The following is a 41,882-nucleotide window of genomic DNA, read 5'->3' as shown; positions in this document are numbered from 1 at the left end:
CTTCAAACACCCCGTGCGTGGACGGATAAGTAATCATCAACGCCCCAAGTTTATCCGAGTGCTGTTCGCACTTGGCTTTTAAATCGTCAATGTCCACATTGCCGTTTTCGTCTGTGGCAACCACCACCACTTGCATTCCCATCATCTGGGCGGTGGCAGGGTTGGTGCCGTGAGCCGAACGAGGGATTAGGCAGACCGTGCGGTCATTGTTGCCGTTTGCTTCGTGATAACGGCGAATGGCAAGAAGTCCTGCATATTCACCGCTTGCCCCAGAGTTTGGTTGCATACTGATTTCATCAAAGCCTGTGATTGCCTTTAACTGCTCTTGTAGGCTGGCTATCATTTCAATGTAGCCTTTGGTGTCTTCACTTGGGGCAAATGGGTGTACATTTGCAAACTCATTCCAAGTAATCGGCAACATCTCGCTGGTGGCGTTTAGCTTCATCGTACAAGAGCCAAGCGAAATCATTGAGCGGTTCATCGCCAAATCTTTGTCTTCCAAAGATTTTAAGTAGCGTAACATCTGATGTTCGGTGTGGTAACTGTTAAAGGTGGGGTGCGTCAAAATGTCGTCCGTACGGTTTAATCCGCCAAGCACATTTTCTACTTTGTCAAGATTGCCAGTTACGCCAAAAATTTCACACAGCTCATTAAATTCTTTCTCATCGGTCAATTCGTGGAACGATACACCGACCAAGTCGCCTTTGTGGAACAGATTATACCCTTTTGATTTTGCAAGTTTGACAAGCTCGCTTGCCTTGTCGGTTTTGACCGTTACCGTGTCAAAAAACACATCACTAACAGGCGTAAACTCACCTTTGATGGCATTATAAAACGCCACCGCCAAAGCGTGAATACGACTGGCAATGCGTTTTAGCCCTGTCGCCCCGTGATAGACGGCGTACATACCAGCAAGGTTGGCAAGCAGGACTTGTGAAGTACAAATGTTAGAATTTGCCTTTTCACGGCGAATGTGCTGTTCACGGGTTTGCAGAGCCATTCTTAGAGCCGTGCCACCTTGTGCGTCTTTACTGACACCGATGATGCGTCCAGGGGCGGAGCGTTTGTCTTTGTCTTTAAAGGCAAAATAGGCAGCGTGTGGACCCCCAAAGCCCATCGGAATGCCAAAACGCTGAGTGCTACCTAAGGCAATGTCCGCTCCCATTTCGGCAGGGGATTTTAATAGCACAAGGCTCATAATGTCGCTTGCAACAATGGCATAAGCCCCTTTGGCTTTGACGGCACTGATGACATTGGTCAAATCCACGACATCGCCGTCTTTGCCAACATATTGGAAAAACGCCCCAAAGAACTCGCCAGTTTTGGCGGTCTCAAAGTCGCCCACCACGACCTCAAAGCCAAAATATTTGGCACGAGTGTGAATCACATCAAGGGTTTGTGGGTAGGTACGGCTGTCCACAAAAAAGGCATTGGATTTAGATTTACTGCACCGCTGTGCCATTGCCATTGCTTCGGCGGCTGCCGTGGCTTCGTCAAGCAATGACGCACCTGCCAAGTCCATTCCTGTCAAGTCAATGCACACTTGTTGGAAATTTAGCAAGGCTTCCAAACGCCCTTGGGCAATCTCGGCTTGATAAGGGGTGTAGGCGGTGTACCAGCCGGGGTTTTCTAGCACATTTCTTTGAATCACGGCAGGCAGACGGGCAGGGGAGTAGCCTTGACCGATGTAGCTTTTGGCAACGGTGATGTTGTCCGCCATTTGACGAAGTTTGGCAAGGGCGTTATGCTCACTCATCGCAGGAGGCAAATCAAGGGCTTTGTTTAAACGCACCGACTGTGGCACGACAGAGTCCACAAATTCGTCCAAAGTTTTTGCCCCCACCGCAGTCAGTAGGGCTTGTTCTTCATCGGTGCTATTGCCCAGATGACGATGAACAAAGGCATTTTCGTAAAATAAATCGGAAAAGGTGTTAAATGACATAAGTTATCCTTTTAGGGTTGAGATTTAAAAATAAAAGGGGATTTTAAGTTAATTTACACAATTTGGATTGCTAGTACAAGCCCACAAAAATCCTCCTATGTATGCACCACCACTTAAAAGTTGAATGGGTGAAGTTACAATATCAGTTGCAATCGCTAATGGCATCAATAAGGCTCTTGTGAAAGTGTGATTACCCCTAACGGTAATTGAGATTGGATAATTGCCTTGTAATGGGGTTAGGGTTTGTTTTGGTGTGTATTTATCGTGCATTTGGCTGTTAAATCGCATTATGCAACTTTTTGCACTGTTATTATTGATATTGGTGCAATATTTATCCAATAAAATGGCTTCATCGTGATTAAAGTTTCGCCCTTGTGTATCATATTCAAAGTGAAATGATACGGTTGTTAATTGTTTTTGGGCAGTTAATTGAATGGGGCTTGCCTTGATAAATTTTGGATTTAGTGTTTTTGCAAGCCATTCCAAATCTTCGGTATCTTGCCCCCAAATCCTGTAACTATAATTATCGCCCAAAATAATAAGTTCATCAGAATTTCTTTGACCATTCACAACAGGATTAACAATATATCTAATATTGTCATTTAAGGTTTTAAGTTCTTTATTGGTAGTCATTGAATAAACCGCGCCTGATACACAGCCTTGTAATATCATTGCAGTCATTGAGATTAAGCAGACGGTTTTTGTAAATTTTGAGAATGACATAAATTATTCCTTAATTTAAGGTTGGGTTAAATTTAATTGAAAATACTATTTTTAAAAATGCTATTTTAAATTAAATTTAAATCAAGTTTGGGGCAAGGTACATACCATGCACCAATTTTAACAATCATTCCAAAACGGTGCGTAATACGCACCTTGCCATAAAACCAATAGCGTAAGCCCAAATTGAACTTACGCCATTTTTTATTACAGACTGCTTTCGTATTCGTCTGCACTCATTAGGCTGTCATAATCGGCAGGGTTGGCGGGCTTGACTTTAAAGAACCATGCTTTGCCATAAGGGTCTTCATTAACCCATTCTGGATTGTCCACAAATTCTTCATTGATTTCAACGATTTCGCCTGCGATTGGGGCATAGACATCGCTTGCTGCTTTGACAGACTCAACAACAGCCACTTCTTCGTCTTTTTCTACAACACGACCCACTTCTGGCAATTCCACAAATACCACATCGCCAAGCAAATCTTGGGCGTGGTCGGTAATGCCAACGGTAATCGTGCCGTCTGCTTCAAGGCGTAACCATTCGTGGCTGGCTACATATTTCAATTCGCTGGGAATGTTACTCATAAAAAACTCCGTTAGGGTTGGGGTTAAAGATTATTCTAATGGATAATCTTTGCAATATTTTGGTAAAACTTCATCAAAATAAGGCAAAAGTTCGCTATCCAATTCTTTTTCAATATAAAAACCATTAAAAGGCTCTTTCCAATAAATCGGTTGCCAATTTTCAGCTATTTTAATTCCACAATCATTAAATAAAACATTGCTATTATCAATCGCTAATTGTACGGTTTCTTTGTTTGTTGCATAAAAGAAAGTCAATTCTTTATCATTGATAAATTGGCTACCGTATTCAAAATACAAATTCCAATCAATCAAAAATTCACTTTCCCAAAATTCACCGCCTTTTGACGTTAATCCAATATATTCATCTTTGTTAATTTGAATATATCCACTATCTCCTAAATAATTCAAACTTTCCAATTTCTCAGAAAAACTTGGATTGTCTATATTCAAATTTAAACTTTCTACAAAATCATCAGATAAAATTGCCGATTGCGAAATTCGCATATTATGCAATAAATGAATGATTGTTAAATTTAAATTATTCATCTAAAAGCAGTTATTTGTTTTGGAAAAGCCACCCAAAAGTATTTGCGACAAGCAAAACTTTTGGGTGTTGTCTATCAATCAAACTGCTTTTTACCATTTCTAACAAATGGCAATTTTAGCACTCGCACTTCCACTTCCTTGCCACGCATAATCACTTTTGCTGTATCGCCATTAAAATCAGCAGGGACACGAGCAATGGCGATGGATTGATTTAGACTTGGGCTAAATACACCACTTGTGGTAATGCCATTGCCACTGTCGGTAACCACTTCCATTCCCGCACGCATTACGCCTTTTTCTTCCAAAAGCAGTCCGACTTGTTTGGCTTTAACACCTGCCGACTTTAACGCCATAAGTGCCGATTTGCCAATAAACTCACGGGCATCGTTTTTTAAATCCACCGTCCAGCCCATACCTGCTTCAAGCGGGCTGACATCGTCCGTCATATCGTTGCCATATAGGTTCATACCCGCTTCCATTCTTAGGGTATCTCTTGCCCCAAGACCGCAAGGTTGGACGCCTGCTTTGGCTAAGTCGTTAAAGAACGCCACCGCTTCTCCTGCTGGCATTACCACTTCCACGCCGTCCTCGCCTGTGTAGCCTGTACGAGCGACAAACCAATCATTGCCTAAGTCCACGCCTACAAAGGGTTTTAGGGCGTTTACTTTTTCCGCCCATTCAGGCTTGACGGTCAGCATTTTTTCAACCGCTTTTGGACCTTGGACGGCAAGCATTGCAAGCTCATAACGGGGGGTAAGGGTTACGCCAAATTCTGCTCCCACTTTGGCAAAATGAGCCGTGTCTTTTTCACGGGTTGCTCCGTTTGAGACGATACGGTAGGTTTTTTCATCCTCGCTGGTACGATAAACAATCAAATCATCAATCACGCCACCTTGTTCGTTTAGCATACCAGAATACAAGGCTTTGCCGACAAAACCAAGTTTGGCAACATCGTTGGCGAGCAGTTTTTGAAAAAAGGCTTTGGCGTTGTCGCCTGTCACATCGGTAACAAGCATATGTGAGACATCAAACATACCTGCGTCTGTGCGGACGGCTTCGTGTTCGGCGATTTGTGAGCCATAATTGACAGGCAATTCCCAACCACCAAAATCCACAAGTTTGCCATTGTGAGCGGTGTGGGCGTCAAATAGGGGGGTGCGTTGCAAAGTAGACATGATTTATCCTTAAAAAGTGCTTATAAAACAATAAATTAAAATTATTTTGTTAAATTTAAATAACCGTGTAGGGGTGTTGTACACGCCCATCAACAAAGTCAAATTTAACCATGTTAAGCACCCATCTGTCCTGTTACCTGAGATTTTCAATGACTTACTGTCATTTTTTTCCCTTCGGTGAACGCATGTCGTTCTCTCCAGATTTGTTTTGATAAATCATTGATTTATCTTAATTTTCAGTCCTTTTACCTGAGCGATTATGGGAGTGATTTACGCCTTCGGTGCTGATGTCATGGGATTTATCAATCATATGACAGGATAAAATCCACCCACAAATCAGTCTCTCCTGAAAATTTAAACACCCCTATTATGAAAAAAAATGCTACAATTTACAAGCAAAATTTTTATGATTTTGTAAAATAATTCGCTAAGTTAAGTTTTTTAAAAGTTAAGCTGAGTAAACCATGCATTGTGATGTCTATAAATTCCCCAAAAGCCCCGATTGGTACGTCTACATCGCCCGCCCCCACTACCCTGACGACACAAACGAACTCAAAGATTGGCTTGGGGTGCTACCCAGCGAAATGCGTGCTAAACTAGGCATGAGCCAGTTCGTCATGCACCTAGATTTGTCCGCCCGAGACAAACTCGCCCAAGCGGACATTAACACCGTCAAAGCCCGCCTTGCCGAACAAGGCTACTATGTCCAAGCTCCGCCCAGCGACGTGCTACTTGCCCAAGCCCTAAACCGAGCAAAAGACAGTCAAGATAAAAAATATGATTGATTGAAAACTTGGCAAACATGTGAAGTTTTTGCAAAATTGTGCTAGAATGGGCGATTATTTTTGTGATTGATGATTATGGATTGGTTAAAAGACCTTATAAAGAGCTTGCCACTTGAAACCATCAGTGAGTACGTTGCTGAACTTGTGATTTGGTGGTCAAACTTTGTCAAAGATGTGCCAGATAATGATTTGCCATTTTTGGCGTATGTTGGTGCGTCTGTGTTGGTATTGGTGTTGCTTATTTTTGTGGTAAGAGTGTTGCCTCGTCCGTTGGGTGGTATGCTGTGGGCGTTGGCGGTAGCAGTACTTTTGACGCCAGGGGATACGCTGACAGGTTCAGGGCAAATCGCCCCAGCCATCGCTGGCGTGGCTCACAGCGTGTTGATGGGCGACATGGCGACGGCAGTGGGTATGTTTTTGCCGATTTTGATGGTGTTTGCTGTTTTGCTTATGGTGGGTGCCATCTGGCAGGTGCTACGTGGCGTGATTGAGATTAATATCATTAAAGCCAAAGAAAAAGCACGCCTAAAAGAAGAAAAAAAGCTCCTTGAACAAGCCCAAGAAAACCCACAAAACTAAAAATAGGCTTTTCTTTCTTGAATTTTTCGTGTATAATGCCGAGCTTTGTTAAATGACTGAAATTAAAAGTTCGTCAATTTTCAATCTCCTTGCTGTCATGACCTGATGGCTGTTTTAATCCGTAGGGAGTCCTTATGAGACATTATGAAGTGGTACTGCTGGTACATCCAGACCAAAGTAACCAAGTTGCCGACATGGTAACCAAATACCGCACTATCGTAGAAGATAATGGTGGTACTAACCATCGCCTAGAAGACTGGGGTCGCCGTCAATTGGCTTACCCAATCAACAAAGTTCACAAAGCACACTATGTTCTACTAAACATTGAGTGTAATGATGCAACTTTGGCACAACTAGAAGAGTTGTTCAAATACAATGATGCGATTATTCGTAGCTTGATTATCCGCCGTGAAAGTGCGATTACTGAGCAATCTCCTTTGGCAAAAGAAGCCGAAGATAAACGCACTCGTAAAGCCAACCGTCGTAACGACATTCGTAGCACTGAAAGCGAAAATGTCGCTACCGAAAGCGAATAATATTTAAGGAGATAACTCATGGCACGTTTTTATCGTCGTCGTAAATTCTGTCGTTTTACCGCAGAGGGCATTACCCATATCGATTATAAAGATGTAGAGCTCTTGAAGCAATACATCAGCGAAAATGGCAAAATTACCCCTAGCCGTATCACTGGTACTTCCACCAAATATCAACGTCAGTTGGCTGTTGCCATCAAACAAGCTCGTTATTTGGCTCTATTGCCATATACCGACAACCACAAGTAATTAACGGAGAAAAATCATGCAAGTTATTCTATTACAGCGTGTCGTTAATCTTGGTAAACTTGGCGAAGTCGTTGATGTAAAAGCAGGTTACGGTCGTAACTACCTAATTCCACAAGGTAAAGCACTACCAGCCAACGAAGCAAACATTGCTAAGTTTGAAGCTCGCCGTGCTGAACTTGAAGCCATCGAAGCCAAAGAATTGGCAGATGCCAAAGCTCGTGCTGAGGCATTGACTGATGTGAATGTTATCATGCGTGCCAAAGCTGGCGATGAAGGTAAACTGTTTGGTTCTATCGGTACTCGTGATATTGCTGACGCTTTGACCGCTTCTGGCTTGCCAGTAGACCGTGCCGAAGTTAAATTGCCAGAAGGCACACTTCGTCAAGTGGGTGAGTACAAAGTTACCATTCAGCTACACCACGACATCACTGCTGACATTGTTGTTACCATTTTGTCGGAAGATGGCGAAGTTAAAGCTGATGAAGATGATGAATAATTCTCGATAATCTTTATCAGAAAAACCCTTGATGAGTAAATCAAGGGTTTTTTTGTGTTTGATGTTTGTGGGGCTGGACTTTCGTTATAATTTCTTTGGGGTAAATAATCCGCTTAAAGCACTTACTGTCAAAACTGCTTTAAGCGGATTTGGTATGCAAAAACATTAAGCCAAAGTCGCCCCTGCCACCATGCTATCAGGCAGTAGCACGACGGTTAATTGCCCGTCTTTTTCGGCAGATAAAATCATGCCCTCGCTAATGCCAAATTTCATCTTACGAGGAGCAAGGTTGGTTACACAAATTACGGTTTTGCCTTGTAGCTCTTCGGGCGAATAAAACTTGGCAATACCGCTAAATACATTACGGGTTTTGTCTTCACCAACATCAAGGGTGAATTGTAAAAGTTTATCCGCACCTTCTACTTTACTGCATTCTAGGACTTTGGCAACTTTCATTTGGACTTTGGCAAAATCATCAATACCGATGAAGTTGTCGGTTGAATTGGTATTTTCCACAGTCTTGCTCTCTTTTTTGCTGGATTTTTTATCGGTTTTTTCGGCAGTTTGCAAATCTTCTTTGGAATCATCAACCATTGCCTGTACCTTTTTGGGGTCAACCCGTTGCATAAGTGGGGTAAATTCATGAATGGAATGCGTCAAAACATCAAAACGAGCATTAAAATCAAAATTCGCCACATTCAAAAATGCTTGGGATTGTTTTGCCAAAGTCGGTAATACAGGTGCTAGATAAACCATGATTTTATGAAATAGGTTTAATCCCACCGAACAAATGTCTTGGACTTCTTTGCTGTTGGGATTTTCTTTTGCCAATGCCCACGGTTTTTTCTCATCGATGTATTGGTTGGCAATGTCCGCCAAAGCCATGATTTCACGAATGGCGGTGCCAAATTCACGGTTTTCATAATGTTTGATGATGTCATCGCCTTTGGCAATAAAGCTATTGACCAACTCACTCTCTACACAAGTGTCAGAAAGTTTATTGTCAAATTGGGTGTTGATAAATTTGGCACAGCGACTGGCGATATTCACTACTTTGCCCACCAAATCCGAATTGACTTTTAAGACAAAATCATCAAGATTTAAATCTGAATCTTCTACTTTGTCGGACAGTTTGGAGGCAAAATAATAACGCAAATATTCAGGATTTAAATGTTTTAAATAAGTTTCGGCTTTGATGAATGTGCCACGAGATTTACTCATTTTTTCGCCATTGACGGTCAAAAAGCCATTGACAAATAATGAGGTGGGCGTGCGATAATTTGCCCCGTGAAGCATGGCGGGCCAAAATAGGGCGTGGAAATAGACAATGTCTTTGCCAATAAAATGATACACTTCTTTATCAGAATCTTTTTTCCAATAATTATCAAAGCAAATCTCAGGGCGGTGGGCTTTGATATAATTTTCAAAACTTGCCATATAGCCAATCGGGGCATCTACCCATACATAAAAATATTTGTCTTCGGTATTGGGGATTTTAAAACCAAAATAAGGCTTATCACGGCTAATGTCCCAATTAGACAGACCAGCCTCAAACCATTCGTCCAATTTGTTGGCGATAGAGACGGGTAGTCGTCCTTGGTCTCGTGTCCATGTTTGCAAAAATTCAGCGAAGTTTGGCAAATTGAAAAAATAATGGTCGGACTCTTTGAGGATAGGCGTTGCCCCGCTTAGGGTGGAATAGGGGTTTAGTAGCTCGGTGGCGTTGTAGGTTGTGCCACATTTTTCGCAAGCGTCGCCATATTGGTTGTCTGCTTTGCATTTTGGGCAAGTACCTTTGACAAAACGGTCAGATAGGAACATTTGTTTTTGGGGGTCAAAAAGCTGACTGACAGGGCGAATGCTGATGTTGCCTGCATTGAAGTTGGCAAGGTAAATCTCTTCGCTACGCTTACGGTTGGTGTCCGAATGTGTGCTGTCATAGTGGTCAAAGGCAACATTAAAGCCAGCAAAATCACGCTCATGTTCGGCTTGGACTTTTTTGATTTGCTCTTCGGGACTAATGCCGTTCGCTTCGGCTCGTAGCATGATCGCTGTGCCGTGTGCGTCATCAGCACAGACATAAATCACATCATGACCCGCCGACCGCATGGCACGCACCCAGATGTCGGCTTGGATATAGCCAAGTAGATGTCCCATGTGGATTGAGCCGTTGGCATAGGGTAGGGCGTTGGTTACGAGAATTTGGCGTTTGGCTGTCATGGTATTACCTTAATGAGTATAAATACTTGCTATTATAGCCTAAAATCACTCATAACACCACGATAAAGCAGGGGAGAGAAACGCTAAATTGAGGCATGTCATCATCAAGGGAGTGAACACGCCCCATGAGGTTATACAAATTTTAAATGACCGCCTTTTTTGGGTGGCTCATCGTCATCATCACTGTCGTCATTTTTGGTGTCATCAAATTCATAACCATCATATTCATGAGGATCAAAGAAGCAACCTTCGCTGGGTTCTTCTTTGGCATAAATACCAATGACGGCTTGTATGGGTACCCAAATATCTTTTGAAACTCCGCCGAAACGCCCCTTAAAGGATAGACCGTCGTTGGCGATGGTAAGGTTGTGAGTGGCTTGATAGGAGATGGCGAGGACTAATTTGCCATCATTGGCGTACTCGGTAGGGGCGAGCAACTGGGGGTGGGTTGCATCTACCATCAGGTATGGTGTGAAGTCATTATCACTTAGCCATTCGTGCATGGCTCGGATAAGGTAAGGGCGTTTTGGAGGCAACATGGGTTTATCCTTTTTGATGTGTTGTAGCGACTTATTTTACTATATTTATGCAAATATTTGTATCGGCTTTTATCACGATAAAGTTTATGGCTTGCGATGAGATTGCTGTTTTATGGGCGTTTGGTCGCTTAGGGTTCATCTTGATAAATGGGTGGTTTGATGAGCGTTTTTTGAAAGCTCGGTCGCAGGGATAATCTGGCATGATAATTTAGAAGTGACTGACATGGCTTGGGAGGGAGATGAATGTCAAGCTGTGGCAGACGATGAAGTAGGGGTAATATCAGCACATCACACCACCCAAAGGTGTCTTGCATGAAATATTCGTGCTTGGCAAACAGCGGCGAGAGAGTGATAAATAAGTCAGTTAGGGTTTTTTTGGCGTGCTGTGCCTGTGTCTGATCCATGCTGTCAGGGTGTGTCATTAAAACTCGCCCCAGCGAAAGCCAGTCTTGATGAAGTCGCCATGCCAATTGGCGTGTTTTGGCTCTCTCATCGGGCATGGTGGGCAGAAGTTTATTTGCTCCATATCGCTCCTCTAAGTACTCAAAAATAACCGTCAATTCATACAAAGTAACGTCTCTTCCCACTAAAATAGGAAGAGTGGCGTAGGGATTTAATTCGGCAAGATATTCAGGGCGGTCATCGGGCAGATAAATAAAGCGGTAATCAAGAGTCTTTTCTTCTAGCAAAAACCGCACCACATGACTGTCATAACCATCATCGCCGTAGAGTAGGAATTGGCTTGGAAGTAGGGTGGGTGGCATAGCAATACATCAGATAAATCGTTAGTGTAGCAAAATTTTGGCGGTTTGTCTGTATTAATCACGATAAAACAACAAAGCCGACCATCGGTTGATAATCGGCTTTGGGGCTTGCGATGTTATTTGACATCTTTCCAGAATTCTTTATTAAGAAGATAAACTGGAATGAGTAAAACAAGCAAAAATAACAGTACAAACGCACCATAAACTTTGCGTTCGTGGCGTACTGGTTCTGCCATCCATGCCATGAAATTTACAAGGTCGCCAATACGAGCTTCATACTCTTCTTTACCAAGTTCCTGTTGCATATTATGCAAAACGTGTGGCATGGCAGCGTTGGCAAGCACTAGGTTGTTAGAACCCCACGGACGGCTTGGGTCTTCGTAGAATGACAATAGGTAGGTATATACCCAGTCATCGCCACGCAGACGAGTTTCTAGCGACAGATCTGGTGGTGCTGCACCAAACCATGTTGCTTGCGTATCTGCATCAATCTCAGCAGTAACATGGTCGCCGATTTGAGTGGTAGTTACCATGAGGTACTTTTCCATAAGCTCTGGTGGGATATCCAAATCTTTGGCGATACGTGAATGACGCACATACTGAGCGGTATGGCAACCTACGCAGTAGTTCATAAAAGTCTGAGCACCACGTTGTAGCGAACCTTTATTGGTAACATCAATAGGAGCTTTGCTACATTCTAGGGTAACCTTAGTGCCGTCAGCTTCTGTGTATTCGCCACAGCCATGACCGCCAGCGGCCAGTGCTAAGGAGCTTGTCATCACACCGCCAACAAATAATAGACCAGCGACAAGTGTGTTTAGGTTAAAAGCTTTCATTAATGACCTCCTGTAACACGTTCTGGTGGCTGCTTGCACGTTTCCATAGATGTATAAAATGGCATTAGGATAAAGTACAAGAAGTATAAGATGGTGCAGATACGAGCCACGAAAGTTGCTGTGGTTGATGAGGCGATACCACCCAAATAACCCAAGGTTAGGAAGCTGATAACAAAAATAACCAAAGCGATTTTTGAAAGTGTGCCTTTATAGCGAATGGACTTCACAGGTGAGCGGTCAAGCCAAGGTAGAACAAACAAGATTGCAATCGCACCACCCATCACAATGACGCCAGGTAAGGCAGAGCCAAACATCGATGGTGTTGCACGAAGCATGGCATAAAACGGCATGTAGTACCAAACAGGAGCAATGTGTGCAGGGGTTTTTAGAGCATTAGCAACTTCAAAGTTTGGTTTTTCTAGGAAGTAACCACCACCTTCTGGTACAAAGAATACCACTGCAAAGAAGCAGATAAAGAACACCACGATACCAACCATGTCATGCACAGTATAGTAGGGGTGGAAAGGTACGCCGTCTAGTGGTACGCCGTTTTTGTCTTTGAGTTTTTTAATTTCAATGCCGTCAGGGTTGTTGGAGCCGACATGATGCAAGGCAACTAAGTGCATGAATACTAAGCCTACAAGCACCAAAGGAATGGCAACAACGTGCAGGGCAAAGAAACGGTTTAGAGTAATGCCTGAGATGATGTAGTCACCTTTTACCCATTCAGCAAGTCCATCGCCAATAAATGGAATGGCGGCAGGCAGGTTCAAAATAACCTGAGCACCCCAAAATGACATGTTACCCCAAGGAAGTAGATAGCCAAAGAAACCCTCTGCCATGAGGCATAGGTAAATTGCCATACCGATGATCCAAACAAGCTCACGAGGCTTCTTGTATGAGCCATACATGAGACCACGGAACATGTGTAGGTAGACCACCACAAAGAATGCCGATGCACCAGTAGAGTGCATGTAGCGAATGAGCCAGCCTCCTTTGACATCACGCATGATGTATTCTAAGGAAGCAAACGCACCCTCAGCACTAGGGTTGAACATCATGGTTAGCCAAATGCCTGTAACAAGCTGGTTGACAAGCACCACCATAGACAGTACGCCAAAGAAATACCAAAAGTTGAAATTCTTTGGTGCATAGTACTTTGACATGTGGTATTCGTAGGTTTCTGTCGCAGGAAAGCGAGCATCTACCCAACTCATGAATTTTTTAGCAATACTCATATTATGCCTCCCCAACAGTCAAGATAGTATCTTCAATCTTGTAGATAGGTACAGGTAGGTTCAAAGGTGCAGGCATGCTACTATAAACACGACCTGACAAATCATACATCGAACCGTGGCAAGGACAGAAGAAACCACCCATCCAGTCTGCACCACCTAAATCTGCCGCACCTATCTCAGGACGAAACATTGGGGCACAGCCTAAATGCGTGCAAACGCCCTCAACCACCAAAATTTCTGGTTTGATGGAACGAGTTTCATTTTTGCAGTTTTCAGGCTGGACAGACCCATTAGATTCTGGGTCGGCAAGTTTTGGGGTAACTTTGCTTAAATTTGCAATCATCTCTTCGGTGCGTTTCACCACAAAGATGGGCTTACCACGATATTTTAGGGTGATCATTTGTCCATTTTCGATACTGCTGATGTCTTGAACAACAGCTGCACCAGCAGCTTCTGCCTTAGCACTTGGGTACCAAGAACGTACAAATGGGGTGGCTATCGCACCGACGCCAACTGCACCAACAGCAGCGGTGGACGCAATCAGGACTCTACGGCGTTTAATATTCACGCCTTCGGCATGGCTCATTAAAACTTCCTCCAGAAAATGATGGGGGCTTATCCCATACTGGGTGTGTGGCTATAACAAAACAGTTTCATCATAAAGACCACATTTGCTGTGCCTATTTTTCTAACATGACTATTTTAAGCTATTTTTGTAATAAAATAAATTGTTCTTTTGCAAAGTTGTAAAAAAATCCTTAAAAATTATCGTGAATTTACAAAAAAAGTTGAAAATTGTATAAAATTTATGCAAACCAAACTAAATTTATCAGATTTATTTGTTATTTTTTTGTAAATTTGTGCGGTCAATCATGTCGGATTTTTGGTGTTAAAATTAATTTTTTTTAAGAATATTTCTCAATAATAAATCCAATAATGACAGTTGTGGTTTGTCCAAATAAAAATCAATTGCCATGCATAATTATGTGCATAAAAAAACTCCCGAATAAACGAGAGTTTTTTGCAAGACGTAAAATTAACGTTTTGAGAATTGTGGACGACGACGTGCTTTGCGTAGACCCAATTTTTTACGTTCAACTTCACGAGCATCACGAGTAACAAAACCAGCTGCTTTTAGTGCAGGTTTTAGGGTTTCGTCAGACTCAATCAAGGCACGAGTAATACCATGACGGATTGCACCCGCTTGACCGCTTGCACCACCACCAGTTACGGTAATGTAAAGGTCGTACTTGTCAGCAGATTCTAGTAGTTCTAGGGGCTGACGTACCACCATGCGAGAAGTTTCACGACCAAAGTATTCGTCTAGGCTTTTGCCGTTGATGACGATGTTGCCAGTGCCTTTTGATAGGAAGACACGAGCGGTAGAAGTCTTACGACGACCTGTTCCGTAATTCTTTTCCATGTGTATCTCCTTAGATGTCTAGCACTTTTGGTTGTTGGGCGGTATGTGGGTGTTCAGTACCTGCATATAACTTCAACTTCTTAATCATGGCATAGCCAAGAGGACCTTTTGGTAGCATGCCTTTAACGGCTTTGTATAGCACGTCTTCTGGTTTGTGAGCCAAAAGCTTGGTAAAGTTAGTTTCTTTGATACCACCTGGATAACCAGTGTGGCGATAGTATTTTTTGTCTTGGGCTTTTTTGCCGGTAACAGCCACTTTATCGGCGTTGATAACGATGATGTAATCGCCAGTATCAACGTGAGGAGTGTAAGATGGCTTGTGTTTACCACGCAAACGAGATGCGATTTCGCTTGCTAGGCGACCCAGTGTTTTACCTTCAGCGTCCACGACATACCAGTCATGTACAACGTCAGCGGGTTTGGCGCTAATAGTAGTAGTCATATAAAACCTATTTAGTTACGTTTGAGAGTTTACAAATAAAAAAATACCGTAAGGCATTGATTTTATTTGTGTTATGAGTTGGGGAAACGAAGGGCTCTCAAAAACAGCGGTCATTATAGCTAAAATTTTGGCAAATGGCAAGTATTTTTGGGAATTGGTTGTGATAACTTTGAGGGTAAATTTTAGTCGGTCATGGTCTTGCAATAAAAGCATCTTAGTTTTTGGTGTGAGATATTTTAGAATTTAACGAATTTTTGCAAAATAACAGCAAGAAATGGTAAGATAGGGGGAGTTTGATTCATTTAAGGAGTATGTATAATGAGTGATGGCCGTATTTCTAACTCTCAATTTTCACAAGATGATGGCAAAAATGCGATAAGCATCGAAAATCAAGCCATGCAAAGCGTGCTAGGGCAAGTGCCCGCACCGACTGATTTGCATTGTATCGGTCAGGTGGTTGATGAGATGAAAGCGTTTACATCAAAATGCTACATCAACCGTGACCTATCCACGCTCCGCTTTCAACTTCGGGTACTGGCTCAGGCAACCAACCCTCGATATCCTTTGCTTGAACGCATGTTCTTTTTGACGATTTTTTCATCAAACATGGATGAGTTTTTTGAAATTCGGGTGGCAGGACTGATTCAAAAAATGAAAAATGGCGATGTGTCCAGCAGTCTGGACGGACGCAAACCGTCTGAACTGCTTGATGAAATCAGCCAAGTGGCTCACCGTGCGGTTGAGGAGCAGTATCGCATTTTAAATGACCACATTTTACCCGAGCTTGCCACGCATGACATTCGCTATCTTAAACGCCATGAGCTGACCCCAGCCCAAAAAGCATGGATGAAAACCTACTTTTTTGAGCAAGTCATGCCCGTGCTGACCCCCATTAGCATTGACCCTGCTCACCCTTTTCCACGCCTTGTTAACAAATCCCTAAACTTCATCGTCAGCCTAGAAGGCAAAGACGCGTTTGGGCGAGATTTGTCGCTTGCCATTGTCCCTGCCCCACGCTCTCTGCCTCGTGTGATACGTCTGCCTGATGAACTGACAGACGGCAAAGAACACCACATCATGCTCTCTGCGGTGATTCATGAGCATGTGGGCGAGCTGTTTTTGGGCATGAAAGTCAAAGGCTGTCATCAGTTTCGCCTCACTCGTAACGCCGACCTTGACTTATCTGATGACGTGGACGACATCGCCAAAGCGTTGGAGGGCGAGCTTGGCAACCGCCGTTTTGGCGACAAGGTTCGCCTAGAAGTTACCACCAATTGCCCCAAAGAGCTGTATGAGCTGTTGTTAAAAGAATTCGGGTTAAATGAAAGTCAGCTTTACCGTGTCAATGGTCCTGTCAACCTCACTCGTATGTTGACGAGTTTTGACAAACCTGAGCTTAAATTTACCCCCTTTAACCACGCCACCCCCAAAGTATTTTTGGGTAAAGAAAGCATGTTTGATGTGATTGGTCGCTCAGACGTACTCGTTCATCACCCATTTTCTGCCTTTAATCCTGTGGTTAATATGCTTTGGCAAGCAGGGACTGACCCTGATGTCCTTGCCATCAAACAAACCATTTACCGCTCAGGGGTAAACTCCGACATCGTCAAAGCGCTCGCCCAAGCCGCCAGAAACGGCAAAGAAGTGACCGCCGTCATTGAACTTCGTGCCAGATTTGACGAGGAGAGCAACATCGCCGTTGCTAACATGCTCCAAGATGCGGGGGCAATCGTGGTTTATGGGGTGGTCGGCTACAAAACCCACGCCAAACTCATGCTCATCGTCCGCCGTGAAAACGGCAAAATCCGCCGTTATGCTCATCTGGGGACGGGCAACTACCACGCTGGCAACGCCAAAGCCTATACCGACTACGGGCTGTTTACCGCTCATGAGGAGATGTGTGCGGACGTGGCAGGCGTGTTCGGTCAACTCACAGGCATGGGCAGACCACTTCCGTCTCGGCAAATCATGCACGCTCCTTTTACGCTCCATGACGGCTTGGTCGCACTCATTGACCAAGAAATCCGCCACGCCCAAGCAGGCAAAAAAGCACGCATCATCCTAAAATGCAATGCCGTTACCGAGCGTGGTATCATCAACAAACTCTACGAAGCCAGCCAAGCAGGGGTAGAGATTGATTTGATTGTCCGCTCCATTTGTTGTTTGCGTCCGCAGGTCAAAGGCCTATCCGAAAACATCAAAGTACGCTCTATCGTGGGGCGGTTTTTGGAGCATACTCGGGTCTATTATTTTTATAATGACGGCGATGAAAAACTCTACTGTTCTAGTGCTGACCTCATGGACAGAAACCTACTACACCGTGTGGAAGTGGCGTATCCGATTTTGGATAAGGCATTATTCGCCCAAATCTATGAGGACGGACTCATCAACTACCTAAGCGACAACGTACAAGCGTGGGAGCTAGACGGTCGTGGCGAATGGCACCAAGCAACGCAAGGCAAGACCATTCATGACGCACAGGCGATATTGCTTGATAAAATCTGTGGGGAGGTGCGATGAGTTGTCCGTGTGGCTCACAGCGTGATTATGGGGAATGTTGTGAGCCTTTGCACGCCATGACCGCTTTACCAGAGAGTGCCGAGCAGTTGATGCGGTCTCGCTTTGCCTCTTTTTATCTTAAAAAGGTGGATTATATCATCGCCACCACCGTCCCTGTTCAGCAGGATTTACTGGATAAATCCGCTTTGCAGGCGTGGGCGGATACGATGAACTGGACACATTTGACGGTCATCAGCCACAATAAAGTCGGCAAACGCCACGCCCAAGTGCATTTTAAAGCGTATTTTGACAATGACGGACAACAAGGCATCCATGACGAACGTTCCGCCTTTGTCAAAGTGGGCGAACGCTGGTATTTTTTAGACCCTACTTTACCTGTCAATTTAACAGGCAAACAGCCTTGTCTGTGCGGTAGTCATGAAAAATTTAAGGCGTGCTGTGGGCGGTTTTTGGCTTAGGTGGGTTTTGTATCAAAAAGGGTGTATAATATACCCTTTTTATTTTACTTATTTATTATGAAATACATCATCAAAGTCCACCCCGAAATCATGATGAAAAGCGACACCGTGCGTCGTCGTTTTATCAAAGTATTGGCAGGTAATTTACGCCAAATTTTAAAAGCCGTTGACCCCTCGACGGTGGTTGTGCAATCTTGGGATTATATTGAAATTCGCCACAAAAACAGCGAGTACAATAAGGCGATGATTGACAAATTGCAATGCACCTCAGGCATTCATCATATTTTGGAAGTGGAGGAGTCGCCCTTTACCGATTTGCACGACATTTTTACCCAAACCCTACCCAAAGTCAAAGACGACATCGCAGGCAAGACTTTTTGTGTGCGTGTCAAACGCCGTGGCATACACCCATTTAGCTCTATGGAAGTGGCTCAGTATGTTGGGGGTGGACTTAACCAAGCGGTTGAGACTGCCAAAGTTCAGCTCAAAAACCCCGACATCACCGTCAAAATCGAAATCGAAAATGACAAAATGCTCTTTGTTAAGGCTCGCCATGAGGGCATGGGCGGTTTTCCGATGAGTACCCAAGAGGATGTACTATCGCTTATCTCGGGCGGATTTGATTCAGGCGTGGCAAGCCATGAGTTCATCAGACGAGGTAGCCGTGTGCATTATTTGTTTTTTAACATGGGAGGTAAAACGCACGAAATTGGCACCAAGCAAATGGCATATCAGCTTTGGGAGCGGTACAGTAGTTCACACAAAGTGCGTTTTACGACGGTGGATTTTGAGCCTGTGGTCGCTGAAATTTTAACAAACATCGATGACGGTCAAATGGGTGTCGTCCTAAAACGCATGATGATGCGAGTGGCGAGTGTCATCGCTCAAAAAAACCGCATTGAAGCAATTGTTACAGGCGAAGCCTTAGGACAAGTTGCCAGCCAAACTTTAACCAACCTTGCGATGATAGACAAAGCCAGCGATGTGCTCGTGCTACGCCCACTTATCGCTAAGGACAAAGCCGATATTATTGCCACCGCCGAACGCATTGGCACGGCAGACATCGCCAAATCCATGCCTGAGTTTTGTGGGGTGATTTCAAAATCGCCCACCGTCAAAGCAGTGGAGCACAAACTCATCGCCACCGAAAGTGCGTTTAATTTTGAGGTGCTACAACACGCCATTGACACCGCCACCACCATTGACATCAGAGACATCAAACATCAAGCCACCGACACGCACGCCATTGAGACGGTCGGTGTGGTGGGTGATGATGATGTGGTAATTGACATTCGCTCGCTAGACGAGGTGGACAACGACCCACTTGACATCGCCCACATTCATGTGCCTTTTTATAAACTAGGTAGCGAATTTGACAAACTAGACAAAGCCAAAACCTACCTACTTTACTGCAAAAAAGGCGTGATGAGCGGTTTACAAGCCGTTTATCTCAAAGATAAAGGCTTTGACAATGTGAAAATTTTTAAAAGGTAGATATGGTAGCACTCAAAACCCTCTGACAGCCAAATGCTCGGAGGGTTTAGCTTTTGGTGCATTCAAGTGTAGTCGTGCCATCAAGCGTGGCTAGTGTTGCCTTGTCATCGCTCATGGTAAGAACCATACCTTTATTTTCGCCCATGATACCATCATCAGAGGTAAATCGTCCTTTGGTTTGTACGTCTTCTGTCAAATCATAGGTAATGCCATCATAAGTTAGATGAGCCTCAATCTCTCCTTCGTGGTCATGTACGGCAATATGCACTGCCTTGTCGCCACATTGATATTTGTCGCCATCATGATGGGCGTGGTCGTGATTGTGAGCGTGGTCGCCATGTTCGTGGTGTTCATGGTTATCGTGCTCATGCTCATGGGTGTGAGCATGGTCATGGTCATGGTTATGGTTATGGTCATGAGTCTGCTCAGTGGGCGTGGCAGTTTGATTGGATTGCTCTGGGGCTTCGGAGTTTGGTTGCTGGCAGGCGGTCAAAACAAGCGTGGTAATAAGGCAAAGAGCCGATAATTTTTTCATGATAACCTCTTTATTCATAAAACTGATATATTATATCATATTTTTGTTATTGGTAAAGTATGCCAATCTGCCATGCGGTCAAAGTGTAAAAAATCAAAAAGGGCAAATCGCCCTTTTATTATTTATAATACGCATTGCTCGTCTGAGTGTGGTCAGTCTCATCAATGACTTGGGTTAGCTCAGGGATTTGTTGTTTAAGCTGAACTTCCACGCCTTGACGAAGTGTCACATCAACCGCACTACATCCTTGACAGCCTCCACCGAATTTGAGTACGGCGGTTTTGCCTGCTTCATCTTCGACCACTTCAATCAGCTCAACATGACCGCCATGACTGGCAAGTTGGGGGTTGATTTCGGATTGAAGGACGTAGTTGATACGCTCCTCAATGCTGGCGTTTTCGCCTACTTGGGGAACTTTGGCGTTGGGAGCACGAAAGGTCAGTTGTCCACCAAAGCGGTCTTTGTTATAATCAATCACCGCATCAAGCAAATATGGAATGCTTGGCGTGTCAATGTGAGCAACAAAGGCAGGGTAGGGGATTTGTAGGTCGTCCTCATCCACTTCGTCAGGTTGGCAGTAGCTCATACAGCACTCGGCTCGGGGCGTGCCTGCGTGTTCGACAAAGATACGCACGCCAATACCCTCTACCTCTTGTTTGGCAAGAAGTTCGGCAAGGTAAGCTTGGGCGGATTCAGTAATGGTAATGTTGCAGGTTGGGATGTCGCTCATGGTTTGATTCGCTTTTTTAAGGGTTTATTTTTAAAATTTTAGTCTTTATGGTAGCATAATTTATTTTATCAAGGTTAATTTTTCTAATGATGGGATTTAAAATGTTTCAATTTGATTATTTGGTATTTATCGGTCGTTTTCAGCCTTTTCATGATGGGCATCAAGCGGTGGTGCGTCATGCTTTGACTTTGGCAAAAAATGTCATGATACTCATCGGCTCGGTCAATTCGCCACGCACGCTTAAAAATCCCTTTACCTATGAGGAACGGGTGGGGATGATTTTAAATGCCTTTGGTAAGGAGTATGATGGTCGCATCCTATGTACGCCACTTGATGATGACCCTTATAATGATGTCAAATGGCTTGCCAATGTCCAATCGACTGTTTTTCATACCACAGGCGGAGTGGGGCGGGTGGGAATGATTGGCTATCATAAGGATAAAAGTTCTTATTATTTGTCGCTTTTTCCGCACATGGAGCAAATTTTTGCCGAAAATCACGCCAATCTCTCCGCCACACCCATGCGAGAAGCGTATTTTGGGCAAGGGTTGATTGATAAAAATTTACCTGCCAATGTTGCTGACTTTTTGGTAAATTTTAAAAATAGTGAGGAATTTACCAACCTACAACGTGAACATCAGCACATTTTAGATTGTCAAAAAGCATGGCAACACACCCCTTATCCGCCAGTTTTTGTGACGGCGGATGCTTTGGTGGTGCAGGCAGGTCATGTGCTACTCATTGAGCGAGGGGGCGAGTATGGGCGTGGGCTGTATGCGTTGGCGGGAGGATTTTTAGACCAAAATGAGACGCTTCTTGAATGTGCGTTGCGGGAGCTGTATGAGGAGACAGGGCTGGTAATTGATAAAAATACCCTAAAAGATACGCAAATTTTTGACAAGCCAGACCGCTCGGCTCGTGGGCGAACCGTAACGAGTGTGTTTTATTTTGAGCTTTTTGGCGATGCCTTGCCAGAGGTTAAAGGGGGCGATGATGCCAATCGTGCTTTTTGGTTGCCACTTGGTGAACTAGATGGTGCGATGATGTTTGAAGATCATTATGGAGTGATTGTTAAAATGCTGGGGCTTTAAATGAGCAAAAATGCAATCGCAAAATAAAATCATCAACCATAATTATGGGGAGTAATTATAATTTGAGACCTAAAATCATCACAGGATTGGTAGAGTGTTTGCAATAACCAAATGGCAATTTTTTTCAAATGAATAAATGTAGTTATTTTTACGCCCCAAAAGAATACTGTGATGATTTTGGTTTTGTAATAATATTTTCTTTAAGGTAAAACAACCAAAAAAATGGTATTAAGTAGTTATTTGAGCTTGTCCCATGTTAAATGCAATGTTGATAATATATTTTCTGGATTTTCAATATGTATCAATGCCAAATCAGCATGAGTGGGATTAATAAATAGTTTATCGTCTTTGGCGGTAACAGAATAATATACCGTACCGATAGTCATGAGTAATTCAGGGTTGTTATTTCTTATTTCCTCAATTTCTCTGGCAAGGTTTTCGTCAGTAACCACAAATACACAGTCTTCATTGGGTTCAAAGACTGCTTTTGTGTCCACCACATTAAATTTACCAATCTTAACAGAGGGTTCATCAAGTTTAAATTCACCGATATCATTTGCGGAAAATTCACAACTCATTCTAGGAAAGCCTTGTTTTTTAAAATCATAGGCTTCCAATTCCATGTATAATGCATTGATATAAGAGAGCATATAAGAGGTTAAGTTTAGCTCTGTCTGCTTTTGGGTAAAATCGGCACTAATGTTATAGCTAACATCTCTGTCAGCGATAATTAACGGCACTTTAAAAGCATAATCGCCTTGATATTTGGCGATTTCTTGATTGATGATGGCAATTTCTCGGTCAAAAATTTCTTTTTTGGTAAAGGCATTGCCTTCATCGTAATAACCCTCAACCATTTCTGCAACTTTTTGTTCGTCGGTTAATTTATCAGGGAATTTTGCCATATATAAATAACGCAAATATTGCAATTTTGAATCAATATTGACAGATGGATAACGTGGGTCGCCATCTAAAAAATCCTCAGCGGTTTTTGGCTGGAATGCCTCGTAAGCAGTGCTGACTGGTGCTGGGGTGTTTTGTTCATTGGTGGTGTTTGTGTCATCAGCAGAACTGCAAGCCACAAGAAACAGCAGGGGAGCTATGCAGGTCAACATCTTTAATGAGTTTTGTTGCATGGAAATTACCTTTTTGTAGAGATTTTTTTTATTGTAGCAAATCTCCCCCCCCCCCCCCGCAAGTTGATTTGTTTGAAAGGGTGTTTTATTTGTATGAATAAAAACCACAAGAAAGCAAAAACCCTTTTCCATGACAGAAAAGGGTTTTTAAATATGGCTCCCCAACCTGGGCTCGAACCAGGGACACACGGATTAACAGTCCGATGCTCTACCGACTGAGCTATTGGGGAATGGTGGGTCGTGCAGGATTCGAACCTGCGACCAATTGATTAAAAGTCAACTGCTCTACCAACTGAGCTAACGACCCAATAAGCACAAGGCTTACTTTGGTAAATTTAGGATAAATGGTGGGTCGTGCAGGATTCGAACCTGCGACCAATTGATTAAAAGTCAACTGCTCTACCAACTGAGCTAACGACCCTTATCACTAAATGTGGTGCGTATTATACACCGAAATTTTGTGGTGTCAAGCGTTTTTTATAAATTTTTTTTTAAATCGATAAAAAAGGGGTAAGTTTGGGGCTTTGGCGTTGCTTTTTTGAGGGCAAATCCTTAAAATGAACCATCTTATACAACAAGGGTAGCCTATGAACTCTGTCCAAGTCAAAATCCTAAACCCCAAAATCGGCACTGATCCAGATTTCCCCCTACTCACCCGAGCCACAGACGGCTCAGCAGGCATTGACCTCAGGGCGTGTATTGATGAGCCTGTGATTATCCGTGCAGGTGAAACCAAACTCATTGGCACAGGGCTTGCTGTTTATATCGCTGACCCCAATTTTGCAGGGCTTATCCTGCCTCGCTCAGGGCTTGGGCATAAGCATGGCATTGTACTTGGTAATTTGGTGGGGCTCATTGACGCGGATTATCAAGGCGAGCTTATGGTGTCGGTATGGAACAGAAGCAAGACCGATTTTACCCTAAATCCTGCCGAACGCATGGCTCAGTACATGGTCGTGCCTGTGGTGCGTCCTGCCTTTGACATCGTGGAGGAGTTTAGCGATGTTAGCGAACGAGGGGCAGGGGGATTTGGTAGTTCTGGGGTTAAATAATCAAACTCCCTACATTAACGGCAACATTGGGGCAAATCATGATGAAATCCTATGTTCTAACATTTGGCTTATTGGCATTATTCACCTTGCTGAGTGCTCATGCTACTGAGGTGGCAAGTGTCAATGATAACGCCCAAGCTCAGTTTGAGCTTGCCTTGGCACATCTTGACAAAAACACCTATGAGGACAATCATCAAGCCATTGAACTGCTTCATCAATCCGCCACGCAAGGTCATATGGGGGCTCAGTATTATTTGGGCAGTCATTATGACCAAAAGTTTGAATCTACCCAAGCAATAGAATGGTACAGCAAATCCGCCCTGCAAGGTCATGCCAGCTCACAGTATAATTTGGGGCTGATTTATATGGGTCGCCATGGTATATCAGAGAATTTGGTAGAGTCTGCCAAATGGTTCACGCTCTCTGCCAAGCAAGATCATGCCAAAGCCCAAAATAATTTGGCAATCCTATATGAATTTGGCAAAGGCGTACCCCAAGACATCGCCCTTGCCAAGCATTGGTATACAAAAGCCTGTGAGCAAAATCACCCACTCGCTTGTGAAAATTTACAGTTATTACAACAAGACAACCCCTAAAAGGAACACTCATGCAACACAAATCTTTAACCCTAGACGAAGCCAAACACACCTCAGAGGTCATCACCACCGCCTTGCCCTACATTCAGCGTTATAAAGACAAACTCATCGTGGTTAAATACGGTGGCAATGCCATGACCGACCCTGTATTAGAAAGCTCGTTTGCCAGAGACATTGTCCTACTCAAAACGGTGGGCATTCACCCTGTGGTGGTGCATGGCGGTGGGCCTCAGGTCGATGAACTGCTTGCCAAACTTGGGCAAGAATCCGACCGCATTGACGGCATGCGTGTGACTGACAAAGACACCATGAATGTGGTGGAAATGGTACTGGGTGGCTCGGTCAACAAATCGATTGTCAATCTCATCAACAAACATGGCGGTAGTGCCATTGGCTTGACAGGTAAAGACGCAAGCCTGATTAAAGCCACCAAAATGGCAATGACAGGCAAAGACGGTAGCCCGATTGATTTGGGCTTTGTGGGCGAGGTGGCGAGTGTCAATACTGACGTGATTAACATGCTTATCCACAGTGATTTTATCCCCGTCATTGCTCCGCTTGGCGTGGACGAACAGGGCGAAACCTATAACATCAATGCTGACCTTGTGGCAAGCAAAGTGGCAGAGTTTTTAAACGCTGAACGCCTGCTCCTACTCACCAACATCAAAGGCGTGCTAGACAAAGAAGGCAATGTCCTAACCTCGCTCACCCCCACCGATGTCGATAATCTCATCGCAGACGGCACGATTAGTGGGGGCATGATTCCCAAAATCGCAGGGGCACTGGACGCTGTCAAAGCAGGGCTTAGAAGTGCCACCATCGTCGATGGACGAGTACCACACGCTTGCCTACTTGAAATCTTTACCGATGAAGGGGTGGGTACGCAGATTTTAAGAGAGATTTAAACAACAAAACACGGTTTGATGACCGTGTTTTTTTAACATTGCATTGTCAATAAAAATGATTTACACTACCACAAATCCACACTAAGCTCCTGCCATGCAAAAATCTCTCACGCTCATCGTTTTGATTGGTTTGTTATCCGCTTGCTCGCCTGCCCCGCATGATGCTGACTATACCGACATGGCAAGCTCGCAAATGGCAGAAATGGCTGGCGATAGCACCGAACTCACCCTACAAAGCCACATCACCGACCAGCATGAGCAAGCCCACCTTGCCGACAAACAATTCATCATCAACGCCAACGCTCATTTTAGCGTCCAAGATGTCGTCAAAAGTGTGGAAACGCTAGAAACGCTCACCCTACGCATGGGTGGTTATGTCCAAAAAAGCCACGTCTATAACCAAACCACCGACACCCAAAGTTACCCCATTGGCAACGAACGGCTTAAAGTATTGACCCAGTTTGTGCGTCATGGACAGATGATTGTGCGAATCCCAAAGGCAAACGTAGGCGAGTTTTTAAAGGGCGTGCAGGGACAAGTGGTCTTTTTGGAATCCCAATCATTTAGCACCACCGATGTCGCCTTAGATTTACAACGTGAAAAACTACACGCCCACATTGGAGCCCAAAAACAGCAAGCACTTAACCAACTCTCCGTCACCAACACGGACGATTTGGCGGACAAATCTGCCCACATTGACACCATGACCCAATCCAAATACCGCCAAGCCCTAGCCGAGCTTGACCGTCAGGCTCTTGCCGAACAGGTGGCGTTTAGCACGATTGAGCTTAATTTTCATCAAAATCCAGAGATTTTTGAGAGCATCACGCCAAACACGCACGCCCACATCACCAAAGACCAACGCCACAACTTTGGACATCAATTCCGCCAAAATCTTGGGTATGGCTGGCAGTACTTTTTACAATTCATCCTATGGCTTGCCAACCTTTGGGCATTTGTCGCAGGCTTGGTGGTGCTGGTTGTGCTTTGGAAAAAGGTGTTTAAACCCTTGCGGCATAAACCTTTTAGGATAAAAGCAAAGAAAATAGAAAATAAGGTCAATGATGAGATGGATAATAAATCATAATATACCAAAACAGTTTTATTCATGGTAAAGTTATCTTGCTGTGAATAAAACTGTATGTCTACTTATGAAAATCTACTCTAAAATAATTTACATTCGGCATTCGACCGCAGAATTCAATATTTCATCTTTGATCTCACCACCAAGCAACTCTGGAGTATTTTCCCTTATTTCATTAAAGTATTTATGAATGACATCAAGATATTTGACATACTCAGCCTGATAATACTGACTGTCATCAAAGCTACTGCCAAATTCACGAATGCCTGAAAAGTTCAATTCATCGTAGAGTGCTTGACCAAGTGGCATATCAAGGAAATCGTCCATTAACAACCTTTCCTCTTTTGTCAAGCTTTGCCTCACATAACGCCTGACAACATTATTCGCGATGGGTGTTAGTTGCTCAAGGACGCACGCCCTTTTATCCATATCATTACTTTCAAAAGCTGTAAGTATGCCTTCTGCAATCGCTTGACCAAACAAATCTGCGGTAAAATCCACCATTGCTCCATCATAGGCACTTGCCTGTACCGATAACGCAAGACATACGCCCAATACATATTTTTTCATCATACGCGCCCAATTCACTCTCTTAGATATCATAACTCAACATCTACTCCGACAAATCCACCAAAAGCAGATTGATTTATTATATTATGCCATACTCACAACACGCCAAACACTTCATGCCACGCCCCCTCATCAAAACCAATCAACGCCACCGCTTGACCGTAAAACTCGCCCATGATGATGGGGCGTTTTAGCACGCTTTGGTTGTCTTTGATGATGTTATACATGGCGAACATATCGCCACTTGCCAAAATCGCTTTGGTGTCGTCATCAAATTTGCGGTAAGTCGTGCCTTGACGGTTGATGACTTTGTCGCCAAAAGTCGCCATAAATTTTTCAAAATCCACTTGTGATAACACCGATTTTTTATAATCAAAAAACTCATAAGTCATGCCTTTGTTGTTTAAAAAATCAAAGCATTTTTTCATGGTGTTGCAATTTTTGATGCCGTAGACAGTGAGCATGAATTTCTCCAAATCGTCAGTTGAAAAATATTGGCAAATTATAACAAAATTAAGCTATAATAATCCGCATTTTTCTATTTTTACATCATTTTGAGACGATTATGAGCCTAAACGACTACGATTTTAAAGCGGTTGAAAAAGCCCAGCAAGCCAAATGGCAAGCCGACAACCGCTACGTTACCGACAACAACGACAACGGTAAGCCCACTCGCTACATGCTCTCCATGTTCCCTTATCCAAGTGGCAAGCTCCACATGGGACACGTGCGTAACTACGCCATCACCGATGTACTGTCTCGCTATTATCGCCAAAAGGGCTATGATGTCATGCAACCGATGGGTTGGGATGCCTTTGGTTTGCCTGCCGAAAATGCTGCCATTGACAACGGCGTTGCCCCTGCCAAATGGACTTTTGCCAACATTGAGCACATGCGTGGTCAGCTCAAAGCGTTGGGGCTTTCTATTGATTGGTCTCGTGAATTTGCCACTTGCACGCCTGATTATTATAAATGGGAACAATGGCTATTTATCCAGCTTTATAAAAAAGGCTTGGTCTATAAAAAGCTCGCTACTGTCAACTGGGACCCTGTGGATAATACTGTTCTTGCCAACGAACAAGTCGTCGAAGGTCGTGGCTGGCGTTCTGGGGCATTGGTCGAGAAGCGTGATGTGCCGATGTATTTTTTTAAAATCACTGACTATGCCGATGAGCTACTTGATGACCTAAAACAATTAGAGGGCAAATGGCCAAAACAAGTGCTGACCATGCAAGGCAACTGGATTGGTCGTTCGTATGGCATGGAAATTCATTTTCCTTATGAGATTGATGGTCAAGCGGATACGATTAGCGTATTTACCACTCGTCCTGATACGCTCATGGGGGTAACTTATCTGTCTGTTGCCGCCGAACACCCCCTCGCCACGCACGCCAGCCAAAATAATCCTGAATTACAAGCCTTTATCAACACTTGCAAACAAGGCTCGGTGGCGGAGGCTGACCTTGCCAAAGCCGAAAAACTGGGCATGGACACGGGGCTGACGGTCAAGCACCCGATTACAGGTAAAGATGTACCTGTGTGGGTCGCCAACTATGTCCTCATGAGCTATGGCTCTGGGGCGGTAATGGGCGTGCCTGCACATGATGAGCGTGATTTTGAATTTGCTAACAAATATCATTTGCCAATCGTTCAAGTGATTGACAACAAAGACAAAACTTCCGACTTTGACAGCACGACTTGGGCAGAGTGGTATGGCGAAAAAACGGGTGTGTGTGTCAATAGCGGTGCATTAGATGGGCTGGATTTTAACGGTGCCTTTGACAAAGTTGCCGAGCTACTTGGCGAAAAAGGCTTGGGCGAGAAAACCGTTAACTACCGCCTAAGAGATTGGGGCGTGAGTCGTCAGCGTTATTGGGGTTGCCCTGTGCCGATGATTAACTGTGAATACTGCGGAACGGTGCCTGTGCCTGAGAATGAGCTCCCTGTCGTGCTACCGACCGATGTCGTGCCTGATGGGCGTGGCAACCCCCTCAAAAACATGCCTGAATTTGTCAACTGTACTTGTCCAAAATGCGGACAACCTGCCGAGCGTGAGACCGATACGTTTGATACCTTTGTGGAGTCTAGCTGGTACGCCCAGCGTTTTACCACGCCACATGACGACACCCAAATGGTTGGACGTGCTGGGGCGGATAAATGGCTGTCGGTCAATCAATATGTGGGCGGTATCGAACACGCCATTTTGCACTTACTTTATGCCCGCTTTTTCCACAAAGTCATGCGTGATGAGGGCTTGGTGGGCGGTAGCGAGCCTTTTGAGCAGCTACTCGCTCAAGGCATGGTATTGGCTGGGACGTTTTATCGTGAAAATGCGGACGGCTCAACCACGTATTATTTCCCTCATGAAGTCGAAGTGCGTGGCAACGAAGCGATTTTACTTGCAGACGGTCAGCCTGTTACGATTGGTAAAATCGAAAAAATGTCCAAATCCAAAAATAACGGCGTAGACCCCCAAACCATCATGGACGAATACGGAGCGGATACCGTACGATTGTACACCATGTTTACCGCCCCTGCTGACCAAACCTTAGAGTGGTCGGATTCTGCCCTAAAAGGTCCGCACAATTTTGTGAAAAAAGTTTGGCGACTTGCTGATGAGCATTTAACCGCCATCGAAGGTAAAGACAAATCTGCCCTCGTCATCGATACCGCTAATTTGTCCAAGCCTGCCAAAGACCTTCGCCGTAAAACGCACGAAACCATTGCCAAGATTGACGTGGCACTTGGCGAGCATTTGGCGTTGAACACGCCTGTGTCATCGCTCATGGAGCTTGCCAATGAGATTGGGACGTTTGTGGTGGCAAGCGACAACGATTTGGCGGTGCGTCATGAAGCCTTGATTTCGCTGTTTAGTTTGCTGGCTCTATACGCTCCGCATGTGGGCGAATATGTGCTTGAACAATTTGGCTTTGATAGCCGTACGCTGACTTTCCCAGCCCTTGACAAATCTGCCTTAGTCGCTGACAGTATCACGATGGCGATCCAAATCAACGGCAAAGTGCGTGGCGAGATTGAGGTGGCAACAGGCACGGACAACGAAGCCATCAAGCAAATGGCACTGGCTGAGGAGAGTGTTGCCAAGTTCATCACAGGCGAGCCTAAAAAAGTGATTGTTGTCCCCAACAAGCTAGTGAGTATCGTGGTTTGATGTGCTGATAAGATAGGGGGTGATGATACTCCCTATCTTTATGATGTTTTTTGATGGGTATTTTATGAAAAAGTTACTTCTTGTCCTAGTTTTTGCCCTATCCGCTCCCACCGCTTTTGCGTGTTCGGCAGTATCGCCTGAATTTGGGTTTGTTCATCAATTTGACAAAAACCAAGATGGGCAGTTGAGCCGTGCTGAATTTATCAAAATAAAACAAGCTGATGATTATAAGCTCAATTTTAAAGTTAACAAAAGAGCCTTTAACCGCCTTGATGACAACAAAGACGGTCAGCTTTCGTCCGATGAGTTGGCGGACAAGGTGGATTATGTGCGTCATCCTTGTGCAGATTGGGAGGAGGCGATGGCAAAAATGCTGGCAGAGGAGCGAGCAAACCGCATTGAAGTGTATAAAAGCGATGGCTCTCGTCAATGTGCAGGGGCGGGCATTGAACCACAGACGATGGTAAAAGAGCTGGACGGCATTGCCATTTATGGCAGCCGAAAAGACCAGTTGGACCGCATGTATCCATCCGTATGTGGTGGTGGAACGGGTAGCGTGAACGTCTTTACCATTGACAAAGCCGATTTGGAAAAAGCCACAAACTTGGGTTTTGAGATTTTTGAAAAATAATACATATTTTGACAATGAACGGTAAGTTGGATACAATAAAGGGAATTTCATGTTATTTTTGTTTACCATGCCAAAAACCAAATTATTTAGCCTGTTATCCAATGTCGCCATTTTGGTCAATTTGGTGGTGGGATTTTTGCAAATTCATTGGGCGGTTATCCTTGTTTTTGCGGGCGTACATGCACTATTACGCTTAGGCTACCTAAAAGCTGAAAGCGAGCTTGTCGTCCGTGATGAAAATACCACCCAAACCTCCATCGCTCCTCCTGTGGTTCGCAACATCGCAAGCGTGATTACGGCAGTAATTTTGGCGTTGGCGACTTATTGGATAGGTTATGGTGTTGCATTTTTTACCAAATAAAATTTAATAAATTCTCATGCTAAAACAAATACTTGCCGTTTTATGTTGCACATCCATGTTCATTACATCAGGCTGTGGTTTTACATTGCGTGGCACTCAGGATTTGAACACGCCTGTCGCTTATCAGACTGTGCAATTATCTCTTGATGATAATCAAGAGGCTCTCCACCTAAAACAAGCCCTGACAAAGCACTTGTCCATGATGGGTCTGCAACACGGTGTTAGCACCAACCAAATTGACGTGCAAAACCTGAAATTTCATCGTTATAGATTGGTTGGGACGCTGACCGAGATTCGTCTGGTGTTAAGTGCAAACATCACCATCCGTATGGGGGAGACTGCCACGAGCATGCCCATGCAGGTTGAGCAAAGTTATCAATATAATGAAGCAAGCGTCGTTACGCTTGACCAGCAGGGCGAAGAGGGTAAAAAATGGCTTTATGACCAGCTTGGCGAGCGGATTGTGGCACGTTATCGAGCCATGACGTTGGGTCAGTGAGCGTGTAGTGCAACAGCGATTTTTATCGATTTTTGACGACCTAAAACACAAACATCGCACGCCTGTGCAGGGGATTTGGGTCATTCATACTGATGAGGTTCTGCTTCATCAGTGGCTTGTTGATGCGTGTCGCCTGCATTGGCAAGATAACAACCAGCTGGCGGTACGCATGGAGCTGACCTCGCCAAAGTCATGGCTAGATGTGCTTGCCAAGCTAAACGACCTACCTTTATTTGGCGATAATGTCGCTGTCATCGTCTCTGGCAATCACAAGCCTGATGTCAAAACTTTGGATAAACTTGCTAGATTTGCCGATGATGTGTCTGCTGGACATAGTGCCAATCATCTGCTTTGGTGCTTATCTAAACAGGATAAAAAATCCCTAAATACCAAAGCACTAAAACTCTTTGATAATGAAGGACTACTCATTGATGGCAATATCAATGAAGCCATTCGCAAGGAAGTTCTGATCATCAAAGCACGTGAGCTTGGGCTAACCCTCACAGACGATGCATGGCAAATGCTGTTATCACACACCGAGCATAATCTGTTGTCAGCGTACCAGTGCCTGTGGCGAACTTCCTTTTTGTACACGCAGGCGGGGATAGAGGAGCTGTCTGTATCTTTGGTGGATGGTATGGATTTTACGGTATTTCATCTATCTGACAATATTTTAACGACAAACATCAACAAATCTTTGACCATTTTAAATCATCTTAAACACACCGACACCGCCCCCAGCATCGTGCTTTGGGCATTAGCCAAAGACGCTCGCCTCATTTTGCAAATCCAATCAGGCAAAAATCCAAGTGAGCTTGGCATTTGGCAAAATAAAGTACATTTATACACAAACATTGCCAAGCGCACGCAGGGCATGAGTGGCGACTGGCTAAGCCAAATCTATGCCATTGATAAAGCCATCAAGGGCGTGTCAGGCATGGACGCATGGGGCGAGCTAGAACGACTGTGTTTGGCGATGTGTGGGATTCGTTAAAATTGATTGTTTGTCAATATAGAGGCTTGCGATGAAAAAGAGCTTATTGTGTGCTGGGCTGTGTGTAGGGCTTGTGAGCATGCCAGCGATTGCCAGCAGTTTTGCTGATGGTTATTTTGCCAAAAATTTTCGCTCGCCTACGGGTAACATCGTCTGTCAGGGCGATGGCGTAACCTATGAGGATTATCCACGTCAGGGCGTGCGTTGTTTTATCTTTGAGCATGCCAACGCCATCAAAGCCACCCAACGTGAAAAGGATTGCGATTTGGATTGGACGGCAGGATTTACGGTGCTTGCCAAAGGTCGTGGCAAATATGAGGGCGTGTGTCATGGCGATGTTTTTTGGAAGGTGGACGCACCTGCCCTCAAATATGGTCAAACCATCAAAGGCAACGGCTGGCAATGCACCAGCCAAAGTGCAGGTATGACGTGTACCAATCATCTGGGTGGGGGATTTTTTGTGAGCAAATCCGCCCAAAAAACGTGGTAACTTCTTGATGTTTGGCAAAAGGCGATGACTTGCCTTTTTATTTAGTTAACATTTTTTAACAAATTCCCACAAAACAATGCCATTTTTTTATATTTTATCAAAATCAATTTGATATCATGTCAAAACTTGATGGTTAAATTTTTGTCTTATTTTGGAAAATCCATGTCTACCACCAAAAAATCTACTGCTTTAAAATGGGTCATGATTATTGTTTGTTTGGGCGTTTTAGGGTTGATTGTGTACCAATTTTTAAAACCCAAGCCCACCCCGCCATCTTATCTCACCGCAGAGGTGGTGATGGGCGACATTGAAAATACCGTCATGGCAAGTGGCAAAGTCAAAGCCATACAAAGCGTGGATGTGGGGGCGGAGGTCTCAGGACGCATTGTTAAGTTGTATGTGGACGTGGGCGATGAGGTCAAAAAGGGCGACATCATTGCTCAAATCAGTCAAGTTGAAAAACAAAATACCGTCTCCAACGCAGGGGCAAATCTCGCCCAAGCCCAAGCAAATCTCGAATCATCTTTGGGTAGTATTGCCAGCAGTGAAGCCACCCTAAACGCACGCATTGCTGAACTAAAAAAAGCCCAGCAAGCCCTTGACCGTCTAGAAAGCCTTATCGCCATCGATGCCATCAGTCGCCAAGATTATGACGATGCCAAAATCGCCGTTGAAGTTGCCAAGGCAAATGTGGACATCGCCAAAACCAACCTTGCCAACGCCAAAAATGACGTTGCCAACGCTCGTGCTACCATCACTAGCCAAAAAGCAGGCATCAACAAAGCCCAAAATGACCTTTCTACTGCCAGTGAGGATTTGAACAAAACCACCATTGTCGCTCCGATGGACGGCACGGTCGTTTCTGTTACCCAAAAAGAAGGGACAACGGTCAATGCCAACCAATCCGCCCCCACCATCGTAACGCTCGCTGACCTTAGCTCTGTTCGTATCAAAGCTCAAATCAGCGAGGCGGATGTGGTCAATGTCAAAGCAGGCTTACCCGCTCGCTTTAACATCATTGGCAATACTAGCCAGCAGTTTGATGCGGTGCTGACAGGTGTAGAACCTGCCCCCGAAAACATCAGCACCACCAGCAGCACCGATTCTGCCGTGTATTATATCGGCTATCTGGACGTGGATAATGCCGAACGCAAATTTCGCATTGACATGACCGCCCAAGTCAACATCATCACAGACGCTGTCAAAGACGTACTGACCATTCCCTCGTCCGCCCTGAAAAACGAAAATGGCAAATACAGCGTGCGTGTGGTGGGTAAAGATGGCATCGCCAAACCTGTGGAAGTGCAAATTGGCTTAAATAACCGTGTTAATGTTGAAATCAAATCAGGGCTTAACGTGGGCGATAAAATCGTCATTGGCGAAGCCACGCCCCAAGTTGGACAAAAACAAAACAACCGTCCACCGATGATGCGATAAGGGGTAAGACATGAAAACCCCACTCATCGAAGTCAAAAATCTGGTGCGAGAATTTCCCGCAGGCGACACCAACATTCGCATTTTGCATGGTATTGATTTGACGCTTTATCAAGGCGAGATGGTCGCTATCATCGGTCAATCAGGCTCAGGCAAAAGTACGCTCATGAATATTTTGGGCTGTCTTGACAAAGCCACAAGTGGCAGTTATACCATTTTTGGCAAATCGGTGGACGACATGGACGCAGAAGACCTTGCCAAACTTCGCCGTGAGCATTTTGGTTTTATTTTCCAACGCTATCATTTGCTTGGCGACATCAATGCCCTTGACAACGTAACTGTACCTGCCGTCTATGCAGGCATGGACACCGCCAAACGTCGTGAACGTGCCAAAGAACTACTCACTCAACTTGGGCTTGGCGAAAAAACCCAAAACCGCCCCAATCAGCTCTCAGGCGGACAACAGCAACGTGTTTCTATCGCTCGTGCCTTGATGAATGGTGGCGACATTATTCTAGCGGACGAGCCAACAGGGGCTTTGGATAGCGGCTCTGGCAAAGAAGTCATGAACATTTTGCACAAGCTCAAAGACGAAGGGCATACCATCATCATGGTAACGCATGACCCTGCATTGGCACAGCAAGCTGAGCGTGTGATTGAGCTAAAAGACGGTCATGTCATTGCCGATTATTATACCGCCCACAAAAAACCGCACGCCGACCATGCCAATCCTGTGAGCAAAAATACCTTTGGCTCAAAAAGTGCGTGGCTTGGGGTCATGGACAGGCTAAAAGAAGCCTTCAAAATGTCCATTTATGCCATGAAAGCCCACAAAATGCGGACGCTTTTGACCATGCTTGGCATCATCATTGGCATTGCCTCTGTGGTGTCCATCGTAGGGCTTGGGCAAGGCTCACAAGCCAAAATCCTAGCCGACATCAACGCACTTGGCACAAACACCATTACCGTGATGAATGGCTATCCCTTTGGCGACCCACGCCGTAGATTTGGGCGAGACAACCTTACCGTAGCGGATGCAGAAGCGGTGGCGGGTCAACCCTACGCCCTATCGGTCAGCCCTATGGTCAATAAAAGCATGAGCATTCGCTTTGAAAACATTGACGCCACAGGCACGATTAACGGCGTAGGCAAGGACTATTTGTCAGTAACGGGTGAAAGTTTGTCTATGGGGCAAGGTTTTGATAGCCAAAGTATTGCCACAGCTTCCCAAGATGTCATCATTGACCAAAACGCCTACAAAACCTACTTCAATAGTCAAGGCAATCCCATCGGACAAACTTTACTTGTCGGCAACGTCCCTGCTCGTGTCGTGGGTGTGTTGTCGCAAAAAAACTCATCTTTTGCTCGCACCAGTAACTCGCCCACCGTCTATATGCCTTATACAACCGTGATGTATCGCATGCTTGGCACAAGCTACATTGACCGTTTTGTGGTACTTATTGATGATGATACATCATCTGCTATTGCTGAGACCGCCATTACTGAACTCATCAAGTCTCGTCATGGCGAAGAAGATTTTAACATCATGAACACCGACTCCATTAAAGAAACGATACAATCCACCACCGCCACCATGACGCTACTCATCTCGTCCATCGCCATCATCTCGCTCATCGTGGGCGGTATTGGCGTGATGAACATCATGCTCGTATCCGTAACCGAACGCACCAGCGAAATTGGCGTACGCATGGCAGTAGGAGCAAGGCAATCCGATATCATGGGGCAATTTCTCATTGAGGCGGTACTCGTGTGTATCTTGGGTGGGGTGCTTGGGATACTCATGGCATTTGGCATTGGCGGAGTGATTAACAAGTTTGGTGGTGGTAGCTTTGCTGTGATTTATTCGCCACTCTCCATCGTGGTTGCTTTTGTCTGCTCAACACTCATTGGGGTGGTTTTTGGCTTTTTACCCGCTCGCAATGCTTCTAGGCTAAATCCTGTGGATGCTTTGGCACATAATTAATCACTTACCCTAAAAGGTGGAAATTTTAACAAAAATTAGGTATTATAATCTGATTTTATTTGACTAGGCAAAACAATGACCGACCTGCATTTATACAATACCCTAACCGCCCAAAAACAACCATTTACCCCCATGACGGCAGGCAAAGTAGGCATGTATGTCTGCGGAATGACTGTTTATGATTATTGCCATATTGGACACGCACGGGTGATGATTGGCTTTGATGTCATTTATCGCTGGCTGATGAAACTTGGCTATGATGTCAATTATGTGCGTAACATCACCGACATTGATGACAAAATCATCAAGCGAGCGGACGAAAATGGCGAGAGTATTTATGAGCTGACCGACCGCTTTATTAAGGCAATGCACGAAGATGCGGACAAACTTGGTTGTCTTCGCCCCACCAATGAGCCAAAAGCCACCGACTATATCAACCAAATGCAAGATTTGATTGGCAAATTACAAGACAAAAACCTTGCCTATCAAGGGGAGGGGGGAGATGTGTATTATGCCGTAGAAAATTTTGACGGCTATGGCAAACTCTCCAAACGCAAACTTGCCGATATGCAGGCAGGGGCATCAGAGCGGGTGGATGCGGTGGACGACAAAAAACACCCCTTTGACTTTGTGCTGTGGAAATCCGCCAAAGAAAGCGAGCCAAATGAGACCAAATGGCAAAGCCCTTGGGGGGCAGGTCGCCCTGGTTGGCACATTGAATGCTCGGCGATGAGTACCTGCTGCCTTGGCGAGAGCTTTGACATTCATGGCGGTGGACACGATTTGCAATTTCCCCATCACGAAAATGAAATCGCCCAATCTGAGGGAGCAACGGGCAAAACTTATGCTAACAACTGGCTCCATATGGGCTTTGTTAATATTGATGGCGAAAAAATGAGCAAATCGCTGAATAACTTTTTTACCGTGCGAGAAGTTTTGCAAGATTTTCACGCCGAAACGGTGCGGTTTTTTATTGTGTCAAGTCATTATAGAAGTCCGATTAATTATTCGGATGCCGCTTTAAAAGAAAGTCATTCGGCACTCTCTCGTCTATACCACGCCTTAAAGCCGTTTGATACGGTTGAACTTGACGAAACGGCTTGGCAATCAGACTTTGGGCGGGCATTCACAAAGGCGATGAATGATGATTTTAATACCGCCAAAGCCATTAGCGTATTATTTTCATTGGCAAGTGAAGTCAATAAAGCGGTAAAAAATGATGAGATGGAAATTGCCAAAAATTATGCGGTGATTTTAAAGACTTTGGCAAGTGTATTAAACATCGCTCAATTAAACCCAAATGAATTTTTGCAAAGCAGTACCGATGAAAATGCCTTGTCCGAGAGTGAAATTTTGGCGATGATTGAGGCTCGTGCTAATGCTAAAAAAGACAAAAACTTTGCCCTAGCCGATAGCATTCGTAATGAATTAAAAGAAAAAGGCGTGGAGTTAGAAGATGGGCGAGCTGGGACAAGCTGGCGAAGAGTTTAGCACAAGAACCACTTGCATTGCAGGTGGTTTTTTTGATGTGTCATTAGTCGTGATATTGGTGTGGTATCAGTTTTGTGGGGGTAAGTGTACCCCCATCGCACACTCCATCTATGATGTCAATTACCTGAGTATCATCAGGGGTAAAGGCATGGGCGGAGCAATGATTGCCAAAGGTTTTTTTAAATTGTTGCCCATCTTTTTGTAGGGTGGCACAGATGGGCTGATAGTACATGGGGCAATGCACAGGTTTATCAATGATGACATTGTGTTGATTGGCTTGTTGGTTGGTTGCACAAGCACCCAATAAAGTAGTGCCTAAGACCATCAGTGGAAATTTCATGGGTGTTTATCCAGTATTGCTAAGATTAAATATGATAAAATATAACATAGATGGTTTACTAAAGTACATCTTTTTTGTGGCAATTTGTTATTTGGCGATATAATTTTGCTTGCAATTTTATCCATCTATGCTATAATACACCGTCAATTTATACCCAAAAAATTTGTTTTGATAAATTGATATGAACCGATACCTCATTTCACACCGCCCCACAGGGCAAGCATAAAAGGCTAGGCAGATGACTGCTTAGCCTTTTTCGGTTTTAAGATGGGTAAAATTTTGGGGTAAATGACCGTTTTATTAACCAAGAGAGAAAAAATTATGCTAAGAATTGTAAACGAAGCCCTAACCTTTGATGATGTGCTATTGCTCCCTGCTTATTCAGAAGTGTTGCCTAAGCAGGTCAATCTTACCACGAAATTAACCAGAGAAATTACCCTAAACTTGCCCCTAATTTCGGCGGCGATGGATACCGTTACCGAAGCCAAAATGTCCATTTCTATGGCACAGCTTGGCGGTATGGGCATTATCCATAAAAATATGGACATTGCTCGTCAAGCTCGCCAAGTCCGCCACGTCAAAAAATTTGAAGCAGGCACGGTGGCTGACCCTGTTACCGTAACGCCTGATGTGACGGTGGGCGAACTTTTAAAAATCACCGCCGAACACAAAATCAGCGGCGTGCCTGTCGTGGACGAAAACAAGCAAGTGGTGGGCATTGTAACGCACCGTGATGTGCGATTTACCGACAATTTTAGTCAGCCCGTGTCAAGCGTGATGACCCCAAAAGAAAAACTCGTTACGGTGCGTGAAGGTGAATCTACCGAAAACATCAAACGTTTGCTACACGAACACCGCATTGAAAAAGTGATTGTGACTGATGACAACGGTCACTTAAAGGGTCTTATTACCGTTAATGATTTTAGTAAAGCTGAAAACAACCCCAATGCTTGCAAAGACGACAAAGGTCGCTTGCGTGTAGGGGCGGCGGTTGGTACAGGGGCGGACACCGAAGCTCGTGTGGAAGCCCTTGTCGGTGCGGGCGTTGATGTTATCATTGTGGACACCGCTCACGGACATTCCAAAGGTGTGATTGACCGTGTGAACTGGGTAAAGAAAAACTACCCACAAGTGCAAGTCATCGGCGGTAACATTGCCACAGGCGATGCGGCACTTGCCTTGTTTGACGCAGGGGCGGACGCGGTCAAAGTGGGCATTGGACCAGGCTCTATTTGTACCACTCGTATCATCGCAGGCGTGGGCGTTCCACAGATTTCGGCGATTAGCGATGTGGCAGAAGTCTTGCAAGACCGCATTCCACTGATTGCAGATGGCGGTATTCGTTTTTCTGGCGATATGGCAAAGGCGATTGTGGCAGGAGCAAGCTGTATTATGGTTGGCAGTCTTTTGGCTGGCACAGAAGAAGCCCCTGGGGAAGTGGAGCTGTATCAAGGGCGATACTACAAAGCCTATCGTGGAATGGGCAGTCTTGGGGCGATGAGTGGGGCAAATGGCTCATCTGATAGATATTTTCAAGACAGTAAAGATGGTGTGGAGAAACTTGTGCCAGAAGGCATCGAAGGGCGTGTGCCTTATAAAGGTCCTGTGGCAGGGATTGTGAATCAAATGGCAGGCGGACTTCGCTCATCAATGGGCTATACAGGCTGCAAAACCATCAGTGAAATGAAGGAAAAGCCCAAATTTGTGCGTGTTACTTCGGCAGGTATGAAAGAGTCGCACGTTCACGATGTGCAGATTACCAAAGAAGCCCCGAATTATCGTCAGGGCTAAAATTCTTAAATGTAATAAAAGCACCTCAATGACTTGGGGTGTTTTTTTAAAATAGGCGGTGCAAAATATTGGGATTTTTTGTACAATGATTTAGGTTCTTGAAGATGAAATAGGCTAAGATGATTTTAAAGGCTTTTTTGATTATTTTTGGTTGTGTGTTTTTAGGCGAGATTTTTATTGCCATAACCAAACTGCCTCTGCCACCAAGCGTGATAGGATTGCTAATTTTGTTTAGTGGGTTACAAATGGGTGTGATAAAATTAGAAAGCGTACAAACGTTAGCTAAGACTTTGCTGGATTATTTGGTGTTGATGGTGGTGCCAGCATGTATTTCTATCATGCAATATTTAGACATCATTCGTGCTGATTTATGGGTGCTTATCGTGGCAACAGCGGTCAGTACCGTGTTGGTGCTTGTTGTAACCGCCAAATCTTACGAATGGCTACGAGCCTGGCAAAAGCGTCGGCATATCACACAAAGCAAGGAGGGCGTTTGATGGATATCATGGCATTGTTTGACAGCCCATTCTTTTTGCTGTTTTTGTTGATTGCGGTATTTGAAGGTTGTGTGATTTTAAAAGCTCGCCTAAAAAGTCAGCTCATCAATCCCACTTTAATCACAACCATCATTGTTATCGCTGTATTAAATATTTTAGATATTGATTGGATGGCTTTTGAGAAAGCGAGTGGCTATCTTACGTTTTGGTTGCAACCTGCGGTGGTGGCATTGGCGGTGCCTTTGTATGTGCAATGGCAAAAGATTCGCATGCAGTGGTTACCCATCATCATTTCTCAGGTGCTCGGTTCGCTCACGGGCATCATTTCAGGGGTGTGGCTCATTTGGATACTTGGTGGTAGTGAGCAAAGTAGCACTGCCATCGCCGCCAAATCGGTAACCATGCCAATAGCCATCGAAGTTACCAATAAGCTCGGTGGCGTGATGGGTATTACCGCCAGTACGGTGCTGATTGCAGGTGTGGTGGGGCAGATGATGGGGATTGCGATTTTGGTGCTGGTGCGTTCATCTCGTCCGATGGCGTGGGGACTTGCAATGGGAACAGCGTCGCATGCACTAGGGACGGTGCGTGTCATGCAGATGGGGTCTAGGTTTGTGGCGTATGCGACAGTGGGGCTGATTTTAAATGGGATTTTGACGGCATTTTTAGCACCTGTGATTGTGCCATTGTTGTTGTGAGGGTGTGTTAAAGCAGTTTTGGTATCTCTAATTTAAAGAAAAACGACATTATGACTCATTTTTGAATTAAATGGGTTGTTTGATAAAATGATAAAATAAAGTATGATGGACGCACTTTGGTAAATTTACCAAAGTGTGCGGTCTTATCTTAAAGGATGGTCGGCCAAGTTCCAAAATCAATAATATGTTAGAAACAGTCGCGTTATTTACAGTATTAAGGTAAAATACTGCAAATGAACATACACAAAAACACAAGA

General features: G+C 44.5%; 44 protein-coding genes, 3 tRNA genes and 2 riboswitches. Of the genes, 25 read left to right on the top strand and 22 right to left on the bottom strand.

Annotated features, from left to right (window positions below; genetic code table 11):
- The 5 genes from gcvP to gcvT all read right to left on the bottom strand — a co-directional run.
- The coding region (gene gcvP / locus Q4B79_RS05815) for an aminomethyl-transferring glycine dehydrogenase (protein WP_303085485.1) at positions 1-1,942 on the bottom strand (1,942 nt) is incomplete at its 3' end.
- A 48-nt stretch (positions 1,943-1,990) separates the two neighbouring features.
- Complete coding sequence (locus Q4B79_RS05810; RefSeq protein ID WP_303085484.1) at positions 1,991-2,665, bottom strand: hypothetical protein; 675 nt, start codon at positions 2,663-2,665, stop codon at positions 1,991-1,993.
- Between the two features lie 204 nt (positions 2,666-2,869).
- Positions 2,870-3,250 (bottom strand): glycine cleavage system protein GcvH, encoded by a 381-nt coding sequence (gcvH, locus tag Q4B79_RS05805; protein WP_303085483.1) that lies wholly within the window; start codon positions 3,248-3,250, stop codon positions 2,870-2,872.
- Between the two features lie 30 nt (positions 3,251-3,280).
- On the bottom strand, positions 3,281-3,796 hold the full coding sequence (locus Q4B79_RS05800; protein ID WP_303085482.1) for a hypothetical protein: 516 nt from the start codon (positions 3,794-3,796) through the stop codon (positions 3,281-3,283).
- Between the two features lie 74 nt (positions 3,797-3,870).
- Positions 3,871-4,971 carry a glycine cleavage system aminomethyltransferase GcvT gene (gcvT, locus tag Q4B79_RS05795; RefSeq protein ID WP_303085481.1) on the bottom strand — a complete coding sequence of 367 codons (1,101 nt, stop codon included), beginning with the start codon at positions 4,969-4,971 and terminating at the stop codon, positions 3,871-3,873.
- A 115-nt stretch (positions 4,972-5,086) separates the two neighbouring features.
- Positions 5,087-5,182, bottom strand: a riboswitch (glycine riboswitch).
- 16 nt (positions 5,183-5,198) lie between these two features.
- Positions 5,199-5,330, bottom strand: a riboswitch (glycine riboswitch).
- Between the two features lie 105 nt (positions 5,331-5,435).
- Here gcvT and Q4B79_RS05790 point away from each other — a divergent pair.
- The 5 genes from Q4B79_RS05790 (at position 5,436) to rplI (ending at position 7,613) form a co-directional block, all read left to right on the top strand.
- Positions 5,436-5,756, top strand: a complete 321-nt coding sequence (locus tag Q4B79_RS05790) for a YcgL domain-containing protein (protein ID WP_303085480.1) — start codon at positions 5,436-5,438, stop codon at positions 5,754-5,756.
- Positions 5,757-5,831: 75 nt separating this feature from the next.
- Positions 5,832-6,335: a hypothetical protein gene (locus Q4B79_RS05785; RefSeq protein WP_303085479.1), complete on the top strand. Its 504-nt coding sequence runs from the start codon at positions 5,832-5,834 to the stop codon at positions 6,333-6,335.
- Between the two features lie 134 nt (positions 6,336-6,469).
- Positions 6,470-6,871: a 30S ribosomal protein S6 gene (rpsF, locus tag Q4B79_RS05780; protein WP_303085478.1), complete on the top strand. Its 402-nt coding sequence runs from the start codon at positions 6,470-6,472 to the stop codon at positions 6,869-6,871.
- A gap of 18 nt (positions 6,872-6,889) precedes the next feature.
- Positions 6,890-7,117 carry a 30S ribosomal protein S18 gene (gene rpsR / locus Q4B79_RS05775; protein WP_003657491.1) on the top strand — a complete coding sequence of 76 codons (228 nt, stop codon included), beginning with the start codon at positions 6,890-6,892 and terminating at the stop codon, positions 7,115-7,117.
- Positions 7,118-7,133: 16 nt separating this feature from the next.
- Positions 7,134-7,613, top strand: coding sequence for a 50S ribosomal protein L9 (rplI, locus tag Q4B79_RS05770; protein WP_303085477.1), 480 nt, complete (start codon positions 7,134-7,136; stop codon positions 7,611-7,613).
- Positions 7,614-7,778: 165 nt separating this feature from the next.
- Here rplI and metG read toward each other — a convergent pair whose 3' ends face one another.
- The 8 genes from metG to rplM form a co-directional block, all read right to left on the bottom strand.
- Positions 7,779-9,833 carry a methionine--tRNA ligase gene (gene metG, locus Q4B79_RS05765; protein WP_303085476.1) on the bottom strand — a complete coding sequence of 685 codons (2,055 nt, stop codon included), beginning with the start codon at positions 9,831-9,833 and terminating at the stop codon, positions 7,779-7,781.
- Positions 9,834-9,964: 131 nt separating this feature from the next.
- Entirely contained in the window at positions 9,965-10,372 is a 408-nt protein-coding gene (locus Q4B79_RS05760; protein WP_303085475.1) for a ClpXP protease specificity-enhancing factor, read from the bottom strand.
- A gap of 128 nt (positions 10,373-10,500) precedes the next feature.
- A complete protein-coding gene (locus Q4B79_RS05755) occupies positions 10,501-11,136 on the bottom strand; it encodes a glutathione S-transferase N-terminal domain-containing protein (protein WP_303085474.1) in 636 nt (211 codons plus the stop codon).
- A 116-nt stretch (positions 11,137-11,252) separates the two neighbouring features.
- Entirely contained in the window at positions 11,253-11,915 is a 663-nt protein-coding gene (locus Q4B79_RS05750; protein WP_303085488.1) for a cytochrome c1, read from the bottom strand.
- 56 nt (positions 11,916-11,971) lie between these two features.
- A complete protein-coding gene (locus Q4B79_RS05745; RefSeq protein ID WP_303085487.1) occupies positions 11,972-13,189 on the bottom strand; it encodes a cytochrome bc complex cytochrome b subunit in 1,218 nt (405 codons plus the stop codon).
- Between the two features lie 22 nt (positions 13,190-13,211).
- Positions 13,212-13,796, bottom strand: coding sequence for a ubiquinol-cytochrome c reductase iron-sulfur subunit (petA, locus tag Q4B79_RS05740; protein ID WP_303085473.1), 585 nt, complete (start codon positions 13,794-13,796; stop codon positions 13,212-13,214).
- Between the two features lie 450 nt (positions 13,797-14,246).
- Positions 14,247-14,633: a 30S ribosomal protein S9 gene (gene rpsI / locus Q4B79_RS05735; RefSeq protein ID WP_303085472.1), complete on the bottom strand. Its 387-nt coding sequence runs from the start codon at positions 14,631-14,633 to the stop codon at positions 14,247-14,249.
- 10 nt (positions 14,634-14,643) lie between these two features.
- Positions 14,644-15,075 (bottom strand): 50S ribosomal protein L13, encoded by a 432-nt coding sequence (gene rplM / locus Q4B79_RS05730; RefSeq protein ID WP_303085471.1) that lies wholly within the window; start codon positions 15,073-15,075, stop codon positions 14,644-14,646.
- Positions 15,076-15,393: 318 nt separating this feature from the next.
- Here rplM and ppk1 point away from each other — a divergent pair, with 318 nt between their 5' ends.
- Genes ppk1 through thiI form a run of 3 tightly spaced genes read left to right on the top strand, consistent with a single transcriptional unit; the run spans position 15,394 to position 19,547 of the window.
- Positions 15,394-17,595: a polyphosphate kinase 1 gene (gene ppk1 / locus Q4B79_RS05725; RefSeq protein WP_303085470.1), complete on the top strand. Its 2,202-nt coding sequence runs from the start codon at positions 15,394-15,396 to the stop codon at positions 17,593-17,595.
- Positions 17,592-18,053: a YchJ family protein gene (locus Q4B79_RS05720; RefSeq protein ID WP_303085469.1), complete on the top strand. Its 462-nt coding sequence runs from the start codon at positions 17,592-17,594 to the stop codon at positions 18,051-18,053. Before ppk1 ends, Q4B79_RS05720 begins: the two co-directional genes overlap by 4 nt.
- Before the next feature lie 57 nt (positions 18,054-18,110).
- Positions 18,111-19,547, top strand: a complete 1,437-nt coding sequence (gene thiI / locus Q4B79_RS05715; protein WP_303085468.1) for a tRNA uracil 4-sulfurtransferase ThiI — start codon at positions 18,111-18,113, stop codon at positions 19,545-19,547.
- A gap of 46 nt (positions 19,548-19,593) precedes the next feature.
- Here thiI and Q4B79_RS05710 read toward each other — a convergent pair whose 3' ends face one another.
- Together Q4B79_RS05710 and nfuA are read right to left on the bottom strand one after the other, a co-directional pair.
- Positions 19,594-20,082, bottom strand: coding sequence for a hypothetical protein (locus tag Q4B79_RS05710; RefSeq protein ID WP_303085467.1), 489 nt, complete (start codon positions 20,080-20,082; stop codon positions 19,594-19,596).
- A gap of 118 nt (positions 20,083-20,200) precedes the next feature.
- On the bottom strand, positions 20,201-20,812 hold the full coding sequence (gene nfuA / locus Q4B79_RS05705) for a Fe-S biogenesis protein NfuA (RefSeq protein WP_303085466.1): 612 nt from the start codon (positions 20,810-20,812) through the stop codon (positions 20,201-20,203).
- A gap of 101 nt (positions 20,813-20,913) precedes the next feature.
- Here nfuA and Q4B79_RS05700 point away from each other — a divergent pair, with 101 nt between their 5' ends.
- A complete protein-coding gene (locus tag Q4B79_RS05700) occupies positions 20,914-21,903 on the top strand; it encodes a bifunctional nicotinamide-nucleotide adenylyltransferase/Nudix hydroxylase (RefSeq protein WP_303085465.1) in 990 nt (329 codons plus the stop codon).
- Between the two features lie 236 nt (positions 21,904-22,139).
- On the opposite strand, the gene Q4B79_RS05695 is transcribed toward Q4B79_RS05700, so the two are convergent.
- The 4 genes from Q4B79_RS05695 to Q4B79_RS05680 all read right to left on the bottom strand — a co-directional run bounded on the left by Q4B79_RS05695 (position 22,140) and on the right by Q4B79_RS05680 (position 23,460).
- Positions 22,140-23,039, bottom strand: coding sequence for a hypothetical protein (locus Q4B79_RS05695; RefSeq protein WP_303085464.1), 900 nt, complete (start codon positions 23,037-23,039; stop codon positions 22,140-22,142).
- A 154-nt stretch (positions 23,040-23,193) separates the two neighbouring features.
- A tRNA-Asn gene (locus Q4B79_RS05690) sits at positions 23,194-23,269 on the bottom strand.
- 1 nt (position 23,270) lies between these two features.
- Positions 23,271-23,346 (bottom strand) — tRNA-Lys (locus tag Q4B79_RS05685).
- Between the two features lie 38 nt (positions 23,347-23,384).
- Positions 23,385-23,460 (bottom strand) — tRNA-Lys (locus tag Q4B79_RS05680).
- A 166-nt stretch (positions 23,461-23,626) separates the two neighbouring features.
- Here Q4B79_RS05680 and dut point away from each other — a divergent pair.
- The 4 genes from dut to Q4B79_RS05660 all read left to right on the top strand — a co-directional run bounded on the left by dut (position 23,627) and on the right by Q4B79_RS05660 (position 26,679).
- Positions 23,627-24,091: a dUTP diphosphatase gene (dut, locus tag Q4B79_RS05675; RefSeq protein WP_303085463.1), complete on the top strand. Its 465-nt coding sequence runs from the start codon at positions 23,627-23,629 to the stop codon at positions 24,089-24,091.
- A 38-nt stretch (positions 24,092-24,129) separates the two neighbouring features.
- A complete protein-coding gene (locus Q4B79_RS05670) occupies positions 24,130-24,687 on the top strand; it encodes a tetratricopeptide repeat protein (protein ID WP_303085462.1) in 558 nt (185 codons plus the stop codon).
- Positions 24,688-24,698: 11 nt separating this feature from the next.
- Positions 24,699-25,592 (top strand): acetylglutamate kinase, encoded by an 894-nt coding sequence (gene argB / locus Q4B79_RS05665; protein ID WP_303085461.1) that lies wholly within the window; start codon positions 24,699-24,701, stop codon positions 25,590-25,592.
- A gap of 94 nt (positions 25,593-25,686) precedes the next feature.
- A complete protein-coding gene (locus tag Q4B79_RS05660; RefSeq protein WP_303085460.1) occupies positions 25,687-26,679 on the top strand; it encodes a DUF4349 domain-containing protein in 993 nt (330 codons plus the stop codon).
- Positions 26,680-26,766: 87 nt separating this feature from the next.
- On the opposite strand, the gene Q4B79_RS05655 is transcribed toward Q4B79_RS05660, so the two are convergent.
- Both Q4B79_RS05655 and Q4B79_RS05650 read right to left on the bottom strand, forming a co-directional pair.
- Positions 26,767-27,264 (bottom strand): hypothetical protein, encoded by a 498-nt coding sequence (locus Q4B79_RS05655; RefSeq protein ID WP_303085459.1) that lies wholly within the window; start codon positions 27,262-27,264, stop codon positions 26,767-26,769.
- Between the two features lie 77 nt (positions 27,265-27,341).
- Positions 27,342-27,710 carry an arsenate reductase family protein gene (locus tag Q4B79_RS05650; RefSeq protein ID WP_303085458.1) on the bottom strand — a complete coding sequence of 123 codons (369 nt, stop codon included), beginning with the start codon at positions 27,708-27,710 and terminating at the stop codon, positions 27,342-27,344.
- A gap of 101 nt (positions 27,711-27,811) precedes the next feature.
- On the opposite strand from Q4B79_RS05650, the gene leuS reads away from it, so the two are divergent.
- The 9 genes from leuS to cysS all read left to right on the top strand — a co-directional run bounded on the left by leuS (position 27,812) and on the right by cysS (position 38,299).
- Positions 27,812-30,415 carry a leucine--tRNA ligase gene (gene leuS, locus Q4B79_RS05645; RefSeq protein WP_303085457.1) on the top strand — a complete coding sequence of 868 codons (2,604 nt, stop codon included), beginning with the start codon at positions 27,812-27,814 and terminating at the stop codon, positions 30,413-30,415.
- Between the two features lie 64 nt (positions 30,416-30,479).
- On the top strand, positions 30,480-31,046 hold the full coding sequence (locus Q4B79_RS05640; protein WP_303085456.1) for a hypothetical protein: 567 nt from the start codon (positions 30,480-30,482) through the stop codon (positions 31,044-31,046).
- Between the two features lie 49 nt (positions 31,047-31,095).
- On the top strand, positions 31,096-31,407 hold the full coding sequence (locus tag Q4B79_RS05635) for a hypothetical protein (protein WP_303085455.1): 312 nt from the start codon (positions 31,096-31,098) through the stop codon (positions 31,405-31,407).
- A 55-nt stretch (positions 31,408-31,462) separates the two neighbouring features.
- Positions 31,463-31,906 (top strand): hypothetical protein, encoded by a 444-nt coding sequence (locus Q4B79_RS05630; protein ID WP_303085454.1) that lies wholly within the window; start codon positions 31,463-31,465, stop codon positions 31,904-31,906.
- Between the two features lie 7 nt (positions 31,907-31,913).
- Complete coding sequence (gene holA, locus Q4B79_RS05625) at positions 31,914-32,900, top strand: DNA polymerase III subunit delta (protein ID WP_303085453.1); 987 nt, start codon at positions 31,914-31,916, stop codon at positions 32,898-32,900.
- Between the two features lie 31 nt (positions 32,901-32,931).
- A complete protein-coding gene (locus Q4B79_RS05620; RefSeq protein WP_303085452.1) occupies positions 32,932-33,390 on the top strand; it encodes a DUF6636 domain-containing protein in 459 nt (152 codons plus the stop codon).
- Between the two features lie 162 nt (positions 33,391-33,552).
- Positions 33,553-34,827, top strand: coding sequence for an efflux RND transporter periplasmic adaptor subunit (locus Q4B79_RS05615; protein WP_303085451.1), 1,275 nt, complete (start codon positions 33,553-33,555; stop codon positions 34,825-34,827).
- A 10-nt stretch (positions 34,828-34,837) separates the two neighbouring features.
- Positions 34,838-36,808, top strand: a complete 1,971-nt coding sequence (locus Q4B79_RS05610) for a MacB family efflux pump subunit (RefSeq protein ID WP_303085450.1) — start codon at positions 34,838-34,840, stop codon at positions 36,806-36,808.
- Between the two features lie 75 nt (positions 36,809-36,883).
- On the top strand, positions 36,884-38,299 hold the full coding sequence (gene cysS / locus Q4B79_RS05605; RefSeq protein WP_303085449.1) for a cysteine--tRNA ligase: 1,416 nt from the start codon (positions 36,884-36,886) through the stop codon (positions 38,297-38,299).
- A gap of 43 nt (positions 38,300-38,342) precedes the next feature.
- On the opposite strand, the gene Q4B79_RS05600 is transcribed toward cysS, so the two are convergent.
- A complete protein-coding gene (locus Q4B79_RS05600) occupies positions 38,343-38,639 on the bottom strand; it encodes a hypothetical protein (protein ID WP_303085448.1) in 297 nt (98 codons plus the stop codon).
- A 321-nt stretch (positions 38,640-38,960) separates the two neighbouring features.
- Between Q4B79_RS05600 and guaB the strand changes: the two genes are divergently transcribed.
- The 3 genes from guaB (at position 38,961) to Q4B79_RS05585 (ending at position 41,625) form a co-directional block, all read left to right on the top strand.
- Positions 38,961-40,430 carry an IMP dehydrogenase gene (gene guaB / locus Q4B79_RS05595; RefSeq protein ID WP_303085447.1) on the top strand — a complete coding sequence of 490 codons (1,470 nt, stop codon included), beginning with the start codon at positions 38,961-38,963 and terminating at the stop codon, positions 40,428-40,430.
- A gap of 119 nt (positions 40,431-40,549) precedes the next feature.
- The gene (locus Q4B79_RS05590; RefSeq protein ID WP_303085446.1) at positions 40,550-40,927 is read left to right on the top strand and encodes a CidA/LrgA family protein; all 378 of its coding nucleotides are present in this window, start codon (positions 40,550-40,552) and stop codon (positions 40,925-40,927) included.
- Entirely contained in the window at positions 40,927-41,625 is a 699-nt protein-coding gene (locus tag Q4B79_RS05585) for an LrgB family protein (RefSeq protein WP_303085486.1), read from the top strand. Before Q4B79_RS05590 ends, Q4B79_RS05585 begins: the two co-directional genes overlap by 1 nt.
- Positions 41,626-41,882: the final 257 nt, after the last annotated feature.

Origin of the sequence: Moraxella sp. (assembly GCF_030525845.1) — a bacterium.
GTDB lineage: Bacteria > Pseudomonadota > Gammaproteobacteria > Pseudomonadales > Moraxellaceae > Moraxella.
The sequence above is the reverse complement of the archived record's forward strand: the minus strand, read 5'-3'. Positions and strand labels throughout refer to the sequence as shown.

Excerpts from the sequence above, each read along its gene's own strand:
- Q4B79_RS05810 (WP_303085484.1), bottom strand. The coding sequence starts at position 2,665 with ATGTCATTCTCAAAATTTACAAAAACCGTCTGCTTAATCTCAATGACT.
- gcvH (WP_303085483.1), bottom strand. The coding sequence starts at position 3,250 with ATGAGTAACATTCCCAGCGAATTGAAATATGTAGCCAGCCACGAATGG.
- Q4B79_RS05800 (WP_303085482.1), bottom strand. The coding sequence starts at position 3,796 with ATGAATAATTTAAATTTAACAATCATTCATTTATTGCATAATATGCGA.
- gcvT (WP_303085481.1), bottom strand. The coding sequence starts at position 4,971 with ATGTCTACTTTGCAACGCACCCCCCTATTTGACGCCCACACCGCTCAC.
- Q4B79_RS05790 (WP_303085480.1), top strand. The coding sequence starts at position 5,436 with ATGCATTGTGATGTCTATAAATTCCCCAAAAGCCCCGATTGGTACGTC.
- Q4B79_RS05785 (WP_303085479.1), top strand. The coding sequence starts at position 5,832 with ATGGATTGGTTAAAAGACCTTATAAAGAGCTTGCCACTTGAAACCATC.
- rpsF (WP_303085478.1), top strand. The coding sequence starts at position 6,470 with ATGAGACATTATGAAGTGGTACTGCTGGTACATCCAGACCAAAGTAAC.
- rpsR (WP_003657491.1), top strand. The coding sequence starts at position 6,890 with ATGGCACGTTTTTATCGTCGTCGTAAATTCTGTCGTTTTACCGCAGAG.
- rplI (WP_303085477.1), top strand. The coding sequence starts at position 7,134 with ATGCAAGTTATTCTATTACAGCGTGTCGTTAATCTTGGTAAACTTGGC.
- metG (WP_303085476.1), bottom strand. The coding sequence starts at position 9,833 with ATGACAGCCAAACGCCAAATTCTCGTAACCAACGCCCTACCCTATGCC.
- Q4B79_RS05760 (WP_303085475.1), bottom strand. The coding sequence starts at position 10,372 with ATGTTGCCTCCAAAACGCCCTTACCTTATCCGAGCCATGCACGAATGG.
- Q4B79_RS05755 (WP_303085474.1), bottom strand. The coding sequence starts at position 11,136 with ATGCCACCCACCCTACTTCCAAGCCAATTCCTACTCTACGGCGATGAT.
- Q4B79_RS05750 (WP_303085488.1), bottom strand. The coding sequence starts at position 11,915 with ATGACAAGCTCCTTAGCACTGGCCGCTGGCGGTCATGGCTGTGGCGAA.
- Q4B79_RS05745 (WP_303085487.1), bottom strand. The coding sequence starts at position 13,189 with ATGAGTTGGGTAGATGCTCGCTTTCCTGCGACAGAAACCTACGAATAC.
- petA (WP_303085473.1), bottom strand. The coding sequence starts at position 13,796 with ATGAGCCATGCCGAAGGCGTGAATATTAAACGCCGTAGAGTCCTGATT.
- rpsI (WP_303085472.1), bottom strand. The coding sequence starts at position 14,633 with ATGGAAAAGAATTACGGAACAGGTCGTCGTAAGACTTCTACCGCTCGT.
- rplM (WP_303085471.1), bottom strand. The coding sequence starts at position 15,075 with ATGACTACTACTATTAGCGCCAAACCCGCTGACGTTGTACATGACTGG.
- ppk1 (WP_303085470.1), top strand. The coding sequence starts at position 15,394 with ATGAGTGATGGCCGTATTTCTAACTCTCAATTTTCACAAGATGATGGC.
- Q4B79_RS05720 (WP_303085469.1), top strand. The coding sequence starts at position 17,592 with ATGAGTTGTCCGTGTGGCTCACAGCGTGATTATGGGGAATGTTGTGAG.
- thiI (WP_303085468.1), top strand. The coding sequence starts at position 18,111 with ATGAAATACATCATCAAAGTCCACCCCGAAATCATGATGAAAAGCGAC.
- Q4B79_RS05710 (WP_303085467.1), bottom strand. The coding sequence starts at position 20,082 with ATGAAAAAATTATCGGCTCTTTGCCTTATTACCACGCTTGTTTTGACC.
- nfuA (WP_303085466.1), bottom strand. The coding sequence starts at position 20,812 with ATGAGCGACATCCCAACCTGCAACATTACCATTACTGAATCCGCCCAA.
- Q4B79_RS05700 (WP_303085465.1), top strand. The coding sequence starts at position 20,914 with ATGTTTCAATTTGATTATTTGGTATTTATCGGTCGTTTTCAGCCTTTT.
- Q4B79_RS05695 (WP_303085464.1), bottom strand. The coding sequence starts at position 23,039 with ATGCAACAAAACTCATTAAAGATGTTGACCTGCATAGCTCCCCTGCTG.
- dut (WP_303085463.1), top strand. The coding sequence starts at position 23,627 with ATGAACTCTGTCCAAGTCAAAATCCTAAACCCCAAAATCGGCACTGAT.
- Q4B79_RS05670 (WP_303085462.1), top strand. The coding sequence starts at position 24,130 with ATGATGAAATCCTATGTTCTAACATTTGGCTTATTGGCATTATTCACC.
- argB (WP_303085461.1), top strand. The coding sequence starts at position 24,699 with ATGCAACACAAATCTTTAACCCTAGACGAAGCCAAACACACCTCAGAG.
- Q4B79_RS05660 (WP_303085460.1), top strand. The coding sequence starts at position 25,687 with ATGCAAAAATCTCTCACGCTCATCGTTTTGATTGGTTTGTTATCCGCT.
- Q4B79_RS05650 (WP_303085458.1), bottom strand. The coding sequence starts at position 27,710 with ATGCTCACTGTCTACGGCATCAAAAATTGCAACACCATGAAAAAATGC.
- leuS (WP_303085457.1), top strand. The coding sequence starts at position 27,812 with ATGAGCCTAAACGACTACGATTTTAAAGCGGTTGAAAAAGCCCAGCAA.
- Q4B79_RS05640 (WP_303085456.1), top strand. The coding sequence starts at position 30,480 with ATGAAAAAGTTACTTCTTGTCCTAGTTTTTGCCCTATCCGCTCCCACC.
- Q4B79_RS05635 (WP_303085455.1), top strand. The coding sequence starts at position 31,096 with ATGTTATTTTTGTTTACCATGCCAAAAACCAAATTATTTAGCCTGTTA.
- Q4B79_RS05630 (WP_303085454.1), top strand. The coding sequence starts at position 31,463 with ATGTTCATTACATCAGGCTGTGGTTTTACATTGCGTGGCACTCAGGAT.
- Q4B79_RS05620 (WP_303085452.1), top strand. The coding sequence starts at position 32,932 with ATGAAAAAGAGCTTATTGTGTGCTGGGCTGTGTGTAGGGCTTGTGAGC.
- Q4B79_RS05615 (WP_303085451.1), top strand. The coding sequence starts at position 33,553 with ATGTCTACCACCAAAAAATCTACTGCTTTAAAATGGGTCATGATTATT.
- Q4B79_RS05610 (WP_303085450.1), top strand. The coding sequence starts at position 34,838 with ATGAAAACCCCACTCATCGAAGTCAAAAATCTGGTGCGAGAATTTCCC.
- cysS (WP_303085449.1), top strand. The coding sequence starts at position 36,884 with ATGACCGACCTGCATTTATACAATACCCTAACCGCCCAAAAACAACCA.
- Q4B79_RS05600 (WP_303085448.1), bottom strand. The coding sequence starts at position 38,639 with ATGAAATTTCCACTGATGGTCTTAGGCACTACTTTATTGGGTGCTTGT.
- guaB (WP_303085447.1), top strand. The coding sequence starts at position 38,961 with ATGCTAAGAATTGTAAACGAAGCCCTAACCTTTGATGATGTGCTATTG.
- Q4B79_RS05590 (WP_303085446.1), top strand. The coding sequence starts at position 40,550 with ATGATTTTAAAGGCTTTTTTGATTATTTTTGGTTGTGTGTTTTTAGGC.
- Q4B79_RS05585 (WP_303085486.1), top strand. The coding sequence starts at position 40,927 with ATGGATATCATGGCATTGTTTGACAGCCCATTCTTTTTGCTGTTTTTG.